Origin of the sequence: Aminobacter ciceronei, from assembly GCF_014138625.1 — a bacterium.
Taxonomy (GTDB): domain Bacteria; phylum Pseudomonadota; class Alphaproteobacteria; order Rhizobiales; family Rhizobiaceae; genus Aminobacter; species Aminobacter ciceronei.
Map to the genome: position 1 here is coordinate 109114 of NZ_JACJHY010000013.1, position 45839 is coordinate 154952.

The 45839-nt window shown below is 65.1% G+C and carries 53 protein-coding genes (1 of these 53 running past the window's edge); 15 read left to right on the top strand and 38 right to left on the bottom strand.

Annotated elements, in window-relative coordinates:
• From HNQ95_RS15015 to HNQ95_RS15045, 7 genes are all read right to left on the bottom strand, one after another.
• Window positions 1-44: the start of an SDR family NAD(P)-dependent oxidoreductase gene (locus HNQ95_RS15015; RefSeq protein ID WP_182574398.1), read on the bottom strand. 748 nt of this gene lie to the left of the window's left edge; 44 of the gene's 792 nt are visible here — the first part of the coding sequence; its start codon is at window positions 42-44; its stop codon lies beyond the left edge, outside the window.
• A gap of 1 nt (window position 45) precedes the next feature.
• Window positions 46-606 carry an SRPBCC family protein gene (locus tag HNQ95_RS15020; protein WP_182574397.1) on the bottom strand — a complete coding sequence of 187 codons (561 nt, stop codon included), beginning with the start codon at window positions 604-606 and terminating at the stop codon, window positions 46-48.
• Window positions 603-989 carry an ArsR/SmtB family transcription factor gene (locus HNQ95_RS15025; protein WP_182574396.1) on the bottom strand — a complete coding sequence of 129 codons (387 nt, stop codon included), beginning with the start codon at window positions 987-989 and terminating at the stop codon, window positions 603-605. Before HNQ95_RS15025 ends, HNQ95_RS15020 begins: the two co-directional genes overlap by 4 nt.
• 61 nt (window positions 990-1050) lie before the next feature.
• Window positions 1051-2511 (bottom strand): RimK family ATP-grasp domain-containing protein, encoded by a 1461-nt coding sequence (locus HNQ95_RS15030; protein WP_182574395.1) that lies wholly within the window; start codon window positions 2509-2511, stop codon window positions 1051-1053.
• The gene (locus HNQ95_RS15035; RefSeq protein WP_182574394.1) at window positions 2508-3614 is read right to left on the bottom strand and encodes a peptidase C39 family protein; all 1107 of its coding nucleotides are present in this window, start codon (window positions 3612-3614) and stop codon (window positions 2508-2510) included. The genes HNQ95_RS15030 and HNQ95_RS15035 overlap by 4 nt, the downstream gene beginning before the upstream one ends.
• A gap of 781 nt (window positions 3615-4395) precedes the next feature.
• A complete protein-coding gene (locus HNQ95_RS15040) occupies window positions 4396-5184 on the bottom strand; it encodes an anti-sigma factor family protein (RefSeq protein ID WP_182574393.1) in 789 nt (262 codons plus the stop codon).
• The gene (locus tag HNQ95_RS15045) at window positions 5181-5699 is read right to left on the bottom strand and encodes a sigma-70 family RNA polymerase sigma factor (RefSeq protein WP_154385050.1); all 519 of its coding nucleotides are present in this window, start codon (window positions 5697-5699) and stop codon (window positions 5181-5183) included. The genes HNQ95_RS15040 and HNQ95_RS15045 overlap by 4 nt, the downstream gene beginning before the upstream one ends.
• A gap of 247 nt (window positions 5700-5946) precedes the next feature.
• Here HNQ95_RS15045 and HNQ95_RS15050 point away from each other — a divergent pair, with 247 nt between their 5' ends.
• Window positions 5947-7188, top strand: a complete 1242-nt coding sequence (locus HNQ95_RS15050) for an MFS transporter (RefSeq protein WP_376769256.1) — start codon at window positions 5947-5949, stop codon at window positions 7186-7188.
• A 54-nt stretch (window positions 7189-7242) separates the two neighbouring features.
• On the opposite strand, the gene HNQ95_RS15055 is transcribed toward HNQ95_RS15050, so the two are convergent.
• The 14 genes from HNQ95_RS15055 to HNQ95_RS15120 all read right to left on the bottom strand — a co-directional run bounded on the left by HNQ95_RS15055 (window position 7243) and on the right by HNQ95_RS15120 (window position 20309).
• Window positions 7243-7668, bottom strand: coding sequence for a type II toxin-antitoxin system VapC family toxin (locus tag HNQ95_RS15055; RefSeq protein ID WP_182574391.1), 426 nt, complete (start codon window positions 7666-7668; stop codon window positions 7243-7245).
• Window positions 7665-7910, bottom strand: coding sequence for a type II toxin-antitoxin system VapB family antitoxin (locus HNQ95_RS15060; protein ID WP_154385048.1), 246 nt, complete (start codon window positions 7908-7910; stop codon window positions 7665-7667). Before HNQ95_RS15060 ends, HNQ95_RS15055 begins: the two co-directional genes overlap by 4 nt.
• A 74-nt stretch (window positions 7911-7984) precedes the next feature.
• The gene (locus HNQ95_RS15065) at window positions 7985-8521 is read right to left on the bottom strand and encodes a hypothetical protein (RefSeq protein WP_182574390.1); all 537 of its coding nucleotides are present in this window, start codon (window positions 8519-8521) and stop codon (window positions 7985-7987) included.
• A gap of 188 nt (window positions 8522-8709) precedes the next feature.
• Window positions 8710-9345 carry an outer membrane protein gene (locus HNQ95_RS15070; protein WP_154385046.1) on the bottom strand — a complete coding sequence of 212 codons (636 nt, stop codon included), beginning with the start codon at window positions 9343-9345 and terminating at the stop codon, window positions 8710-8712.
• 353 nt (window positions 9346-9698) lie between these two features.
• A complete protein-coding gene (locus HNQ95_RS15075) occupies window positions 9699-12440 on the bottom strand; it encodes a DUF2339 domain-containing protein (protein ID WP_154385045.1) in 2742 nt (913 codons plus the stop codon).
• Between the two features lie 26 nt (window positions 12441-12466).
• Complete coding sequence (locus tag HNQ95_RS15080) at window positions 12467-12985, bottom strand: PaaI family thioesterase (protein ID WP_154385044.1); 519 nt, start codon at window positions 12983-12985, stop codon at window positions 12467-12469.
• Window positions 12982-13758, bottom strand: coding sequence for a DNA repair protein RecO (recO, locus tag HNQ95_RS15085; RefSeq protein WP_154385043.1), 777 nt, complete (start codon window positions 13756-13758; stop codon window positions 12982-12984). The genes HNQ95_RS15080 and recO overlap by 4 nt, the downstream gene beginning before the upstream one ends.
• Before the next feature lie 81 nt (window positions 13759-13839).
• Window positions 13840-15021: an MFS transporter gene (locus HNQ95_RS15090; protein WP_067964187.1), complete on the bottom strand. Its 1182-nt coding sequence runs from the start codon at window positions 15019-15021 to the stop codon at window positions 13840-13842.
• 165 nt (window positions 15022-15186) lie between these two features.
• Complete coding sequence (locus HNQ95_RS15095) at window positions 15187-15507, bottom strand: SH3 domain-containing protein (protein ID WP_154385042.1); 321 nt, start codon at window positions 15505-15507, stop codon at window positions 15187-15189.
• A 121-nt stretch (window positions 15508-15628) separates the two neighbouring features.
• Window positions 15629-16981, bottom strand: coding sequence for a PepSY-associated TM helix domain-containing protein (locus HNQ95_RS15100; protein ID WP_182574389.1), 1353 nt, complete (start codon window positions 16979-16981; stop codon window positions 15629-15631).
• A gap of 52 nt (window positions 16982-17033) precedes the next feature.
• Window positions 17034-17426: a DUF2946 family protein gene (locus HNQ95_RS15105; protein ID WP_182574388.1), complete on the bottom strand. Its 393-nt coding sequence runs from the start codon at window positions 17424-17426 to the stop codon at window positions 17034-17036.
• Window positions 17427-17535: 109 nt separating this feature from the next.
• On the bottom strand, window positions 17536-18855 hold the full coding sequence (locus HNQ95_RS15110; RefSeq protein ID WP_067964192.1) for an MFS transporter: 1320 nt from the start codon (window positions 18853-18855) through the stop codon (window positions 17536-17538).
• Window positions 18856-18922: 67 nt separating this feature from the next.
• A complete protein-coding gene (locus HNQ95_RS15115) occupies window positions 18923-19204 on the bottom strand; it encodes a metal-sensing transcriptional repressor (RefSeq protein ID WP_067964193.1) in 282 nt (93 codons plus the stop codon).
• Window positions 19205-19400: 196 nt separating this feature from the next.
• Window positions 19401-20309 (bottom strand): SDR family oxidoreductase, encoded by a 909-nt coding sequence (locus tag HNQ95_RS15120; protein WP_154385036.1) that lies wholly within the window; start codon window positions 20307-20309, stop codon window positions 19401-19403.
• 90 nt (window positions 20310-20399) lie between these two features.
• On the opposite strand from HNQ95_RS15120, the gene HNQ95_RS15125 reads away from it, so the two are divergent.
• Together HNQ95_RS15125 and HNQ95_RS15130 are read left to right on the top strand one after the other, a co-directional pair.
• Window positions 20400-20972, top strand: coding sequence for a TetR/AcrR family transcriptional regulator (locus tag HNQ95_RS15125; protein WP_182574387.1), 573 nt, complete (start codon window positions 20400-20402; stop codon window positions 20970-20972).
• 194 nt (window positions 20973-21166) lie between these two features.
• Window positions 21167-22633: an amidohydrolase family protein gene (locus HNQ95_RS15130; protein ID WP_182585801.1), complete on the top strand. Its 1467-nt coding sequence runs from the start codon at window positions 21167-21169 to the stop codon at window positions 22631-22633.
• Window positions 22634-22712: 79 nt separating this feature from the next.
• On the opposite strand, the gene HNQ95_RS15135 is transcribed toward HNQ95_RS15130, so the two are convergent.
• Window positions 22713-22943, bottom strand: a complete 231-nt coding sequence (locus tag HNQ95_RS15135; protein WP_182574385.1) for a DUF4287 domain-containing protein — start codon at window positions 22941-22943, stop codon at window positions 22713-22715.
• 28 nt (window positions 22944-22971) lie between these two features.
• Window positions 22972-23886 carry a DMT family transporter gene (locus HNQ95_RS15140; protein ID WP_182574384.1) on the bottom strand — a complete coding sequence of 305 codons (915 nt, stop codon included), beginning with the start codon at window positions 23884-23886 and terminating at the stop codon, window positions 22972-22974.
• Between the two features lie 49 nt (window positions 23887-23935).
• Here HNQ95_RS15140 and HNQ95_RS15145 point away from each other — a divergent pair, with 49 nt between their 5' ends.
• Window positions 23936-24487 (top strand): MarR family transcriptional regulator, encoded by a 552-nt coding sequence (locus HNQ95_RS15145; RefSeq protein ID WP_182574383.1) that lies wholly within the window; start codon window positions 23936-23938, stop codon window positions 24485-24487.
• A gap of 32 nt (window positions 24488-24519) precedes the next feature.
• Here the strand turns inward: HNQ95_RS15145 and HNQ95_RS15150 are convergent, their stop codons facing one another.
• Together HNQ95_RS15150 and HNQ95_RS15155 are read right to left on the bottom strand one after the other, a co-directional pair.
• Window positions 24520-24915 (bottom strand): hypothetical protein, encoded by a 396-nt coding sequence (locus HNQ95_RS15150; protein ID WP_067964205.1) that lies wholly within the window; start codon window positions 24913-24915, stop codon window positions 24520-24522.
• Window positions 24916-24924: 9 nt separating this feature from the next.
• The gene (locus HNQ95_RS15155) at window positions 24925-25845 is read right to left on the bottom strand and encodes a hypothetical protein (protein WP_067964206.1); all 921 of its coding nucleotides are present in this window, start codon (window positions 25843-25845) and stop codon (window positions 24925-24927) included.
• Between the two features lie 209 nt (window positions 25846-26054).
• Here HNQ95_RS15155 and HNQ95_RS15160 point away from each other — a divergent pair, with 209 nt between their 5' ends.
• The gene (locus tag HNQ95_RS15160; RefSeq protein WP_169808352.1) at window positions 26055-27083 is read left to right on the top strand and encodes a serine hydrolase domain-containing protein; all 1029 of its coding nucleotides are present in this window, start codon (window positions 26055-26057) and stop codon (window positions 27081-27083) included.
• A 94-nt stretch (window positions 27084-27177) separates the two neighbouring features.
• Here the strand turns inward: HNQ95_RS15160 and HNQ95_RS15165 are convergent, their stop codons facing one another.
• Window positions 27178-27906 carry a GNAT family N-acetyltransferase gene (locus HNQ95_RS15165; RefSeq protein WP_067964208.1) on the bottom strand — a complete coding sequence of 243 codons (729 nt, stop codon included), beginning with the start codon at window positions 27904-27906 and terminating at the stop codon, window positions 27178-27180.
• 242 nt (window positions 27907-28148) lie between these two features.
• On the opposite strand from HNQ95_RS15165, the gene HNQ95_RS15170 reads away from it, so the two are divergent.
• Window positions 28149-28781, top strand: a complete 633-nt coding sequence (locus tag HNQ95_RS15170; RefSeq protein ID WP_067966872.1) for a LysE family translocator — start codon at window positions 28149-28151, stop codon at window positions 28779-28781.
• Between the two features lie 37 nt (window positions 28782-28818).
• Window positions 28819-29478, top strand: a complete 660-nt coding sequence (locus HNQ95_RS15175; RefSeq protein ID WP_067964210.1) for a pentapeptide repeat-containing protein — start codon at window positions 28819-28821, stop codon at window positions 29476-29478.
• Window positions 29479-29487: 9 nt separating this feature from the next.
• On the opposite strand, the gene HNQ95_RS15180 is transcribed toward HNQ95_RS15175, so the two are convergent.
• Window positions 29488-30096 carry an NAD(P)H-dependent oxidoreductase gene (locus HNQ95_RS15180; RefSeq protein WP_067964211.1) on the bottom strand — a complete coding sequence of 203 codons (609 nt, stop codon included), beginning with the start codon at window positions 30094-30096 and terminating at the stop codon, window positions 29488-29490.
• 87 nt (window positions 30097-30183) lie between these two features.
• On the opposite strand from HNQ95_RS15180, the gene HNQ95_RS15185 reads away from it, so the two are divergent.
• Window positions 30184-30795 carry a TetR/AcrR family transcriptional regulator gene (locus tag HNQ95_RS15185; protein ID WP_067964215.1) on the top strand — a complete coding sequence of 204 codons (612 nt, stop codon included), beginning with the start codon at window positions 30184-30186 and terminating at the stop codon, window positions 30793-30795.
• A gap of 48 nt (window positions 30796-30843) precedes the next feature.
• On the opposite strand, the gene HNQ95_RS15190 is transcribed toward HNQ95_RS15185, so the two are convergent.
• On the bottom strand, window positions 30844-32049 hold the full coding sequence (locus HNQ95_RS15190; RefSeq protein ID WP_067964218.1) for an MFS transporter: 1206 nt from the start codon (window positions 32047-32049) through the stop codon (window positions 30844-30846).
• A 68-nt stretch (window positions 32050-32117) separates the two neighbouring features.
• On the opposite strand from HNQ95_RS15190, the gene HNQ95_RS15195 reads away from it, so the two are divergent.
• Both HNQ95_RS15195 and HNQ95_RS15200 read left to right on the top strand, forming a co-directional pair.
• Entirely contained in the window at window positions 32118-32567 is a 450-nt protein-coding gene (locus tag HNQ95_RS15195; protein WP_067964220.1) for a helix-turn-helix domain-containing protein, read from the top strand.
• An 80-nt stretch (window positions 32568-32647) separates the two neighbouring features.
• A complete protein-coding gene (locus tag HNQ95_RS15200) occupies window positions 32648-33166 on the top strand; it encodes a GNAT family N-acetyltransferase (protein ID WP_182574382.1) in 519 nt (172 codons plus the stop codon).
• 45 nt (window positions 33167-33211) lie between these two features.
• On the opposite strand, the gene HNQ95_RS15205 is transcribed toward HNQ95_RS15200, so the two are convergent.
• Window positions 33212-33955 carry an SDR family oxidoreductase gene (locus HNQ95_RS15205; protein ID WP_067964226.1) on the bottom strand — a complete coding sequence of 248 codons (744 nt, stop codon included), beginning with the start codon at window positions 33953-33955 and terminating at the stop codon, window positions 33212-33214.
• 98 nt (window positions 33956-34053) lie between these two features.
• Here HNQ95_RS15205 and HNQ95_RS15210 point away from each other — a divergent pair, with 98 nt between their 5' ends.
• Entirely contained in the window at window positions 34054-34971 is a 918-nt protein-coding gene (locus HNQ95_RS15210) for an AraC family transcriptional regulator (protein ID WP_067964227.1), read from the top strand.
• A 292-nt stretch (window positions 34972-35263) separates the two neighbouring features.
• Window positions 35264-35569, top strand: coding sequence for a hypothetical protein (locus tag HNQ95_RS15215; RefSeq protein ID WP_067964229.1), 306 nt, complete (start codon window positions 35264-35266; stop codon window positions 35567-35569).
• A 27-nt stretch (window positions 35570-35596) separates the two neighbouring features.
• On the opposite strand, the gene era is transcribed toward HNQ95_RS15215, so the two are convergent.
• The 7 genes from era to rpoZ all read right to left on the bottom strand — a co-directional run bounded on the left by era (window position 35597) and on the right by rpoZ (window position 42141).
• Entirely contained in the window at window positions 35597-36526 is a 930-nt protein-coding gene (era, locus tag HNQ95_RS15220; protein ID WP_067964230.1) for a GTPase Era, read from the bottom strand.
• Window positions 36523-37245, bottom strand: coding sequence for a ribonuclease III (gene rnc, locus HNQ95_RS15225; RefSeq protein WP_067964232.1), 723 nt, complete (start codon window positions 37243-37245; stop codon window positions 36523-36525). Before rnc ends, era begins: the two co-directional genes overlap by 4 nt.
• A 2-nt stretch (window positions 37246-37247) precedes the next feature.
• Complete coding sequence (gene lepB / locus HNQ95_RS15230; RefSeq protein WP_154385019.1) at window positions 37248-37994, bottom strand: signal peptidase I; 747 nt, start codon at window positions 37992-37994, stop codon at window positions 37248-37250.
• 103 nt (window positions 37995-38097) lie between these two features.
• A complete protein-coding gene (gene acpS, locus HNQ95_RS15235) occupies window positions 38098-38514 on the bottom strand; it encodes a holo-ACP synthase (protein ID WP_154385018.1) in 417 nt (138 codons plus the stop codon).
• Window positions 38515-38614: 100 nt separating this feature from the next.
• On the bottom strand, window positions 38615-39193 hold the full coding sequence (gene pyrE / locus HNQ95_RS15240; protein WP_154385017.1) for an orotate phosphoribosyltransferase: 579 nt from the start codon (window positions 39191-39193) through the stop codon (window positions 38615-38617).
• 48 nt (window positions 39194-39241) lie between these two features.
• The gene (locus HNQ95_RS15245; protein ID WP_067964235.1) at window positions 39242-41476 is read right to left on the bottom strand and encodes a RelA/SpoT family protein; all 2235 of its coding nucleotides are present in this window, start codon (window positions 41474-41476) and stop codon (window positions 39242-39244) included.
• A gap of 269 nt (window positions 41477-41745) precedes the next feature.
• A complete protein-coding gene (rpoZ, locus tag HNQ95_RS15250) occupies window positions 41746-42141 on the bottom strand; it encodes a DNA-directed RNA polymerase subunit omega (RefSeq protein ID WP_067964237.1) in 396 nt (131 codons plus the stop codon).
• 276 nt (window positions 42142-42417) lie between these two features.
• Between rpoZ and HNQ95_RS15255 the strand changes: the two genes are divergently transcribed.
• Window positions 42418-42999, top strand: a complete 582-nt coding sequence (locus HNQ95_RS15255) for a LabA-like NYN domain-containing protein (RefSeq protein WP_182574381.1) — start codon at window positions 42418-42420, stop codon at window positions 42997-42999.
• Complete coding sequence (locus HNQ95_RS15260; protein WP_182574380.1) at window positions 42999-43679, top strand: uracil-DNA glycosylase; 681 nt, start codon at window positions 42999-43001, stop codon at window positions 43677-43679. The genes HNQ95_RS15255 and HNQ95_RS15260 overlap by 1 nt, the downstream gene beginning before the upstream one ends.
• A gap of 168 nt (window positions 43680-43847) precedes the next feature.
• Here HNQ95_RS15260 and HNQ95_RS15265 read toward each other — a convergent pair whose 3' ends face one another.
• Entirely contained in the window at window positions 43848-44069 is a 222-nt protein-coding gene (locus HNQ95_RS15265; protein ID WP_182574379.1) for a hypothetical protein, read from the bottom strand.
• Window positions 44070-44544: 475 nt separating this feature from the next.
• Window positions 44545-44832 (bottom strand): GIY-YIG nuclease family protein, encoded by a 288-nt coding sequence (locus tag HNQ95_RS15270; RefSeq protein ID WP_067966878.1) that lies wholly within the window; start codon window positions 44830-44832, stop codon window positions 44545-44547.
• 624 nt (window positions 44833-45456) lie between these two features.
• Between HNQ95_RS15270 and HNQ95_RS15275 the strand changes: the two genes are divergently transcribed.
• On the top strand, window positions 45457-45636 hold the full coding sequence (locus HNQ95_RS15275) for a hypothetical protein (protein WP_182574378.1): 180 nt from the start codon (window positions 45457-45459) through the stop codon (window positions 45634-45636).
• Window positions 45637-45839 lie beyond the last annotated feature (203 nt).

The following is a 45839-nucleotide window of genomic DNA, read 5'->3' on the forward strand; positions in this document are numbered from 1 at the left end:
CCGCCGCCGCCATAGACAACCGCAACGCGGTTCACGAGCGACATGTCACGCTCCACCCGCACTGCCGATACGCTCGGCATATTCACCGACAAGCCTTGTGTGGGTGCGCCAGAAGCCGTCGGGTTCGCGGCCCTCGAGTCTGTCGGCCAGGATGCCGAGATGGGTGTGCCAGCCGGCGGCGACATTGAGCATCGCGCCGTGGTCGGTGAGCCGGCGATGGGTGACCGTCAGCAGCACCTTGTCGTTGCGCGGCTCGAGCTCGAAGCGCACCTCGGAGCTTTCGCCGGCTTCCGCAGCCCCACCCCAGCTATAGGCCAAAAGATGCGGCGGCTCGCAGGCGATGACCTCGCCCGGCACCCGGTGTTCGGCGAAAGCGGCGAGATGCGCCGGCGGCGGATCGTCGTTGCGGGTCAGTTGCGAGTTGCGGAAGACGTTCTCGACCTTGCCGCCCGCCCGCAGTTCCATCGGGCCGCCGGCAAGCCAGGTGCTGCGCTTTTCGGAGTCGGTGAGATAGCTCCAGATGCGCTCGACCGGGCCCGGCAGCAGGCGCTCGATGCGCACGGTTCCGGGCTCGGTGACGACGCCGTAAGAAGTATGGATATTCATGACTTTTTCCCTTTCTTCTTCGCTTCAGTGGTTTCGGATGGTTTGGCCGCCGCGGCCTGGTCCTCGGCGACGAGCAGGGCTTCGAGGACGTCGAACTGCTGGTTCCAGAATTTCTCGTAGTGCCGCATCCACTCGACGCCGGCATGCATCGGCATGGCGTCGAGGCTGCAGACATGGGTGCGCCCCTGCACGCTGCGGCGCACCAGCCCGGCCTTCTCCAGCACCTTGATGTGCTTGGAGGCGGCGGCCAGCGTCATGTCGAAGGGTGCGGCAAGGTCGCCGACATTGCGCGGCCCCTTGGCCAGCCCCTGGAGCATCGCCCGGCGGGTCGGATCGGACAGCGCGTGGAAGATCGCGTCAAGATGTTCGGAATGCTCAACCATAAGGTATAATATATGGCCGCGAATCCGAATAGTCAACCATTCGGTATAATGTTTTCCGGGACTACTTGCCGTTGCGCTCCAGCCGGTCGAGGAACCATTGGGTCAGGCGCACCCAGACCTCGTCCTTCTCGCCGGAGTCCTCGACGCCGTGGTCGAGGTTGGGATTGTCGTTGACCTCGATGACGAAGACGCCCTCCTTGGTCTCCTTGAGGTCGACACCGTAGAGCCCGTCGCCGATGCAGCGCGCGGCGCGCACGGCGGTGTCGATGACATGGACCGGCGCATGCTTCAGCGTGAACGTCTTGATGCCGCCCTCGTCGGGCTTGCCGGCGCGGTCGTGGTTGACGATCTGCCAGTGCTTCTTGGCCATCAGATAGTGGATCGCAAACAGCGGCTGGCCGCCGAGCACGCCGACACGCCAGTCATAGTGCGTCGGCATGAATTTCTGCGCGATCAACAAGTCGGAATCCTCGAGCCAGGCGGTTGCCAGCGCCTTCAGCTCGTCGAAATTGGACGCCTTCTTGACGCCGCGCGAGAACGAGCTGTCCGGTATCTTCAGCACCAGCGGAAAGCCGAGCGTTTCGGCGGCAAGCTTAAGGTCCGAGACGCCGGCGATCATCACAGTCGGCGGCACCGGCACGTTGTTGTAGGTCATCAGCTCGTTGAGATAGACCTTGTTGGTGCAGCGGATCATCGACAGCGGATCGTCGATGACAGGCATGCCCTCCTGCTGCGCCCGGCGGGCGAAGCGGTAGGTGTGGTTGGAGATCGAGGTCGTCTCGCGGATCAGGAGCGCGTCGTAATTGGCGAGCTTGGCCAGGTCCTTTTTGGTGATCGGCTCGACCTCGACGCCCATCTTCTCGGCGATACGGGCCCAGTAGCGCAGCGACGATATCTCCGACGGCGGCAGTTGCTCGTTGGGGTCGATCAGCGTGGCGAAGGTGTAGCGCGAGGGCGTGCGCGCCTTGGTGTCGCGCCACTCCCGGCTGGTATAGGTCTCGAGCGCCGCAACGAAGCGCTTCTTGTCGGCATCGTCGAGCCGGCCGAGTGCGGCAAAACCTATTCTGTGGATCGAGGCCCATTCGCCGTCCTTGATCGCCACCTCCAGCGCCGGCGCACGGAACCAGTCGAACAGCAGCCTGCTGAAGCGATCCCAGGCCTTGGACGGGCCGATGCCGAAAAAGATCGTCACCTTGGCCGGAAACGAGCCGCCGAGATCCTTGCGGCACTTGTTCAGCGCCAGCTCCAGTTCGGGCAGCGCGTTTTCATAGAGCTTGCGTTCCGACAGGTCGATCATCGTCTCGACCGTCGGGATCACCTTGTGGCCGCGCGAGCCGGCCAGCAGCGAGGCGTAATAGCCCCGGCTCTGATAGGCATAACGGTTCGACAGGTTGATGATCTTCGGCCGCTGGCCGCGAAACAGCGCGGGGTGGGCGAGATAGTCGCGGTTGGTGATGATCTTGTGCGGCGTCGCCGTCTGGTCGAGATCGCTTTGGCGGCCGGTAAGAATGACCCAGGTCATCGTTTCGAAGGCTTTCCGAGAGTGATGGCGGCGCGCAGGCCGTCGCGGCCGAACTGCGCCATGCGCATGAAGATGTCGTAGGGGACGGGAATGTTGGCGGCGTCCGACGCCGTCTCGCGCTGCTCGTCCTCGATCCAGGGGTCATGGATCAGGATGTGGCCGCCATCGTCGCCGATGGCCAGCACCCAGTGCGGCACCTTCTTGCCGAACATCAGGAAGCCCGAGATCAGCACCAGCACCAGCTTGCCCTGAGCCAGCCTTGCCCTGATGTCGTCGAGCGCGAAGGGACGGTAGGTCACGGGGATGGCGTATTTCTCGGCGCGGGCGCGAAAATCGGCCTGGGCCAGCTCCATCACCCGACGCTTTTCGGCTGTTCGCACCGACTGCAGGAACAAGGCGCCTTCGGCCGAGACGAAGATCTCGGCGCCAAGCCCGGCCTCGTGCCCTGCCACCGCCAGCCCGAACGGCTCGCAGCCGCCCGGCCCCGACATCATGAAGATGGTGGTCGCCTCACGCCACAGCCTGACCTCCATCACCGGGTCGGGTACGAATGTGCGGTCGAAATTGGCCATCGCCATCATCAGGCAGCACGGGCCGCAGGTGAAATCACAGGTCTGGGCGTAGAACGGCACCCTGGTTGCCACGGGCACGTCGCCGCGCAGCGTCTTTTCGTAGCGAAGCGCCGTCATGCCGTCTTCGTAATAGTCGGGCTCGTGGCCGATCCGGCGGTAGCCGTTCTTTTCATAGAGGCCGATAGCGCGGGCATTGTCCTGGCGCACCTCGAGCCTCAGCAGCATGCGGCCATGCCCGTAGGCGACGTCTTCGGCGGCATCAAGCAGCAGGCGGCCGATGCCCTTGCCGCCGAAGTCGGGGGCGATGGCAAAGGAATAGAGCCGGGCGACGCCGCTGCCCTTGCGAAACAGCACCATGGCGTAACCGGCAAGGCGGCCGTCGATCTCGGCGACGAGCGCCTCGGCGGTTTCGTGATCGATCAGCTGGCGGAAGGAGCGGCGCGAGATCCTGTCGCCCGGAAAGACGGCGTTCTCGATGGCGACGAGCGCATCGACATCTTCAGCGCGGGCCGTACGAATGTCGGCAGCCATCTGGTCCTGAGAACCTCGTCTGGGCAGGAGGAGCCCTGAAGGAATGACCTGCGAAGCGCTGGCGCGCGCCGCATTTGCCCTGCGCAGTCACGCCTCGATTCGGGCCTTATTGTGTCATGGGCGGCGGCCGGTCGGGCATATGAATCTCATGGGGGGGGGGGGATGGTGAAATCAGTGGTGCCGCCCCCCTGTTTCCGGCCTCGCCAACTGGTGATCGCCGTGTCGTGGTGGATGGATGAAGCCGTTGCCATCACTCCCGGCTTGAACCTGATGCGTGTGGCCACTCGACTGTCACGGCATGGCAGCTGGTGATCGCCATGTTGCGCATGTGGATGATCTGCAAAGCCGTTGCCGTCTCTCCCGGCTTCTCCTGATGGCATGTGGCCGTTCGACGGTCACGGCCTGGATCCTAGGGTCTACGCAGTTCGCTGCGCTCCCTGCTTCGCCCTGGGATGACGAAGGCGTAGACGTTGTCGGCCAATCTCCGACGCTTGGCTCAAGGCTTCCGCCAACAGGAAACGTTGGCGATTGGCGGAGCGCTCCCGCACCTTCGTCATCCTAGGGCGGAGCAGGAGCGCAGCTCCGTCGCGGAGACCCTAGGATCCTGTGTGTTGCGCTTGGTGTAGACTGAATGCGGAGAGGGCAGAAGAAAGATCACCTGTTTGCTCCGCTTGAACACAGTTGCCATGCCGTGACCTCCCAACGACCGCAAGCCGTCAGGATGGAGCCACTACGATCAACAGAAACACGCACTCCGAAAGCACGACCAACCGCGCCACCCTCAAGTCCGCGCCGCGCCGGCGATCAGCTGCTTGTAGGCGTTCCTGGCGACCGTTCCCATCTGCTCGGGCGGCAGCGTGCCGACGATGGCGCAGCCATAACCTTCATCCTGCCAGTAGACGGCCTCGGGGCCGCCACTCGCCAGGGTGAAGGTGCCCTTGCTCCGCTCGGTGCCTTCGGCCACGACATAGACCGAGATGCGGTTGCCGTCGGCGTCGGCATAAAGCATCAGCGCTGCGGTGGCGCCATCCGCCGGCACCAGGCGCCCGCCAAGCAGCGTGAAGCCGTCCTTGCTGAGATCGGGTGCCACCAGGGTGAGGCCGGTGCGCTTGGAGAGCCAGCCGGTCAGATAGGCCTGGTCGCTGCCGTCGACCTCGACCGGCCGGTTCTTGTCTGAAGCAAAGGTCTGGTGGGCGGCGATTGCCAGCTGCGCCATGCGGTCGTCGGAATCGCCGCCCATGCCAAGGCCGCTCATGCCGGCAAGATAGCCGCCGAGACCGCCTGCGATGAGCAATGAAGCTGCCGCCACCATGCGCCACCACGGCGTCGCCTGCTTGCGCCTCGGCCCCTCGCCATTGACCGCCGTTACCAGCCGTGCCGGCACCGGCTCCTCGAGCACGCCGGCAAACAGGTTGCGCAAGGCGGCGTTGTCGGCGGCATAACGCAGGCTCCTCGCCTTCATGTCGGGATTGGCTTCCAGCCAGATCTGATAGGCGGCGCGCTCGTCTTCGGGCAGCTCGCCATCGAGAGCCAGATGAATGTCACGGTCGGTGAAGCTGCGCGCGCTCATTTCTCGACGATCCTTATCGCCCGCCGGCGTGCCTGGTCGTCTAGCAGCCCGCGCAGTTCCTCGCGGCCACGCGCGATGCGCGACATCAGCGTGCCGGCCGGCACGCCGAGCATGGTTGCGGCCTCGGCATAAGAAAAACCTTCGATCGCCACCATCACCAGTGCCGCGCGCCGGTCGGGGCTGATCTGCTGCAACGCGTCGACGATCTCGCGCGAGGCGACGCTCTCGGCCTGGATCGCCGGCGTTGCCAGCGCCTCGCTTGCCTCGAGCGGCAGGATCGCCGCTTCGCCGCGGCGGCTGACCTTGCGCATCTGGTCGATGAAGAGATGATGCATGATGGTAAACAGCCACCTCCTGGGGCTTTCTCCTGTTCGCCAGTTGTCCATGCGCAAAAGCGCGCGCTCGAGACTGTCCTGGACAAGATCGTCGGCGGAATCGCGGTCGCGCAGCAGCGCCCTGGCATAGCGGCGCAGGCGGGGGATTTCCTGAAGTATCGCTGCCTTCTTGTCGTCCATGAGCCGGGATCGCAAGCCGTCCTCTTCCACGCCGATTGAACGCGCCCAATTGAACGCGGCTTGTCGGCGCTGCGCAAGCACCCGGCCACGGCTTTCGCCACCCCGGCCACCCAAGCGCACAACTAACGAATGGCTGCGCTATTCTCTTCCCGACACATCAGAAATCTTGAACCATTTCCCTAGTTCAATTGATTTTGAACATCGCGGCGGATCGGGTAAAAACACTCCACTCACGGGAGATTTGACGATGACGGCAGCGGCGGTGAACACCAGGTCGGGGTCGAAAATACCCTGGCTCATCATCATTTGTGGCTGCCTGATCGCAGCGCTGACCTTTGGCCCGCGCTCGGCGATGGGCTTCTTCCAGCTGCCGATGCTTGCGGAAAAGGGCTGGGACCGCACCACCTTCGGCCTCGCCATGGCTATCCAGAACCTGTGCTGGGGCCTCGGCCAGCCGATCTTCGGCGCCATCGCCGACCGTTTCGGCAGCTGGCGCGTGCTGACGCTGGGTGCCGTGCTTTATGCGCTCGGCCTCTATCTGATGGCTCATGCCGACAGCGCCGGCATGCTGCATCTTGGCGGCGGCGTGCTCGTCGGCCTCGGTGTTGCCGCCGGCTCGTTCAGCATCGTGCTGGCCGCCTTCGCCCGCAACACCAACCCGCAGAACCGCTCGATCGTGTTCGGCATCGGCACCGCCGCCGGTTCCGCCGGCATGTTCATCTTCGCCCCGATCAGCCAGGGCCTGATCGACGCCTATGGCTGGTCCGACACGCTGGTCTACATGTCGATCGCCATGCTGGTGATCCCGGTGCTGGCGATCCCGCTTGTCGGCAATTCGCGCTCCGGCAAGGTCTCGCAGGCGGAGGTCGAGCAGACGCTCGGTCAGGCGCTGTCGGAAGCCTTCGGCCACAGAAGCTACCTTCTGCTGGTCTCCGGCTTCTTCGTCTGCGGTTTCCAGGTCGCCTTCATCACCGCCCATTTCCCGGCCTATATCAGGGACATCGGCATCGATGCGCGTTACGCCGTGATCGCGCTGGCGCTGATCGGCTTCTTCAACGTCATCGGCTCGCTCGCCTCCGGCGTCATCGGCCAGAAATACTCCAAGCCGCATTTCCTCGCCTGGATCTATCTCGCTCGCTCGGCGCTGGTGACCGCCTTCCTGCTGCTGCCGCAGACGCCGACATCAGTCGTCGTCTTCGCCATCATCATGGGCCTGTTGTGGCTGTCGACGGTGCCGCCGACAAACGGCCTTGTCGCCATCATGTTCGGCACCCGCCATCTCGGCATGCTCGGCGGCATCGTCTTCTTCTCGCACCAGATCGGCTCATTCCTCGGCGTCTGGCTCGGCGGCTATCTCTACGACCATTTCGGGTCCTACGACCCGGTCTGGTGGCTCGGTGTGATCCTTGGCCTGTTTGCCGCCGCCGTGCACTGGCCGATCAAGGAACGCCCGGTCGCGCGGCCGGCGGTGCTGGCCCCGGCGGAGTGATCTGCCCATTGGCCTGGCGACCCGCGTCAGGCCAACTTGGCTAGGCAAGATCGGTCAGGCCAGATCGGTCCTGGAAAAGTCGTTGCCCTTGTAGAGCAGTCCGGCACCGAGCGAGATGGCGCAGGCATAGGCAAAACAGTCGCCGAAATTGAGGTCGGCCGGATGGCCTACCGCCTTGCCGTAGCGCATGCCGGCATCGATGGCGAGCGAACCGACATCGCCTGAGATCGCCATGTCCAGCGCCCCGATCTCGACAATGAAGTCATCGACCAGTTCACGCGCCCGCTCGACGAGGTCGGGCGTCGGCTTCCGTCCCGTAGGCTCGGCGGCAGCGCGAGCCAAGGCCATCACCGCCTCGAAGCGAACAAGTGGCGAAACATGAAAGGCGCTGGGCAGGTCGCCCAGCCGCTTGACCAGCTCTTCCCAGCCGGCTTCCTGGTTCAGTATGGCGACGATGACCGACGCATCGACGAACATCATTCGCCGTCCCACATCTCGTCGCTGAATTTCTTCATGTCGAAATCGCTGTTGGGCAGGCCGATGCCGGCAGCCCTGGCCTGCAATTTGGCCAACCGGTCGCGCAGCGGCACCTTGGCGCGGTTGCGCGCAAGTTCATGCAGAAGTGCTGTGCGCACCGCCTCAGTCTTGCTTACGGCACCCGAGACCGCCTGCAGCTCGGCAGCCAGGGCATCGACTTCATTGTCTCTGATGTAGAGCGGCATCTGAATATTCCTTGAAGATATTCAGATATCCCATTTTGCATATTCATTCAAGGTCACCACGCGACTGCCGGCCCTTATCGACAGTAGAAGCGCCGGCCGCCCTCGCCGATGAAGGTGTTGCTGCGGCGGTCGTAGCCGTAGCGCCGGTGGCACGGGCCGCTCCACTGGTCGCGCTGGCGATCCCGGGAATTCTGCTCGGCCACCGATCCGGCGACGATCGCGCCGACGGCGAGGCCGAGGATGCCGAGGCCGATGGCGGCTTCGGTGTCCTTGTCGCGCTTGTGGCGGTCGCGGCGATCCTGCCTGTCGCGCCAGCGCTCGCATTGGCGGCGCTCGTAGCGGTCACGCGGCCAGTCGCAGTCGATGTCGTCATCGTCGTCCCAATAGCCGCCACCGACCAGCAGCACCGGCGCGTTGCCGGTGTAGCTGCCGCCGGCCTGTGCCGGCAGGCTTGTGGGCAGGCTGCCGCCGGCCTGGGCCGGCAGGCTTGTGGGCAGGCTGCCGCCGGCCTGCGCCGGCAGGCTTGTGGGCAGGCTGCCGGCGGCCTGCGCCGGCAAGCTTGTGAGCAGGCTGGCGGCAATCGCGCAAGCCAGAATCCGTGACACGGACATGAGACATCCTTTCCGGGCCTGGCCCGGTCATCGAAAACAGGCCGAATGGGAGCTGGGCCTGTCTTCGATGTGGTGGGTCAGCGTTGTCGGCGCCTTGCGTCCCCCTCTGGAGGCGTGGGACGCGGCAGCACCTTCAACCGGCGCAAGATCCATCCCGAGGACCGGTAACGGTCTTCGGGTTTCCTTCCTTAGAAGCCGTAGTTCAGGCCGAGCTTGACGCTGTGGCTGGCGAGGTCTTCGCTGCGTTTTCCGCCGCCCTTGACCACGGCGTTGACGTCGCCATAGTTGACGTAGTTGTACTCGACACGCGCCCTGAGGCCGCCGTCGAAGGCCTGTTCGATACCGCCGCCGACGAGGTAGCCGCCTTCCCATTTGTCGTCTGATATGACGTTGCCCTTGCCCTTGAACTTGGCCATCGAGTAGCCGGCCGTGCCGTAGACCAGCGTGCGGTCAAGCGCGACACCGGCGCGGACCTTGGCCGCACCGTTCCAGGTGCGCTGCAATTCGGCGCCGCCGCCGAGATTGTATTTCGAACCCTTGGAGTAGCTGCCTTCAAGCTCGGCGCCATAGACCATCGAGCCGGACTGGAAGTTGGTGCCGACCTGGCCGCCGAGCTGCCAGCCGCTCTTGTCGGCAAACGGGTTCGGGAAGCCCGAGGAGGCCGAGCCGAGATGGACGCCGGCATAGGTGCCCGACCAGTCATAGGCCTGGTTGGAAAAGTCCTGCGGCGCCTCATAGTTCTGGGCGATGTCAGCGGCCATTGCAGGCATGGCGAAAGGCGCGAGGCCCGCGAATACGACGAAAAACAGATTTCGCGTGGACATGATAGATCTTGCTCCGACATTTGCGTGGGGCTGCGAAGCAAAAGCCTCGCAGCCCGTTGACGGGGCCTCGACGCAGCGGCAACGGGGGGAGAACCCGCCGGCCAAGTCCCGTGCACCATATCATTGGTTGCGAGCGCAACCTGAGCCTTCTGCATTGCAGCAACATTGCATCGAATATAATAAAATCAATTATTTAGCGGTAACCTTTCGGTAATCTTCATTAAGCCTTTCTTGGGCTGACACGCGCGGACAGGCGGCGGCCCGGGATCAACCGAACCGCAGCTGAAGGCAACGCGTCGTGAAGATTGGCTCGCTGGAAGCGAGGCCGGCGCTGACACGCCGGCCCGACAGGTTCAGCGTGCCGCCCGCGTCAGCAGGCGCTGGTAGAACAGGCCGATGCCGATCAGCACGCCGCCCAGGCCGATGAAGGACAGCGCCCGCAGCACGCCTTCCAGTTCGGACATGTCGAACAAAAAGACCTTGGCCACCGCGATCGAGATCAGCGCCGCCGAAGCAATGCGCAGGACCTGCGACTTCAGCGTCACCCCGGCGACAAGGAGACCGACGCCCATGACCAGCCACAGCGCCGAATAGCTGTAGGTCTCGACCTGACCGAGCCCGGCCCACATGCCGATATGCTCGCCCTGGAACAGCCGCCGGACCGACAGCGTGGCATAGGCAAAGACCAGCAGGGCCGCGACCAGCGCCAGCATCGCCGAATACCAGTGCGGCCGCTTGTTGCGGGCATAGAGCGCGAGGCCGGCAGCGGCGGCCGCCGGCAGCAGATAGGCGAGGAACAACAGGTTGAAGAAGACGATGGTGCCGGTGTTTTCGTTGGTGAACAGCGGATTGAGCACCAGGAAGTGCTGGCCGACGATCGACAGCACCGACACGACGCCGATGCCGAGCGAGCCGTAGCGCAGCACCGGGCTCGGCGAGCGCATGTCGAGCGCCACCAGCATCGCGCCACCGCCAAGCGCGATCAGCGTGTAGATCGCCTGTTCGGCCAGCGTCGGCACGTCGGAGGTGATGACGCCGCCATTCATCGCGTGACGCACCAGCATCGCCAGCGTCAAAAGCGCAAACAATGCCGCCACCGCCTCCATCACCAGCCGCGGCCGGCCATTGGTGGTGCGCGCCAGTTGCCAGGCGGCAAAACCGAAGGCTGCCGCCGGGATGCCATAGCCCGGCAGGATCCAGTTGAACACAGGCGTGGTACCCAGCACGTCGGCGCCAACGATGGTCGGGTCGAAGGCGATGCGCGCCAGCACGGCAACGGCCGCAGCCACGCTCAGCCAGCCGAGCACCGGATAGGAGCGCTGCCTGGTCGCCAGCGCCGGCAGTGCGGCGGCAGCCCCCAGCAGCACCGTCGTCCAGCCCGAGCCGAAACCCATATGCAGGGCGAGCAGCAGCGACACCCCTGCCCCGCCAAGGGCGAAGGACACGGCATGCCCTCCGGCCAGCGGCGGCTGCTCGCTGCGGGCGATCCATTCGCCGCCGGCAACGAAGGCGGCAACCATGGCAACGGCGAGAAGCGCGCGCAGGAGATCGCGGTCGGGATTGCCATAAGCGAGCCAGAGCGAGAACAGCACCGCCAGCGGCACGGCAACGCCCCAGCCGGCCCAGGACGCCGCACGCCAAGGAGCTGCTACGACCTCGCGCCGTGCGTTCCACAGGCCGGCCGCTGCAAAGACCAGCCCGAGCAGCCAGCCGATCGGCGTCAGCGACGAGCCGGCGACCTCGATCGGCAGCCCCTCGACGGTCAGCGCGCCGATCGGCAGGTCGAGGTCGAAGGTGCCGCCCAGCGCGTTGCGCAGATAGACCAGCACCGAGGCGATGCCTGCGGCAAACAGCAAGGACAAGGCTTGCGGGCGATACAGCGCCACCGCCAGCATGCCGACCAGAAGGATGGTGCCGCGCAGCGGTCCGCCAAGCGAGGCATAGGTCGGGTGGATGAACAGCACGACGGCGGTCACGGCGACGAAAAAGGCCGGCACCATGGACGGCCAGTCGAGCGCCGATGGCTCCTCGTCGCGGCCGAGCCACACAAACGCAAGCGCGCCCAGCGTCACCGCGCTGATGAACAGCACGACGGCGAAGCTCGCCAGCGGGGCGTCGGCGAGATAGAGCAGCGTCCACAGGCCGGTGCCGATGAAGGCAGCGCCCATCAAAAGCGACCAGCGGCGGATACGGGCAACGGCTGATGTCGCCACCAGGACGATGGCGAGATAGCCGAACAGCGCCCAGTAGCTCGGCGCCGTAGATGCCACCAGCACCGGCGTCACCATCGAGCCGAGAAGGCCGAGCCCGGCCAGCGCCTGGCCGTGGGCAAGGGCCGCGGCAATCGTCGCGACACCGACGATGCCCAGAAGCACGAAGGCCGGGCCGGCGCCGATGAAGCCGTAAATGCCATGCGCGGCATAGATGGTGCCGAACAGGGTGAAGGCGCCCGCCGCCGTCAGGATCGCCGGAATATAGGCATTGGAGCCATTCTGGATCGGCACGCGGTAGCCGGTGCGGCGGATGAATTCGCCGCCGCCGACAAGCACCAGTCCGAGCAGTGCGGCCATGCTCAAGCGCAGGCCGGGACCGAAGATGCCGGATTCGATGGAAACCTTGATCAGGAACACGGCGCCGAAGGCCAGCGCCAGGCCGCCGACCCACACCGCCCAGCGGGTGCCGAGCGTTGTTTCAATGTCGGGCGCAGCACGCGCGGCTGCCTGTGCCGGCGCGGCGCGAGCGGCCGCCCACGGCCCGGAAGCTGCCGCATCCGCCTCGACATTCGCCGCCACGGGAAGCTCTTCGGCAGGGGCTGTCTCCGGTATCGTTTCCGGCGCCGCTGCCGCGGTGGGCTGTTCAGCCGCCGCCGGCGCCTCGGGCACCTCGCTCACCGTCTCGGCCGCGACCTCCGCCGGCCTGACCTCCGCCGGCCTGGCCTCCGCCGCTTTGGCGGCAGGCGCCGGTGCGGCGCCCGACAGCACCAGCGAGCGCAGCGCGCCCAACTCGCGCTCGAGCAGGCCGAGCCGGCTCTGCTGCTTCGAAATGATGATGAACAGCGCCACGATGGCGATGACGCCCAACAGGCTCTCAAGCATGGCCGTTCCCCCTCAGATTGGCCGGCTTACCGCGCCGCCAGATTGGCGACCGGAAAGATCGAACATGTTTCGGTGCCGAAGGCGAGCAGCTTGCCGTCCTTGTCCTTCAGCGTCGCTTCCGACACGGCAAGCGTGCGGCCCTTGTGGATCACCCTGCCCTCGCAGACCACTTCACCGGTTTTCGGCGTGATCGGCCGGGTCAGGTTCACCTTGAACTCGACAGTCGTGTAGGCCTCGCCCTTGTCCAGCGTGCTGTGCACGGCGCAGCCCAGCGCCGAATCGAGCAAGGTCGCGGCCCAGCCGCCATGCACCGTGCCGAGCGGGTTGAGATGGCGGTCGCCTGGCAGCCCACGAAACACCGCGCGGCCCGTTTCGACCTCGGTCAGGCCGAAATTCATCGCAGCCGCGATCGGCGGCGCGGGGTAGAGCCCGTCGACGACGCGCTGCAAAAGCTCGGTGCCGGAATAGAGATGCACGTCCTCATGCGGGATCGTGCCCAGGCCAAGCGGAGACACCAGGCCGGGGAACAGTTCGACTTCGCTCATGCGGCAGTGTCTCCATGGGAAATCGCGCCGGGCGAGATGGCTCGGGCGGCGTGGAATTTCCGCAGCGCCGTCAGAAGCCCGCCGCGCGCATCCGGCGGCTCGATGCCGCGCGGCTCGTAGACATGGCGGGCAAAGAAGAAGCTCGACAGCCGGAAGGCATCCTCGATGGCCTTGAGGTCGGCGCCCTGCCGCGCCCCGCGCTGCAGGAAATGTGGCAGCGGCAGCAGCTTGTCGCGCCATGGCTCGCCGGCGGCGCGCGACACCGCGCGGCCCGACTTCGGCGAGACATAGGTCAGCTCCTCGAGCGCGCCGGTGGCGGCGCATTCGGTGAGATCGAGGCCGAAGCCGAGTTCATCGAGCACCAGCAGCTCGAAGCGCACGACGAGTTCGCCGACGGCGTCGGCATCGCTCAGATGTTCGATCAGGATCGCCAGCGTCTCGTAGAGGCCGGCATGCGGGTCGCGCTCGGGCAACAGCCGGAGATGGGCGGCGAGTGTCTGCAGCGCATAGACGGCAACCGCGCTGTCGATCAGCCTGGCTGCGTTGAGCTCGATCGGCTCGGCCTGGAAGGTGCCGAGATGTTCGTCGAGGCGGGCGCGCCAGATCAGCTCGACGCGGTTGCCGGCCTGCAGCACCGGCTGCTGCTTGCGCGAGCGGCCGCCGCGCACCAGGCCGAGATGCCGGCCATGGGCGCGCGTCATCACCTCCAGCACGGCGGAGGTTTCGCCATGCCTGCGGGTGCCGAGGATGATTCCTTCGTCGCGCCACTCCATGGCCGGACCATCAGCCGGTTGAGCGACGAAATCAAGAACTATGGCTGGCCAAGACGGTTGGCCGGAACCAGGCCCGGCGGCTCAGCGCTCGGGCAGCGGCGGGATCAGTGCCAGCAGCAGCAACGCGCCCAACACCAGTGCCGCTGCGGCGAGCGCCAGCGGCAACAGGCCAAGCGTGATGAAGGGCGCGACGACTGCCGTGCCGGCCGCCGTCGTGCCGAGGATGGCGACAACCACGAGGGCTGCGCCGCGGGCATCGTCACCATGCGCGGCAACCACCGCGCGGTGGAAGCCGGGCGGACCACGGAAGCCGAGGCCGAAGTTGAACGGCACGAACAGTGCGGTCACCACCAGCGTGCTCGCCCCGCCGATCAGCGCATAGGCGAGCATCGCCACGCCGCCGAGGGCTGAAAGTGCAGTGCCGAACCAGATCATCCGTTCGGCGCCGAAACGCGCCGTCAGCCTGCCGGTGGCATTGGCGGCAACGATGAAGGTGGCGATGCCGGTCAGCTGCATGGCGATGAAATCGCTGAGCCCTGCGCCAAGGGCCGCGACGAACACCGTCGGTGCGGCAAAGACGATCACCAGAAGAGCCCCCAGGGTGAAGGCATGGCTCACCGCATAGCGCAGGAAGGTGGCGTTGCGCAGCAGATGGGCATAGCCGCCGCTGCGGCGGCCGCTGACGACAGCGGGCAGGTGCCGCCCAAGCGTGGCGACGGCCGCGGCAAGCAGCAGCGCGAGTGCGGCGATGACCTCGAACGAGGCATTCCAGCCGGCGACCGACAACAGCCAGACACCGGCTACCGGCGCCAAGGCAGGGGTCAGCGATTCGATGCTTCCGAGCAGGCCGAGCTTGCCTATGGCGCGCTCGTCGCCATAGAGCGCGCGGATCATGCCCGGTGCGAACACCGCCGCGGCCGATCCCGCCGCCCCTTGCAGGAAGCGCAGGCCGATCAGCATGTCGAGCGAGGTGCTGAAGCCGGCCAGCGCCGAGACCAGGCCATAGGCGACAAGCGAGCCGACCAGCAAGCGGCGCTGGTCATAACGCGCGCCGAGCGTGCCGAAGGCCAGCAGGCCAACTGCAGCGCCGGTGACGAAGGCCGCCAGCACGAATTGCGCCTGGGCATAGGTGCCGCCCAGCACCTCGGGCAAGCCAGGCACGGCCGGCAGCACGAGGTCGGTGCCGGCGATGCCGAGCACGGTGCTTGTCACGATGAGCGCAAAGGCGATGCCTGCATGGCCGCCATGCTTGCCGGTTGTCATTGTCTTGCCTGTTCTTGTCTTGGCCCAGCCTTGACCTTGGACCGATCCCGGTCTTGGGCCAGTCCTGGATCGAGGGCTTTTTCGGGACGGCGTCAGTGCCCCAGGACAGGCCACGGGTCAAGCAAAGCCGGTTGGTCCAGCTTGCTGGCGAAAGCCGTTCGAGCCTTACGGGCAGTCGCTGTCGCGGACAAAACGCGCCTTGACCCAGCCCTTGGTGGTGCGGTCGCCATTGTAATGGGTGACCGGGCACCAGCGGCTCGCCCAAGGGGCGCTCGCCGGCCGGCAGGCGGCGTCGAGATGGATGATGCCGTGCGTCTCAGGCGGCAGCACGTCGACGATGCGGGCATTGGCCGAGGGCCGCGCCCGCATGTTGAGCGCATCATTGCCAGCGACATTGACCACCACAAGGCAGCCCGGCCCTGAGGTCGCCATCACAGGCGTGGCGATGGTCAGCGTCAGCAGTGCTGCCAGAAATGCTCTCCGCATGTTGGTCCTCGCTTGCTCCCGGCCGATGACGCCGGCGCGTGAGCTTAGCCCGACGACTGAGCTGCGCCAAGGCGGCCGCCGCCGATCAAGCGGCGGCCGCCCCCCTGCCAGGCAAAGCATGTCAGGCGAAGCGTGGTCGCATCACCCGCGTTCCGGCCCAGTCGAGCACGAGCATCACCAAAAGCGAGATGCCGACGAGCGGAAAGGCGATGCCGCCCAAGGCAAGGATGGCGATCAGACCGCGGAACACTCTCGTGTCCTCAGGCAGCGGCGGCACGCCGAGCGAGCCGGCGGGACGGCGCTTCCACCACATCACCCCGGCAGACACCGCAAGCAGCACGATGCCGAGGCAGGCGGCCAGCAGCACGAGCTGGGTGACCAGCCCGAACTCCTGGCCCATATGCACCGAGATGCCCCACTCCATCCATTTGCCGCCGAGGCCGTAATCGGCAAAACCCATATCGATCAGCGGCTCGCCGCTATACTGGTCGAGATGGATCACCCTCTGCTGGCTGGCAGCATCCGGATAGACCGAGCCGGTGTAGACGCCGGCCGGCTTTCCTGGGATCGCCACCGTATAGCCGCGATGCAGCCCCAGCCTGTCGAAGGTCTCGACAGCCTTGTTCAGCCCGATCGGCGTGCCCGCGGCAGCAGACGATTCCGGCAGCCTGGCCTGCTCCAGCGACCACGACGTCTTGGCGACATGGTCGAGATGTTCGCCCGACATCGGCACGTCGACGCGCACACCGGAGGGGTAGCCGAAATTGCTGCCATTGGCCCATTCATTGACCTTTTCGCCCCAGACGCCCGACCAGGGCATGCCTGTTATCGCCAGGAAGACGATGAAGACGCCTGCGAACAGGCCGGTCACCGCATGCAGGTCGCGCCAGAACATGCGGTTCCTGGGCTTGCCGCGCACCGAAACGACGCCGCCCTTCTTGCCGCGCGGCCACCAGAGATAGATGCCGGTGCCAACAAGCAGGATCGACCAGCCGCCGGCAAGTTCGATCACCATGCGCGCGCCGTCGCCGAAATATTTCAGGCTGTGCAGGTAGCGGATGGTCCACATGATGGTGCCGCGATCGGGCAAGGCGCCCAGCACCGACCCGTCATAAGGGTTCACATAGACGGCGAGCTTGCCGAAATCGGCTGATGCGACAGTGATTTCGGCCGAACTCCCAGGCGTTGCCGGGTCGAGATATTTCACCGCCGTGCCGGGATAGTTGGCAAGGGCTGCGTCGACCATGACCTCGGGCGTGACCTTGGTCTGTGCGACGGTCACGCGCTTGAGGTCGGAGTAGACTGATGTGTCGATCTCGTCCTTGAACAGATAGAGCGCGCCAGTGACGGCGAGCGTGATCATGAAGGGCAGCACCATCAGCCCGGCATAGAAGTGCCAGCGCCAGACGGCGCGGTAAAGGTTGGACGCGGAGCGCGCGACGGCGTTCTCCCGTCCGAGGGTCATATCGGACATTGTTGTCTCCATAGCGTGGAAGCACGGGCCTAGCGGCCCGCAGGGTTCGACGTCAGACGGAGACAGACGGAGGCGCCCTCGCCTCGGCGATCAGGCCGCGTTGGCCCTGGGGCGCAGGCTGCCCTGGTTCGGCAAGGACGGTGCCTTGCGCTTCGGGCCGCTCGAGGATGAAGGCAAGCTGCTCGCCCGGCAGGCCGGGCGTCGTCGCAGCCGCAAGCTGGCAGAGCGTGCCGCAGGGACAGTCGGCCGGGCTGCGGGCGGGCCTGGTGTCGCCGCCGGCCGGGCCCATGCCGTCCATGGTGCAGATGACGCCGAGCGGGTCGGCGGCGGACGCGGCCATGGCGCCGGAAGCAGCGCCCGAAAGCAGCGCCTGGAACAGCAGCATGAAGGCGATCATGCCGGCGATGACGCCAGCCGACAGCCTGTCCCGCAAGATGAGCCGCATCCCCTTCATGTCAGCGCCATGCCACAATGCCGCCGCAAAGTCACTGCGGCACGAGCGCTTGACGCGACAGCCGTGTCAGATCTGCAATGTCACGTCGGCCGTGGCCTTGTCAGCCATGGCGCGGCCATTGCTGGTGCAGCTTATCGATGACGAAACCATGGGCATGGCGGTGGCCATGACGATGTCCGCCCTCGGTCCAATGCGGGTCGTCATCGGCGAGGCCGTGATGGTGATGGTCGACGATTTCGGGGTCCGACGACGGCCACAGCGCCAGGGCAGTGGCGACCGCAGCAGCCGTGATGCCGGCCATGATGACGAAGGTCATGGGCAGGCCGACCGAGACGCCGAGCCAGCCGGCCAGCGGATAGGTGATGAGCCAGCAGGCATGCGACAGCGCGAACTGCGCGGCAAACAGCGCCGGCCTGTCCTCGGCGTGCGACGAGCGCCTGAGCAGCCGGCCCGCCGGCGTCTGCGCCATCGAATAGCCGAGGCCGAGCAGGAACCACAGCGGCAAGAGCGCGGCAAAACCCTGCACCAGCGTGCCGGAAACAAGCCCAACAGCCAAAAGGGAAATGCCCGCCAGCATGATCGAGCGGTCCGGCACCTTGTCGAGGATTCTGGGCAGCATCAGCGCCGCCGTCATCGAGCCGGCGCCATAGGCGGCGAGCGCCACTGCGGTCGCCTTCTGCGTCAGGCCATACTCGCCCTGCACGATGACGACGGTGTTGACGATCACCATCGCGCCCGACGCCGCCACCGCCATGCTCACCGCCAGCAGGCCCTGCAGCCGCGGCGTCGCCAGATAGATCTTCAGGCCCCTGGTGGTGCGCTCATAGATGCCTCGCGGCACAGACGGTTTCGGGCTCGGCAGCGTCACCGAGACGACAAGTGCAGCGGAGGCGAGGAAACCGATGACCGTGCCGGCGAACAGCTCGTGGAAGCTGACCACCGTCAGCAGCGCCGCAGCCAGTATGGGGCTGACAAGGCTCTCCAGATCATAGGCAAGCCGGGTCAGGGACAGCGCTCGCGTATAGTCCTTCTCCTCGGGCAACACGTCGGGGATGGTCGCCTGGAATGCCGGGGTGAAGCCGGCGGAGGCCGACTGCAGCACGAAGATCAGCACATAGACCTGCCAGACCTCGGTGACGAAGGGCAGAAGCAGCACCACCGCCGCGCGCACAAGATCGAGGCAGACAAGCATCGAACGCCTGGGCAGCCGCTCGGCGAAGGCTGCGGCAACAGGTGCGACGAGGACGAAGGCGATCATCTTGATCGCCAGCGCAGTGCCGAGAACGACACCCGCATCGGGTCCGGCCAGCTCATAGGCCAAAAGCCCGAGCGCCACGGTGGCGAGGCCGGTGCCGATCAGCGCGATCAGCTGTGCGGCAAAGAGATGCCGGTAGGTTCGGTTGGACAGGATCTGAAGCATGGTCGGGCTCTGGCGGTATCAGGCACTCTGGGACAGCACGGCGACCGGCGCATAGCCGGCGGCCTGCTCAGAGGTACTTGGTGATTTCCTTGAAGTCGTCGATCGATTGGCGCTGCGCGCGCGGCAGGCTTCCGACCGCGTCCTCCAGGCAATGGTCGAGATGATCCTGGATCAAAGTGCGCTTGGCCTGGCCGACGGCTTTTTCCACGGCATGAAGCTGCTGGGCGATGTCGAGGCACGGCCGGCCCGCCTCGATCATGGCGATGATGCCGCGCAGATGGCCCTCGGCCCGCTTCAGCCGCTTGATGGTGTCGGGATGGGAGGTGTGGGGATGAGCATGTTCCGTCATGCCTAATTGCTATCCCCCTGGGGGGGATATGGTCAAGGCCGGCCCCGTGCGAAAATTCCTGGCCTACCCGCTCACCAGCCGCGGAAGCGTGGCCCTCCAACAGGCGAGGCGATGAAAAACGCCGCCGGCCGATCTCCGCCATGCCATCGGCATCTCGGGGACTGGCGGAGACCCGGCTGCAGACGCGTTGTCGCGTTCAGCGATAACCTGTCGTGTCGGCCGGCTTGCCGGCATCCTGCACCTCGACGACGTAAGGCCAGGCGTTGGGCCGGGAGTTGTCGAGGTCGGTGAAGCCATAGATCTGCGCCAGGCCACCGCTCGACAGCGACTGGCCGTTCCAGCGCGCCACATCGGGGTCGGTCGCAAGGGCCGCGACCGCACGGCCGACGAAGCGCGGCGTCTCGGAAATGGCGAAATGCGGGACGTTTTCAAGCGCGTCGCGCCAGTTGGCTTCGGTGACCCCGAAATGCTCCAGCATCATTTCCGAGCGCAGCCAGCCCGGCGTGATCGCCACCGAGGTCGCGCCATGCGGGGCAAGATCCTTGGCATGCGCCCAGGCCATGCGCAGCACCGCCGCTTTGCACAGGTCGTAGAAGGGTGACAGGCGATAGTTCACCGCATTGTATTCGGCGGTGCCGTCAGTGACCTCGACCAGGAGCCCGCCGGGCTTTTCGATCATCAGCGGCAGCGCGTGATGGGCGGTGATCAGATGGGTGTCGATCGACAGCCTCAGCATCCTGAGACCGTTGTCGAGATTGTGGTCCCACACCGGCTTGTTCCACTCGAACAGTTTTTCGCCGCCCCAGATGTCGTTGACCAGGATGTCAAGACGACCCTGTTCCTTGCGGATGCGCGCGACGAGATCACGCACCTCGTCGGAAACGAGGTGGTCGACGCGCACCGCAATGCCCGTGCCGCCAAGCGCCTCGATGGCCTCCGCCGTCTCCTCGATCGTCTCCGGCCGCTGGTATTCGGACTGGTGGTCGCGCGTCGTCCGCCCGGTGACGTAGACGGTGGCGCCGGCCGCGCCCAGTTCCGTGGCAATGCCCCTGCCCGCGCCGCGGCTGCCGCCGGCAACGAGCGCTACTTTTCCTTGCAGTGTCATCGATCTCTCCCGAGAGTGTTTCTTTCGCAGGCTGGTCATCGGCTTCGAAGCGATATATAAATGAATATTCGTTTATAAATAAAGGTCAAGATGCCCCGCCGTAAAACCCTGTCCGACGAAGAGGTCCTGGTCGCCGCCTCGCGGCTGCTGCATGAGCATGGCCCCGATGCGCTGACCTTCGAAAGCCTGGGGCGCGCCTGCGGCCTGTCGCCGGCGACATTGGTGCAGCGCTTCGGGACCAAAGCCAGGCTCAAGCAGGCAACGCTTCTGCATGCCTGGAACGGGCTCGACGCCAAGACGGCGGCGCTCGCCGCCTCGACGCCGAAAACGCCCGAGGGTGCAATCGCCTTGCTTGTCGGCCTGTCGGATTATGGCGGCATCGAAACCTATGCCGAAGGTCTCTTGGTGCTGCGCGAGGATCTGCGCGATCCCGTGCTCAGGGCGCGCGGCGCTGCCTGGAAGGCGGCACTGTCGGCCGCCCTCGACGAGCGCTTCACAGCTGTTGCCGCAGCGCCCATGGGCATCGGCCTGTTGATGGCCTCGCAGTGGCAAGGCTCGCTGTTGTGGTGGGGTTTCGACCCGCAGGGGCGGGTCGAGGATTTTGTCGCCGCCGGCCTGCGCGATTTCGTTGCGGCGGTGCTGGCCGAACCGACGTGGAAATGAGAGGGCTGGCATGGCACCCCGCAGCCTGCCGCGAGCCTGTTCGGCCACCTCATGAGCCTCTCCATAGCGCAGGGACACCTGCATTGACGCTAGGTTATTTTAGACTTAAAAAATTTAAGCTCAAAATAATTTGAGTGCTGATTGGGAGGAACTTTATGAGCCATTCCGGTTCCACGGATAGCGGAGCACCTGCATTGAAGATCGGCCGTCGTGGGTTTCTGAAGGCAACGCTGGCCATGGGCGCCGCCGCTGCCGCGCCCGTCGGCAGCAGTGCGCAGACCAAGGGCGCTGCAGCCGGAAATCCGGCATTGGGCAACGAGTTCGTCATTCGCGCCGGTCACATCCTGTCCATGGATGGGGACGTTGGTGATTTCGCCAGCGGCGAGGTTCACGTCAAGGATGGCCGGATCGTTGCGGTCGGCGAGAAACTGAGTATTGCGGGGATCGAGGCAGTCGATGCCACCGACATGATCGTCATGCCTGGCTTCATCGACACACATTCCCATCTCTGGAACGCCTTCCTGCGCGGTTCGATAAGAGGCGACGATCCTGTCCGGGGTTACTTCCCGACGACCAATAGGGCAGCCCCGCTGTGCACGCCGGACGACGCGTCCGCCTCGGCGAGGTTCGGGCTTCTGGAAGCGCTTCTCTCCGGCACCACCTGTATCAACAACTTCAGCCACAACACCCGCTCGGTCGAGCACGCCAACGCCGAGATACGCGCCTCGATCGATCTCGGAGTCCGCACACGATACTCCTATGGAACGCCGGGCCGCGGGGAACGCCTCGACACCACCGGCGTCGAAGCGGTGCGCAAGCAGTGGGCCACGGGACACCCCCTCATCACGGTCGGCGTCAACCTCCAGACGCCCGCCCCGGACATCCTGAAAAGCGGCGGCGACGACGACAAGTTCGTCGCAGAAGCACGGTTTGCAAAAGAGCTCGGATTGCCAGTTTCGCTCCACTACGGCAATACCGCCCACGGGCTGGTCGCCTTCATGGACAAGCACGACTTGCTCGGCCCCCATATCCTCTTCATCCATACCCAGGGACTGACCGAAGCAGAGCGCAACACGCTCGTCGCCAAGAACGTGCAGTTCTCGATGTCGCCAGCGATCGAAATCCCCTACTCGACGGTCAGGAATGGCTACATCCAGTTCGCCGAGCTCGAGCAGTTGGGCGCGAGCCTCAGCCTGTCCGTCGACGCGTCGAGTGCGATGGCCACCGCCGACTTCTTCACCGTCATGCGGGCGCTGCAATGGTCCCACAAGCAGCGTGCCGACGTCGACCGGGCGCTCGAGCCGAAACGGATCCTTGAAATCGCTACGCTCGGAGGCGCCAGGGCCCTTGGCCTCGATCGAGAGATCGGCTCGCTGACGCCGGGCAAGAAGGCCGACATCATTCTGGTCCGCAAGACCGACCTCAACATCGCGCCGGTCATCGATCCGTATTTCTCCCTGGTCTTCTCGGGAGGCGCGCGCAACGTCGACACCGTCATCGTCGACGGCGTCCTGGTCGTGAAATCTGGCCAGCATGTCCGGGTCGACGGCTCCGACGTGGTGGCGAAGGCCGAACAGGCCGGGCGTGCCATGCACGAAAAGCTCGAGCATATCATCGCCAACACGAAGGAAAGCGTCGAGCAACTGAACAAAAAGGGATAGTGCCGGCCGGGCGCAGGTTCCGCCTGCGCCCGGATGCCTGATGTCGCAGCCAAGACGCATGTCCAGCAGACGGCAACAGCTACTTGTCGCCGACCTGCTTCTTGCCGCTCAAAAGCGCATAGACCGCCATCGAATGGCCGTGGCCGAGGCCAAAGTCGGCGCCCAGCCATTCGATGATCTGCCCGGCCTTGACGCCGGGCTTCAGCTTGCCGCCTTGCGAAAAGCCCTTGCCGTCGGCGAGCGCGAGCAGGTCCTCCGGCCCCTTGCCGGTCCTGGTCTTGATGGTGTCGAGATAGGCCTGGAAGGACATGTCGTTCTCCTCGTTGAAGTTTGATTGATCAGGCGCGCTTGCGGTTGGCCAGCACGCCGCCGGCGATGATCGCCGCCAGACCTGCGACCGACAGCACAGTCAGCACGTCGTTGAACAGCATGGCCGCCAGCACCACACCGAAGCCGGTGCCCCAATAGCCGAGCTGGCTGAAGAACACCGGCCCGCCGATCTCCTGCAGGCGGAAGTTGAGCAGATAGGACGAGGCTGACGTCGCGACCATGCAACCGATCCAGAACAGGATGTCGCGGTCGAAAAAGACCCAGCTCGACGGCGCCTCGAAGAACGGCGCCACCAGCGCCACCATCAGGCTCGAGCTCAACAGGATGCCGCAGGAAAAGGCGAGCGCCGACGAGCCCTTGGGCCAGTACGCCGTGCGGATGATGTTGCCGGCGGCGGCACAGGCCGGAACGATGATGCCGAGCAGCACCCAGACAGTCTGCGAGAAGTCGATCTCGGCCAGTTGCTGCTGCACCAGGGCCGCCATGCCGGCGAGGCCGATCAGGATGCCGGCGAAACGCCGGAGATACATGCGCTCGATGCCGAGGCCGGCGGCAAAGCTCATCGTCAGCAGCGGCGACAGCGAATAGACCGTCGAGGTGTAGGCCGGCCCGACCCGGTCGACGATGTAGTAGCCGAGCACCGTCGGCACGATGAAGCTGATGATGCCGAGCACCAGATAGAGCAGGATGTGGCTGCGCTGGCGCGGAATGCCCTGCCCGGAAGCGGCGAGCAGCGGCAGCAGCACCATGCCGGCGCCGACATTGGCGACCAGCGCCAGCTGGAATGGCTGCATGCCGGCATTCAGCGCCGCCTTGGAGATCATGATGCGGGTGGCGAAGACCAGGCCGCACAAGGCCAGCAGGATCAGCGGCGAGCGCGCGGCATAGGACACCGGCAAACGAAGAACTTCCTGTTGCGTCATGGTCATCTCCGAGATATCTTAGTACTAAGATAAATATGGAATTATCTTAGTGTCAAGACATCTCGACGAGAATATTGGGGAACTGGCCGGCGACGGCCTGCAGGACGGCATCGATGCCCGCCGGGCGCAATGGGCCAGGGAACTGCCGCATCTCGACACGCGCGGCATGGCGATCCTCGGCCGCGCCCGCTGGATCACGCTTGCCGCCCGGCCCAAGATCGAGGCGATCTTCGCCTCCTACGGGCTCGACACCGGCGAGGCCGACGTGCTGTTCACGCTGCTGCGCTCGGGCCCGCCCTACCGGCTGCGTCCGACCGAGCTCTACAAGTCGATGATGATCTCGTCGGGCGGCGCCACCAACCGCATCGTCAAGCTGGTCAAGGCGGGCCTGATCAGGCAGGTCGCGTCCGATGGCGACGGCCGCAGCCTGCCGGTCGAATTGACCGAGGAAGGTCTTGCCCGTGCCCGCGAGGCCTTCGAGGCCGACATGGCGGTGGAAACGCTGATGCTCGAAAGCCTGAGCTGGGACGAGCAGGCGCAACTGGCGCGGCTGCTGCGCAAGCTGGCGCTGTCGCTCGGCAGTTCGCCGTCGCTGGAGTGAAGACCGTCGGCCCCGCCTCGCCGGGCCTTCGCTCAGGACTTCGGCCTGCTCGCCAGTTCCCGGTCGATCTGGCCGATCTCCCTACCCGCCTGCTCCAGTTTCAGCAGGCAGCCGAGGATGCGTCTTTGCAGCTCGCGCACGGGACCGCTGATCCGTGCTGCTTCCAGTCCGCCCATTCCCAGGCGCAGCAGCTCATAGGCGGCGATGGCCAGCGACAGGCCGCCGGTGACAGGCGAAGCGATGATCCCGATCACGAAGACGGTGCCGTCGGCGGCCAACCACAGGCCAGCCGACCGCAGTTCCGCCTTGCGGACCTTCAGCTCGGCCTCGAGCTGGTCGAGTTCGACCGAAATGGCTGATACTTCCGCCCGCCTGGCGGCCCGTTCCTTCAACAACTCTGCCTGGGGACGTCCGGCAAAGCGGGACATGACAGCAGGTCAGCCGCCTGGAGAGGCGTAGCCGCTTTCAGCCTCCTCCCGTTGCGCACCCGATGCTGCGTCACGATACCCGAGACCACGCGAAATCCGCGCAGCCTCCAGCCTGGCGGTGGCGAGACTTCGCTCAGTGCTCTCGATGGCCCGCCGGTCGGCAAGCAGGCCCTGCAGCCGCACCGCCAGCACGGCGGCGCCGATGATGCAGAGCCCGACGACCACCGCGCCATGAAGAATGTCTGCCTCAGCGCCAAACAAGCGGGGCAGGTTAATGCCCAGGGTGGGCGCCAGGATCATCGCGGCGAGCAGGATCACGGCGGCCGACAGCGACAGCAGCGGCCAGAGCTGTGACCGCTTGCCGTAACCTTCATCCACCAGGACGGCTGTCGGAACGGGGTCTCGAACGGGCTCCGGCTCAGCCGCACCGGCGACCTCGGCCGGGCGCTGTCCGTCATTTGCCCCGTCGCCGCCGAAATCGGGGGCGACATCGGGCGATCGATCGAGGAGATCCTGAAAACGCTTTGGCATGCTTGCGACATAACCGGCCCCGACGAGGACCTCGAGGGCTTTTGCCGCGCCTGGCTGATACTGGCGAAGTCCGTCGTCGATGTGCTGCAGCTTGCTTGCCGCGACCCACAGCAACCGCTGCAATTCGGACACATCCGCCGCCGAACCGGTCTCTTGACCAGTCACCTCGCGCAGCAGCCACTCCAGGTTTCTGGTCCGCTCGTCCAGTGACGATCGCTCGAAAGCGCCAAGGCGCACCGATGAGCTTTTGCCTGGATGACCAAAAAGAGCAACGAAGCCGATGACCTCGCGTATCGACAGCAGGATCGACGGATCCCAGTCGAGAGCAAAGTCGAATCCACGGGCTTCGCTGTAACTGCGAATCTTTGCGAGGCTTTCCAGCAATTCGGTATCGGTCATAAAGCGCCCTGCGCCCCACGAACAACTTGGCAACGACAGCATATTAGCAAACCCACATCGAAGAATACAGGCCGACTGGAGAGACGTTCGTCGCGCCGCCGACACGGCTGGCCAGGCTGTTACGCCAACTGGCGCTATGCCTCGCCGGCACCGCCGGAGAGACTGACCCGCGAATCAGGATGCGGCCGCGTCGCCGCCGGGGACATGGATTGAACCGGAAAGAGCTTGTCGACCTTGTCAGCGAGCAGCGGATTCCGCTGGCACTCTACGCCACGGGCCAGGGCCTTGAGCGGCCCTGGGCCACGGCCGCGGGGATGGCCGACGAACAAACTGGCAGGCCGATGTCGCTCGACACGCCGCTCCGGGTCGCCAGCAACACAAAGACCTTCGTTGCCGCCACCATCCTCCGCTTCTGGGAACGCGGGCTGATCGATCTCGACGGCCCGGTCGCACGGTTGGTCGACCCGCTGTTCAACGCGTTGCTGACTGCCGCCGGCTACAACACCGACAGGATCACCGTTCGCCATCTGCTCGACCACAGCGGCGGGCTCGTCGACCACACCAACGCCCCCGAATTCTTTGCCACCGTCCTGCGCGAGCCGCAGCATTTGTGGACGCGCGAAGAGCAGGTTCGCCTCGGCGCCAAATTCTCGGCGCCGCTCAGCGAGCCGGGCACGCGCTTCAGCTATTCCGACACCGGCTATATCCTGCTTGGCGACATCATCGAGCGCATCTCGGGCACGACGCTTGCGGAAACCGTCCGGCGCGAGATGGGATTCGAGCGGCTCGGCCTTGCAACGAGCTGGTGGGAGATATCGGAGCCGCAGCCGGCGCACGTCGAGCCGCGGGCGCGCCAGTTTTTCGGCGATGTCGATGCCACCGGGATCAGCGCCTCGATGGATCTTTATGGCGGCGGCGGGTTGGTGATGTCGGTGCGCGACCTCGCCACCCTCTTTGCCGCGCTGTTCGAAGGCCGTGTCTTCGACAGTCCCGACACGCTGCGCGAAATGCTCTCCCAGGGCAGCCACGACGGTGCCGCCACCTATCGCCTCGGCATATCAGTCGACACCGTCGACGGTGCCGAGGTCTACTCGCATCTCGGCTTCTGGGGCACCGCGGCCTATTACGCGCCTGCCCAAGGCATCGCTGTCGCCGGCTTCGCCATCAGGCGCGAGGCGCGCGACACGCTGGTGTCGGTCATCCGCCGGCTGCTTGCCGCCGAAGGCTGGCATGGTTGACCCCGCCACTGGCTGCGAGCCATTTTACTCGAGCCGACACAGGCCGGGCTCGTCCACTTGCTGTAGCCGGCCAGTATGAGCATCGGCGCCGGGATCAGACGGCGGAATCGGGCGAAACCACCTCCCAGGTGCCGAACAGCTCGAGGCCGGCCTTGCCGGCGAGCAGGATCGACGCCGCATTGTCGAGCTGGCATCGGTACTGCGGCTCATATCCCAGGTCCCAGGCGTGCCGGCTGATCGAACGCACCACCTTGCGGGCGTGGCCCTTGCCCCGGTAGGGCTCGAGCGTCAGCACGCCGAGATCGGCGACGCGACCGTTCATCCAGGGATACATGCTGCCGGCACAGACAAGACGGTCCTGCTCGAAGGAACCGAACACCAGCCAGTGGTCGAGTTCGACCGAGGCACCATCGAGGTCCTGCTCCGACGCCTGCGCCTGGAAACCTGAAAACAGCGCCGCGTCCTCGGCGCTCAGACGCCTCGGCCCGGCGACCGGCTCGTCCAGTGCCAGCCGCTTCTTCTCCGCCTCGGTGAAATGATAGATGCGGTCGGCGCCATGCAGCATCACACCCGCTCCATCAAGGGCGTGGCGAAAGCCGGCGATGGACAGGCCCTGCCTTTTGCGCAGGCCGACCCTGGCCGCCAGCTCGGGCGTCACCACCGCCATGGCCCGACCATCGATCGTCTCCAGCACCATGACCCGGCAGTCCTCGTCGAGATCAGGGTCGGCGGCGACAGTAAAATTGTCGTCGCTGTGGAGAATGTCGCCGTTGAGAAACTGCGCCCGCCAAAAATCGACGATCGTCTGCGAAAAATATGACATTGTGAATACTCGGTCTCGTCTGGACGAGCGTGAGCGCGGAAAGTGTAGGCCCGCGATTCTCACGACTTCGTGAAGAAAGCCGTAGCCAGCAAAAACCGGCAAATGTGCGGCATAACAGCGCTTCGCGATCGCTGGACCAAATATAGGCCGGGCTGGCAGACGGGTTTCGCCTACCGAACGATCGCGCCCTGTGCGAATTTGCCGGCATGGGTCGCGCCATTTCGGTGCGACGGGAGCCTGCCATGCCGTCAGCCGAACTGTTGATCGCCTTTGTCGCCACCACCGCGATCTTCGCCTTCATGCCGGGCCCGGCCATGCTCTATGCCGCAGCCCAGACGCTGGCGCGCGGGCGCTGGTCGGGGCTGATGGCGGCACTCGGCATCCATCTCGGCGGCTACGTTCACGTCATAGCCGCCGCCGGCGGCCTGTCGGTGCTGTTCCACGCCGTGCCGCTGGCCTATTTGGTCGTCAAGCTTGCCGGTGCCGCCTATCTCGTCTGGCTCGGCATCGCCATGTTCCGCGCCAGGAATGAGGGTGACGGCGTCCTGCCCGCCATCGCGCCGAAATCCGCCCGCCGCGCCTTCGTCGAGAGCATCGCCGTCGAGGTGCTCAACCCCAAGACGGCGATCTTCTTCATGGCTTTCCTGCCACAGTTCATCGACGCTTCAGCGGCCTTTCCGCTCTGGCTGCAGTTCTTCATCCTGGGCACCGTGGTCAATGCGATGTTCACCCTGGCCGACGTCGTCGGCGTCATGCTGGCCGGGGCGATGACCGACCGGCTCAAGCGGTCGCGCCGCGCCCAAAGGCTGATGCAGCGCGCCGGCGGTGCGGTGCTCGTCGGCCTTGGCGTCCACGTCGCGCTGCAGAAAAGCTGAACCGCCGACACCGCGACGCGACAGTTTCGAAAAAACCATGCCAGCCGACCCGCCCGCCACCGCCCTCGTCGACCTCATCGCCCAGGGGCAGCGCTCCTTCAGTGGCCTGCAACTGGCAGGCCACGATCTGTCGCGGCTCGACTTCAGCGGCTGCACATTCGCCGACTGCACGCTTTCAGACGCCGACCTCAGGGGTTCGACGCTGACCGACACACGCTGGACCAGCTGCCGCATGGCGGGCGCCAAACTCATGGCCATCGACGGCGTCGACGCACAGTTCCACAATTGCGACCTCTCCAACACCGACTGGACAAGGTCGCGGCTCAACGGCTCGACCTTCAGCCAGAGCAAGCTGACGGGGGCGAATTTCGCCGCCAGCACGTTCATCGGCGCCGACTTCCGGCAATGCCGGCTGGTCAGCGCCCTGCTGCCGGCGATCTCGTTCCGGCGCAAGACGCTTGACCATCTCGATTTCAGCGACGCCGAGCTCACCGGCTGCGATTTCCGCGAGGCGATTTTCGACGGCTGCAGCCTGCGCGGCGCCAGCATGCGCTCCTGCCGCTTCGAAGGTGCCGATTTGCGCGGCTGCGACCTCGGCCCGCTGAAGCTCAACGAAGCGGCGATCCTCAAGGGTGCGGCGATCTCGAAAAGCCAGGCAACCGAGCTGTTGCGCGGCCTCGGCCTGCTGGTGCTGTAGCGCACCGCCTCATGCCGCCACGCCTCGGCTGTGCCCGGCTGCGAACAGGTTGTGGCCAATGGCGTGCGCCGCTTCGAGATGCTCGGCCGCCCCCAGCGTTTCGGTGTCGAGCAGAAGCTCCGATGTGACGACAGGCGCGCCGACATAGTCGAAGATGCCGTGGTCGATCTGCGTCTTCATCGCGCCGAAATAGCCGTGCCGGGCATAGGTCCGCATGGTTGCGCCGCCAATGGCGACAAGATGCACCTTGAGATGACGCAGCCGCTTGACCGGCCTGATGCCGGCACCTTCGTCATAAGCCCAGCCATTGGCGAACACCCTGTCGATCCAGCCCTTGAGCAAAGCCGGCATCGACCACCAATAGACCGGATAGACCAGCACCAGCGTGTCGGCGCGGTCGATCCGCGCCTGCTCGGCGGCGACGTCGGCAGCAGGCGCCACTTCCCGGCGGTGAACGGCGAGATCGGTGGCGGTGTAGCGCGGGTCGAAGCCTTCCCCGGCAATGTCGGCGATCTCAAAGGTGTGGCCGGCCATCTCAACCCCTGCGGCGAGCTGTGCCGCGATGCCGTGGCTGAGTGACTTGGGATCGGGATGGGCGACGACGATGAGCGCGTGCATATGGACATTCCTGTTGGCAGTTGCGGGCGACGGTCACAGCTTATATACTTTCTGTAACCTACTTATAGTATATACTTTTGGTACATTATGACGTCAAGCACTGAAACACCGGAACCGCAACCGCGCCGCCGCCTGTCGCGACAGGACCGGCGGCGGCAGCTCGTCGACGTCGCCTGGAGCATCATCCGCGCTGAAGGCACCGAGGCGCTCACCCTGCCCCGGCTGGCCGAGCAGGCGGGCGTGGCAAAACCCGTCGTCTACGATCATTTCGCCACGCGGCCTGCCTTGCTCGCAGCGCTGTACCAGGAGTTCGACACGCACCAGACCGCGCTGATGGACGCGGCATTCCAGGCCAGCGAGCCGACCCTGCCGAGCCGGGCGATGGTCATCGCCTCGTCTTATGTCGACTGCGTGCTGGAACAGGGCCGCGAGATTCCCGGGGTGATCTCGGCCCTTGCGGGCTCGCCGGAGCTGGCCAAGGTCAAGCGCGACTATGAGGCTGTTTTCATGGAGAAGTGCCGGGCCCTGCTTGCCCCGTTCGCGCCGGCCGGCACCGTAGCTGCGTCAGGACTTCTGGCGATGCTGGGTGCCGCCGAAGCGCTGTCCTTCGCCGCCGCAAGCGGCGACATCACCCCTGACGAGGCCAAGGACGAGCTGTTCCAGACCATTCTCGCCATGGTCGCCCGAAACGCGCGGTGATTGCGCGACAGCGGCAGATCGGCCCGCCGCCGGTTTCGAAGACATGCCTCAGCGCCTGCGGACCTTCGCAGCGGCGCCGGCCAGTCCAGCCGCCATCGCCATCGCGGCCAGCAGCAGCGCCGTGCCGCCGAACAGCGTTCCGTAGCCATGCCAGGCGATCAAAGGCGTGACGAACAGCGGCGAGACGAACTGGCCGATGAAGATCGACGCCGTCAGCACGCCGCCGCTGACGCCCCGGTGCCGCAACGGCGCAAGGTTCAAGGTCAGCGCAACGAAGCTCGGCGAAACCAGCGCGTAACCGGCGCCGATCGCAGCGGCCGCCGCAAACAGCACAGGCGTCGTTGCGGCCAGGACCAAAAGCAGGAAGCCAAGCGCCATCGCGGCATAACCGATGAGGAAGATGCCGGCATAACCGGTGGCGCGCTGCAGGCGGGGATAGAGCAGCGCGAAGCTGCCGCCGGACAGCATCACCGTGCCGAGGATCGCGCCGGTCATCATCGCGGCGTCATAGCCTTTGGCTTCAAGAAAGAACGACATCTGCGTCGGCATGACGAAGAAGATCATGTTGGTGAGCGCCTGCAGCAGCACCAGCAGCGACAGCAACAGCACAAAGGACGGATGCCCGGCAGCGTCACTTGTTGCCTTGGCGCCCGGTGCCTGCGACCGCCTGGGGTCGACGATGACCATCCACATCAGGGGCAGGAAGACAATGGCGAGGCCATAGATGGCGAAGGGCCAGCGCGGCGAGATTGCCGCCACCCATCCGGCAAGCGAGATGAAGACGAGGCCGCCGAAATTGCGTGCCGAAATCTGCAGCCCGGTCATGGCACTGCGCTTGTCGTCGTTGAAATAGTCGCCGACAAGGGCGGTCTGCGCCGTCATGATGAGTGCCACCGCCACCCCCAGAACGAGGCGGCTCACGAAGATGCTGGGCAGGTCGGGCAGGACCAATCCGGCGCATCCGGCAACGGCAAACAGAATCACGCCCCAAAGCAGCAGCAGGCGGCGGCCGAACCGATCCACCGCCAAGCCGGCAAAGGGCGCGAACAAGGCGACGCTGAGCGACGGCGCCGGCACCAGCAGCCGGGTCAGCATCGCGGCGTTCGGATCGCCTGCAAACAGCCGCTCGAGCCCGGGCAGCGCCGGGCTGATCGTCGCGTTGGCCATGGTGGTCAGCGATGCGGCCAACAGCAGGGCGAGCGCGCGCCCGTCCATCCAGACCGGCCTTTCCAGTGTTTGTTGAATGACTTGCATGATTTTTCCTCTTGCTGAATTCGACTGTTCGGCACAGCGTACGAATTCAAGCCAACTTGAGGTCAAGCATGCATTTTCTGGATATTGGCGAGGTCGTTGCACGCTCCGGCGTGCCGCCGTCGACGCTGCGCTATTACGAGGAGATCGGCCTGATCCGCTCGGTTGCGCGGCACGGCCTGCGGCGGCAGTTCGACCACGACGTGCTGATGAAGCTGTCGCTCATCGCCATGGGCAAGGCTGCCGGCTTCTCGCTGCCCGAGATATCGGGCATGTTCGGCAGCGATGACCGCCCCGACATTCCGCGCGACCAGCTCCATGCCAGGGCCAGGGAGCTGGAGCGGCAGATCATAGAGCTCAGGATGCTGCGCGACGTCATACGCCACGTCGCCGACTGTCCCGCGCCCTCGCACATGGAATGCCCGAGCTTCCGCAAATTGCTGAAGTCGGCGACGACGACAACTGCCAGCCGTTCGCCGAAACCGCCGACGACACGGGCAAGGTCCGCACGTCGGCGCTAGTCGTTTGACAACGACAACGGACTTGTTCCAGGCGTCATCGCCATGCCATTGAGCCGGTGAAAGCAATGGACGAGATGCCGATGATCAGAACGGCCAGGTTTGAAGATGCCTCCAGCCTGGCTGCAATCGGCATGGAGGTCTGGCTCAACACCTACATCCGCGACGGCGTGAATGCGTTTTTTGCCGACTATGCGCTGGAGCACTTCACAACGAGCCGCTTCGAGGAAGCCTTGTCGAAGAAGGACAACTTCATCCTGGTGTCGGAAAACAAGGTCGGCCTGGACGGCTTCGTTCACATCGCGCTTGATGCCCCCGCCCCTGTGTCCGGTTGTTCCGACCTGGAAATCGCCAAGCTCTACGTCCAGCCCCGCCACCAGGGCTCGGGCGCCGGCGGCAGGCTGCTTCAGGCGGCACTGCGCGTCTGCGCCGGCACCGGCCGGCCCGACGTCTGGCTTGCGGTCAATGCCGAAAACCAGCGCGCCACTGAGTTCTACCTGAGGAAGGGGTTTGCCAAGGCTGGCGAAACCCGGTTCCAGATCGACCGGCAGTCCTACCCCAACCACGTGTTGCGCTACGATCTGGCTCTTGTCGCAGCATGATCTTTTCCGAAAACCGGCACCCACTTTTCGGGAACATGCTCTGACTCAGCTCGCCTGCGCCAGGGCCACCGCGTCGGGTCCCGCCGGAAAGCGCAGCTGCCCCGACACATCGTTCGCGGCCAACCACACGGCTTCGGCGACGTCGGTTTCCTTCGTCACCATTTCAGGTGTCGCAAACCCGGCGAAGATCGGCCCGGCAAAGCCGGCATAGGCTTCGGGAATGAGATCCCCGACCCGCAGCTCGGTGTTGTGGGCAAAACGCGTGCTTGGCGCATAGCCCGGCTCGACCAGCTTGACCCTGACATCGAAGGCGCCGAGCTCATGCGCCAGCGAGCCGGTGAACCCCTCGATCGCCATCTTGCTTGCGGTGTAGGCGGCGGCCAGCGGCATCGGCGCCAGCGTCACACTCGACGTCACGTTGACGACGACGCCCGACCGGCGCGCGCGAAACTGCGGGATGACCGCCTGGGTCATCGCCATCACGCCAAAGGTGTTGGTCTCGAACAGCTTGCGCACATGCACCATCGGCATCGCCTCGAAGGCGCCGACGAGGCCGATGCCGGCATTGTTGACCAGCACGTCGATCGGGCCGCAGGCGGCGAGCGCCGCAGCGATGCTGTCCTCATTGGTAACGTCGAGCGCAACCACCCGCATCCGCTCCGAGCGCGGCAGGATGTCCTGGCGTGGGCTGCGCATGGTGGCAACGACGTTCCAGCCCCCGGCATGGAAGTGACGGGCGGTCTCCAGGCCATAACCCGAGGAGCATCCGGTGATCAGTACGGTTTTCATGACATTTTCCCTTGATGATGTTGACGCCACGAAAATACCGTCCAATATCAGGACTATCATCAATCTATGGTCCGTATTTTATTGGCAACAGTCCTGAAATGGCAGACACCCTCACCACCGACCCGCTCGCCCAGGTCATCGAGCTGCTGCAGCCGCGCACCGTGTTCTCGAAGGGGATCAGCGGCGCCGGCGCGTGGGGCGTGCGTTATTCGGAATTCGGCCAGCCCGGCTTCTGCGCCGTGCTCGAAGGCCGATGCCGCCTCGCCGTCGACGGGGAAGCACAGGTTGTGCTCGAACAGGGCGATTTCGTGCTGTTGCCGGCCACCCCTGCCTTCACCATGTGCGGTTTCGAGCCGGTGACGCCACGGCGCATCGATCCAAAGACTGCACCGGCGCCGACGGAGGAGGTTCGCCACGGCCGGCAGGACGGCCCCGCCGATGTCCGCCTGCTCGGCGGCTATTTCGTCTTCGGCTCGCCCGATGCGGCACTTTTGGTGTCGCTGCTGCCAGCCATGATCCATATCAGCGGTGTCGAGCGGCTTTCGACGCTGGTGCGGCTCGTCGGCGAGGAGGCGAGCCGGGACAATGCCGGCCGCGAGCTGGTGCTCGGCCGCCTCGTCGAGATCCTGCTGATCGAAGCGCTCAGGGCAAGCCGGGCCAAGGGCTCGGCCCCCGGCTTCCTCAGCGGACTTGCGGATGCCAGGATTTCAGCGGCGATCAGGCGGATGCATGGCGATCCGCAGCGGCCGTGGACGGTGGCCGACCTGGCCGGCGCGGCCGGCCTGTCGCGCTCGGCCTTCTTCGACCGCTTCACCCGCACGGTCGGTATCAGGCCGATGGAATATCTGCAGGCCTGGCGCATGGCGCTGGCCAAGAACCTGCTCGCCGGCAAGGACATCGCGCTCGACGAAGTCGCCCGCCAGGTCGGCTACGGCTCGGCCAGCACCTTCAGCACCGCCTTCAGCCGCCATGTCGGGCAATCGCCGGGCCGCTACGCGCGCGGCGATCGGGAGTGATGAAAGGGCGGTCATGTGCATGTCGCACCACCTCGCCCCGATTCAGAAAAAGCATTGCGAGAGCGATAGTTCCAGATCGGTAACCAGCCCAAGCTGAACTTGTTGCTCCAACACGAACTTGTTCCTTAGACTGTCTTGCGTGGAAAAGCCTGCGAGGTTTGGCCAAAATGAGCCTGTCCATGCGAACAACAGAGCAGGCTCCGCGGTGAGGCGAGCCCTGGTATCCTGCGCAACATATACTCTGCTGACGATAGGGTTTTACTTGGCCCTACGGGCGGGCGACAGGCTTGGCATGTGGGGCATCATGGCTTGGCCGCTGCTGCTCGCGCCGATCATTTTTTGCGCCTATTCACTTGTGAAATGGCGGACAATCCAGCGCCTTGGAACCCGTGGCTCGATCATTGCAGCGGTTTCGGCGGCGATGTGGACGGGCGCAGCGCTCGTGGTCGCCGCCCTCATGGCGTTGGGCCTGCTGATCGCAGGCGAACATCCTCTGTTCGCCATCGCCATGCTGCTCATGGCCGCCCCATCTGCGGCGGCCATTCCGATCAGCGCCCTGGCGGGCTTTGCAGCCCACAGGATCGCAGGGCTGAACTGATCGTGCCTTGCTGCGCAAGAAAATGCGCTAGCGCGGGAAATCCAGCCCCATCTCGCGATAACGCTCGGGGTCGTCGCCCCAGTTTTCGCGCACCTTGACGAACAGGAACAGGTGCACCTTCTGCTCGAGGATGCCGCCGATTTCCATGCGCGAGGCCTGGCCGATGGCGCGGATGGTCTCGCCCTTGTGGCCGAGCACGATCTTCTTCTGGCTGTCGCGCTCGACATAGATGACCTGCTCGATGCGCACCGAGCCGTCGGGCTTTTCTTCCCACTTCTCGGTCTCGACATGCGAGGAGTAAGGCAATTCCTGGTGCAGCCTGAGATAGAGCTTTTCGCGGGTGATCTCGGCCGCCAGCTGGCGCATCGGCAGGTCGGAGATCTGGTCTTCCGGGTAATACCACGGCCCCTCGGGCAGCCGCCTGGCGAGATAGTCGAGCAGATCCTTGCAGCCTGAGCCGGTCAGCGCCGACACCATGAAGGTGCGCTCGAAGTCGACGCGCTCATTGGCGGTTGCGGTCAGCTTCAACAGCTTTTCGGGATCGACCCGATCGACCTTGTTGAGGATCAGCACCTTGGGTTGACGCACATCCTTGAGCCGTTCGAGGATGGCGTCGGCATCGCCCTTGATGCCACGCTCGGCATCGATCAGCACCAGGATCAGGTCGGCATCCTTGGCGCCGCCCCAGGCAGTCGTCACCATCGCGGTGTCGAGGCGGCGCTTCGGCTTGAAGATGCCCGGCGTGTCGATGAACACGATCTGGGCGGTGTCGTGAGTGGCGATGCCGCGCACGATGGCGCGGGTGGTCTGCACCTTGTGGGTGACGATCGACACCTTGGCGCCGACGAGCTGGTTGACCAGCGTCGACTTGCCGGCATTCGGCGCACCCAGCAGGGCGACGAAACCCGAGCGGGTGCCGCCCGTTGCGGGCAGTGTGGTTTCAGGGGCATCGGTCACGATGCGGTCTCCTCATTCTTCCATACGCCCTCGCGCACCAGCAAGGCTGCGGCAGCGCTCTGCTCGGCCTCGCGCTTGGAGCGTCCGGTGCCGGTGGCGGGCAAAAATTGTCCGACCCGCACGATCACCGAAAAGACGGGGTCGTGATCAGGGCCGGTGCGGCTTTCGATCTCGTAGGCAGGCACTGAAGTCGACGCCTGGTGCGCCCATTCCTGCAGTTCGGTCTTGGGGTCGCGGCGTGCCGCCCCCACGGCCTTGGCGCGCGGCTTCCAGAATTTGTGGATGAAGCGCTTGGCCGCGTCCAGCCCGCCGTCGAGATAGATGACGGCGATCAGCGATTCCAGCGCGTCGGCACGCAGGTTGACGCGTTTGCGCTCGGCCAGATTGCGCACTTCCGAGCCGGCGCGGATCAGTTCGGCAAGGCCGATCTCGTCGGCGATCTGGGCCAGCGCCTCGGCGTTGACCAGCGCGTTGAGACGGACCGACAGCTCGCCTTCGGGCGCATCGGGAAAATCCGACACAAGCATGTCGGCAACGGCGAGGCCGAGCACCCGGTCGCCCAGGAACTCGAAACGCTCGTAGTCGACGCCGGCATTGGCGCTGCGCGCGCTGCCATGCGTCAGCGCCCGTTGCAGGCGCTGATGGTCGCGGAAATTATGGCCGGTGCGGAGTTGCAGCGCGTCGGCGAGTTCCGTGGCGGTGAGCCGTTTGCCTGCCATGCCTATCGGACGAAGTTGAACAGGCGCGAGGCGCGCATCTCGGTCGGCCACTTCCAGATCTCGAGCGGGCTTGCGCCGCTGGCGATCGAGAAGAAGATGATGTTGGCGCGGCCGACGAGGTGATCGGCAGGCACGAAGCCGACATTGAAGCGGCTGTCGGTCGAGTTGTCGCGGTTGTCGCCCATCATGAAGAAGTGGCCTTCGGGCACGACGAATTCACGCGTGTTGTCGCCGATCGCATCCGGCGTCAGGTCGAGCGTGTCGTAGGAGACGCCGTTCGGCAGCGTCTCGCGATAGACGTCGACCGGACGGTTGACCTCGGTGATATCGGGGTTGTCGATCTGGCCGACCTTCTCGCGCGGCACGGCGGTGCCGTTGATGTAGAGCTGGCCGTCCTTCATCTGGATGCGGTCGCCGGGCAGGCCGACGACGCGCTTGATGTAGTCGAGCGACGGATTGGGCGGGAACTTGAAGACGACGACGTCGCCGCGCTCGGGATCCGAGCCGAAGAGGCGGCCCGAGAACAGGTCCGGTGAGAACGGCAGCGAATAGCGCGAATAGCCATAGGCCCACTTGGTGACGAACAGATAGTCGCCCTCGAGCAGCGTCGGCCGCATCGAGCCCGACGGAATCGAGAACGGCTGGAACAGCAGCGACCGGATCACCAAAGCGAGCAGCAGCGCCTGGACGATGACGCTCACGGTCTCGCCGAGCCCGCCGGACTTCTTCTGTTTTTCAGCCACGCTCATGTCGTCCTCGTTTTCAACCACGCCCTTGTCGTCACCGATTGGGGGCGCGATGGGTATAAGGGCTCACCGCCCCAGGAGCAATGTCCAAGCCGGTGCCAAAAGCCTAAGATAGTGGCGGTTGTTCGACCGGCAGCGCCTCGATGATCACAAAGGCTTGCGCAAGCGGAAAATCATCCGTGATGGTCAGGTGCACCACCGCGCGATGGCCTTCGGGCAACATCGTCGCCAGCCGGTGCGCGGCGCCGCCGGTCAGCTCCATCGTCGGCCGCCCGCCCGGCAGGTTGACCACGCCCATGTCGCGCCAGAACACACCTTCTGATATGCCGCAGCCGAGCGCCTTGGAACAGGCCTCCTTGGCGGCGAAACGCTTGGCATAAGACGCGATCCGCCCCCGCCGCCCCTCGGCGCGCGCCTGCTCGGCATCGGTGAAGATACGCTGGATGAAGCGCTCGCCATGACGGACGATCGATTTCTCGATCCGCCTGATGTCGACAAGATCGCTGCCGATGCCGAGGATCATATTTTCCCTCTCGGGGCAATTGGCCCAAGCTGCTGATCTCCCCCCTTGCGGGGGAGATGGCCGGCAGGCCAGAGGGGGGTGACCGGGCTCAACTGAAGCCTCAGATATTCCGGCTGCCCGGCTTGATCGCCGGGATCGCCGCCAGTTCCGGCGGCAGCTGGTCGGCCGGATAGGCCGGCACTTCATATTCGGCAAGGGCTACCAGCGGCACGCCGACATCGGTCTTGCCGCCCGAGCGGTCGATGATGCAGGCGGCGGCCACCACCTCGGCGCCGAGTTCGTTCAGGCAAGCGATGGTCTCGCGGATCGACAGGCCCGTCGTGACGATGTCCTCGACGATGACGACACGCGCGCCTTTCTCGATCTCGAAGCGGCGCAGGCGGAAGGTGCCCTGCTCGCGCTCGACCCAGATCGCCGGCACCTTGAGGTGCCTGGAGGTCTCATAGGCCGGGATCAGCCCGCCGATCGCCGGGCCCACGACATAGTCGATGTCGCCCTTGACCTCGGCGCGGATCTTGTCGGCCAGCGCCCTGCACAAAGCTTCGGTCTTGTCGGCATGCATGAAGACGCGTGCCTTCTGCAGGAACACCGGGCTTCGCAGGCCCGAGGTCAGGATGAAATGGCCTTCGAGCACCGCGCCCGCCGAGCGGAAAATGTCGAGAACGTCTTGTGTCTGCATCGTCGTCTTTCCTGTCTTCAGTCCAGCGCGCCTGCCTCAGCCCCTGCCTCAGCCGTTGACGCGGCGGGCATCGCTGACGCTCGAGTTGTCCTTGAGCTGGGAGATCAGCCGGTTCAGGTGCTTCAGATCCCAGACTTCGAGATCGAGCAGCATTTCGGTGAAGTCGGGTGCGGTGCGGATCATCGACAGCGTATGGATGTTGGCGTCGTTGGCCGCCACCACCTGGGCGATGTCGGCGAGCGAGCCCGGCGCATTGATCGCGGTCACCGAAAGCCGGGCAGGGAAACGCTCCTTCGAGCCCTCGTCGAGGTCCCAGCGCACGTCGATCCAGCGCTCCGGCTGGTCGTCAAAGGCCATCAGCGACGGCGACTGGATCGGGTAGATGGTGATGCCGGAGCCCGGCTGCATGATGCCGACGATGCGGTCGCCCGGCACCGCACCCTCGGGGGCGAAACGCACCGGCAGGTCGCCGCTGACGCCACGGATCGGCACGGCACTGCCTTGCGCCTTCTGTTCCTTGCGCGACGGCGCGGTCGAGCGGCCGGGAATCTGGAACAGCATGCCGGCGGCGTTGCGGATCTTCGACCAGCCCTCCTCGCGCGGCTTGGCCGGATGGGTGGCGCGCTCTTCCTTGTAGTCGGGGAAGACGGCGCGGACGACGTCGTTGGACGACAGCTCGCCACGACCGACGGACGCCAGCACGTCCTCGATGTCCTTGCGCGCCAGGCGGTGCAGCACCGACTTCAGGCTGTCCTTGGAGAACTTCTTGCCGGCGCGCTCGAAGGCGCGTTCGAGGATGCGGGCGCCGAGGCCGGAATATTGCTTGCGGATGGCGTTCTTGGTCGCCCGCCGGATCGCCGAGCGCGCCTTGCCGGTGACCACGATCGATTCCCACGCCGCCGGCGGCACCTGCGCCTTGGAGCGGATGATCTCGACCTCGTCGCCATTCTTGAGCTCGGTCATCAAAGGCATCACCCGGCCGTTGACCTTGGCGCCGACGCAGGTGTCGCCAACGTCGGTGTGCACCGCATAGGCGAAGTCGATCGGGGTCGCCCCCCTGGGCAGCGCGATCAGCATGCCCTTGGGCGTGAAGCAGAAGACCTGGTCCTGGAACAGCTCGAGCTTGGTGTTTTCGAGGAAATCCTCGGGATTGTCGCCGTCGGCGAGCTGCTCGATGGTGCGCCTGAGCCAGCCATAGGCATTGGTTTCCTTGGAGATGGTGTGGCCGGCGCCATTGGTGGCCTTGCCGGCATTGTCCTTGTAGATCGAGTGCGCGGCGACGCCATATTCGGCGATCTTGTTCATCTCGCGGGTGCGGATCTGCAACTCGATGCGCTGGCGCGACGGACCGACGATGGTGGTGTGGATCGAGCGGTAGTCGTTCTGCTTCGGCGTCGAGATGTAGTCCTTGAACCGCCCCGGCACCATCGACCATGTCGTGTGGATCGAACCCAGCGCACGATAACAATCCTCGACGGAATCGACGACGACGCGGAAGCCGAAGATGTCGGACAGTTGCTCGAACGACAGCGCCTTGGTCTCCATCTTGCGGAACACCGACCACGGCTTCTTCTGCCGGCTCTTCACCTCGGCCTTGATGGCGTATTTCTCGAACTGCGCCGACAGCGCCTTCTCGATGTCGCCGAGCACGCCCTTCGAGCGCTCCGACATCTCGGCCAGCCGTTCGGTGACGGTGCGGTAGGCCTCGGGATTGATGTAGCGGAAGGCGAGCTCCTCGAGCTCCTCGCGCATGCCCTGCATGCCCATGCGCCCGGCGAGCGGCGCATAGATGTCCATCGTCTCCTCGGCGATGCGCAGGCGCTTGCTCTCGGGCACGTGGTGCAGCGTGCGCATGTTGTGCAGCCGGTCGGCGAGCTTGACCAGAAGCACGCGCACGTCCTCGGAGATGGCCAGCAGAAGCTTGCGCAGGTTTTCCGCCTGCTCGGCCTTCTTGGAGACGAGGTCGAGCTTCTTGAGCTTGGTCAGGCCCTCGACAAGCTTGCCGATGTCGGGACCGAACAGCTCGTCGATCTCGGCGCGGGTCGCCGAGGTGTCCTCGATGGTGTCATGCAGCAGGGCGACCGCGATGGTCGCCTCGTCGAGATGCATGTCGGTGAGGATCGCCGCCACTTCGAGCGGATGCGAGAAATAAGGATCGCCAGAGGCGCGGCGCTGATGGCCATGCTTCTGCATGGCGTAGACATAGGCCTTGTTGAGCAGCGCTTCGTTGACGTCAGGCTTGTAGCGCTGCACGCGCTCGACAAGCTCATACTGACGCATCATGGGCGGCTTCCCGGAACTCGAAATGAATCATGCGCCGCAAGGGCTTGCGACGCATGTCATAGATAAACACAGATATGGCGGCGCGGAAGTGCCGATAAGCCGGTTTGGCAGCGTTTTGGCACGCCGCGAGACCTTTTTGAGAATTCGCCCTGCCGAGTCAGATGGCGTGGCTTTCGAGAACCGGAGCGGAGCGGACTTTCGGGTCCGTGAGCACCGGAAGCGGAGAAAGCCGCGTCAGGTGGCCGGCAGGGTAGAATTCTCGATAGGTCTCAGTAGTCGTCGCTCTTTTCGGGAGCCACGAGGCTCTCGATGCCGGCGAGCAGATCTTCTTCCGACATGCGGTCGAAGTTGATGTTCTCTTCCGGCTCGTCCGCGTCGATCGCCGAGGCGGTCGTCTGGTCGGCTGGCTCGGGTGCCTCGGGCTCCGGCTCGTCGACTTCGACATGCTTCTGCAGCGAGTGGATCAGGTCTTCCTTGAGATCGTCGGGCGACAGCATCTCGTCGGCGATTTCGCGCAGTGCCACGACGGGGTTCTTGTCGTTGTCGCGCGGCAGGGTAATCTGCGCGCCCTGCGAGATCTGGCGGGCGCGGTGGCCGGCGAGCAGCACCAGCTCAAAGCGGTTGTCGACCTTGTCAATGCAGTCTTCAACGGTTACGCGGGCCATGAAGTGCCCCTTTCATGCATGGATTTGACGGAAAGCTGACGCGTGCCATAACCTGAACGGCCGCGCAATTCAAGCATCAAGCCGGCTTTGCCACCGACGCGTCGGATTTCGGACAGCCATCCACCCACAATTAATTTACCGCTCCGCGACGGTGCCCCCTTGGAATGAACCATCGCGAGCGATATTTGCCGCAGTGGGGTAAGTCATTGATTTGGGGGAACGGGCGCTCGGTTCAGCGTATGTGGCGTCAGCCTATTTCAACAAGGAAATTTTCCTATGTTTGATCCTCGCGAGAAAATCGCACTTTTTATCGACGGAGCTAATCTCTACGCAACCTCCCGCTCCCTCGGCTTCGACATCGACTATCGCAAACTGCTTTCCAGCTTCCAGAAGCGCGGCTATCTGTTGCGCGCCTATTATTACACTGCACTCGTCGAGGACCAGGAATACTCCTCGATCCGCCCGCTGATCGACTGGCTCGACTATAACGGCTTCAAGGTCGTCACCAAGCCGGCCAAGGAATTCACCGACGCCTCGGGCCGGCGCAAGATCAAGGGCAACATGGACATCGAACTGACAGTCGATGCCCTGGAACTCGCCGATGTCGTCGACCACTACGTCATCTTCTCCGGTGACGGCGATTTCCGCACGCTAGTCGAAGCGCTGCAGCGCCGCGGCCGCAAGGTCTCGGTCATTTCGACGATGGCCTCCCAGCCGCCGATGATCTCGGACGATCTGCGCCGCCAGGCCGACCATTTCATCGACCTGATGACGCTGAAATCCGAGATCGGCCGTGAGCCGTCGGAGCGTCCGGTGCGCAAACCCGACCCCGTCGATCCGACCACCGACGACGCTTGATGTCCGGCACCACGCTTCAAGCCGGCCGCCCGGCCTTGCCGGTCGATCCCGACCGGGACTGCCCGCTCTGCCCGCGCCTGCACGACTTCATCGCCAGTTGGCGCGCCCGCGAGCCGGGCTGGTACAACGGACCCGTCCGCTCCTTCCTTCCTCCCGAAGGCGAAGCGGCGGTGCGTTTCCTGATCGTCGGGCTGGCGCCGGGCGTACGCGGGGCCAACCGCACCGGTCGCCCCTTCACCGGCGACTATGCCGGCGAACTGCTTTATTCGACGCTCAAGCGCTTCGGCATGGCGCGCGGCGTGTTCGAGGCGCGGCCCGACGACAGCCTGGAACTGATCGGCACGGCGATCACCAATGCCGTGCGCTGCGTGCCGCCCGACAACAAGCCGGTGGGCGCCGAGATCAACACCTGCCGTTCCTTCCTGGTGCCGACGATCGCGCGCTTTCCCAACCTGAAGGCGATCCTGACGCTGGGCTCGATCGGCCACCAGTCGACGGTCAGGGCGCTGGGCGCGCGCGTCGCGGCGGTGCCGTTCAAGCACGGTGCCCGTTGCGACGTCGGCAACATCGCGGTGTTTTCGAGCTATCATTGCTCGCGCTACAACACCAATACAGGCGTGCTGACGGAAGAGATGTTCGTCAACGTCTTCCGTGACGTGGCCGAATTCCTGCAGCAATAGACGGCCCATATAGACCGCCTTTCCACCGCGCATGAAAAAAGCCCGGTTGCGCTGAGAGCACAACCGGGCAAGGGGCACTCGCAAATGGAACGGCTGGCTACTGCGCCAGCCGGTAGATGGTGCGGTCGCGTGCGGCGGAACCAGCCAGGGCCGACGCCCGCGACAGGATCAGCCGAGACCGAAACCCCGGCCCGGCACGAGGCCGTTGCTGCGAGGTAATCCGATGCTCCCGGACCTGTTGCGGCCGGCGGCCAGCCGGACAGCGTCGTCCTTGGTCGCCTGCACACTGATTGCGGCCTTGGCACTGTCCTCATTCGCCACCGGCGCTGCGGCATAAGCCGTCGGCGCCAGCAGCAGCGACACCGCCGCTGCCATCATGATCGTCTTCATTTCTGCTCCTTTCACCTGTTACCCGGCCCTCAAGGCGCTCAGGCACCGCCCCCGGTGCCAAACCACGCCGCGCCGCTCGTGGTCTGCGTAGAGAAGTGGCAGCAATGCGCTGACTTGTGCATACGGCAAATGACGTATTTCGACGGGACGGCGGCAGGGGAATCAGCGCGTTGGTTAGGCGGTTGCGCCGGCCGCGCGCGCCAGGATTATGCGAGCTGGTGAACAAGCTTGGCGCGCCAACATCGACGCGTCATCCCGGAAACCGAAGCGCAGCGGAGATTATCAGCGCCAGCGCCGTCATCCCGGCCGAGCGAAGCGAGAACCGGGACCTATTGACCGACGCGGCCGGGATCGGGGTTCGCGGTTGCATTCATGAAGGCCAGGACGAGGACCCGGCCGTTCGCCAAGATGATCCAGTCAATGGGTCCCGGGTCTCGCTGCGCTTGCCCGGGATGACGAGCGCATCATGCGACAGCTAGCCGTTCAGCGTCTCATACAGGTCCGCCCAGCCGGGGTTCATCGCCTCGATCAACTCGAGCTTCCATTTCCGGCGCCACCGCTTGATGCGCTTTTCGTCGACGATCGCGTCGCCGATGTCTTGGTAATCCCGGTACCAGACCAACCGTTTGACGCCGTATTTCTTGGTGAAGCCGCCGGTGATTTCCTCCCGGTGCTCCCAGACGCGCTGTTCCAGGTTGCTGGTCACGCCAGTGTAGAGCGTACCGTTCTTGCGAGACGCGAGAATGTAGACATAGCCAGACATCAGCAGATGCAATCAGAAGAGCAGCAAATTGCAAGATCAGTTTCGTCTCGAATGAGATTTGCGGCCGGTTGGACTCTGACGGACAAACATTTTCGTTAAGAACGCACCACCTCAGTCATCCCAGATTCCGGGGCGCAGCGCTGGTTATCAGCGCCAGCGCCGTCATCCCGGCCGAGCGAAGCGAGACCCGGGACCTATTGACCGGCGCGGCCGGGATCTGAGTTCGCGGTTGCATTCATGACGGCCAGGACGAGGACCCGGCCGCGCGCCACGATGATCCAGTCAATGGGTCCCGGGTCTCGCTGCGCTCGCCCGGGATGACGGGCGTATCATGATGGCCGGCAGGCCAGAGGGGGTGCGAAGAATTGCGGGGTGGCAAACAAGTTCGCGCGCCAAACATCTACGCCGTCATCCCGGAAACTGGAGCGCAGCACAGGTTGTCAGCGCCAGCGCCGTCATCCCGGCCGAGCGAAGCGAGAGCCGGGACCTATTGACCGGCGCGGCCGGTATCTGAGCTCGCGGTTGCATTTATGACGGCCAGGACGAGGACCCGGCCGTGCGCCACGATGATCCAGTCAATGGGTCCCGGGTCTCGCTGCGCTCGCCCGGGATGACGGGTGCATCATGATGGCCGGCAAGCAAGAGGGGTGCGAAGAATTGCGAGGTGGCAAACAAGTTTCGCGCGCCAGCATCGACGTCGTCATCCCGGAATGGAGCGCAGCACAGGTTGTCAGCGCCAGCGCCGTCATCCCGGCCGAGCGAAGCGAGAGCCGGGACCTATTGAACGGCGCGGCCGGGATCTGAGCTCGCGGTTGCATTTATGACGGCCAGGACGAGGACCCGGCCGTGCGCCACGATGATCCAGTCAATGGGTCCCGGGTCTCGCTGCGCTCGCCCGGGATGACGGGTGCATCATGATGGCCGGCAGGCCAGAGGGGGTGCGAAGAATTGCGGGGTGGCAAACAAGTTCGCGCGCCAAACATCTACGCCGTCATCCCGGAAACTGG

Bases quoted from the DNA above. Each gene is read 5' to 3' on its own strand.
- HNQ95_RS15150 (WP_067964205.1), bottom strand. From the start codon at position 24,915: ATGTCCCGCTTTGCCGGACGTCCCCAGGCAGAGTTGTTGAAGGAACGG.
- HNQ95_RS15185 (WP_067964215.1), top strand. From the start codon at position 30,184: ATGACGTCAAGCACTGAAACACCGGAACCGCAACCGCGCCGCCGCCTG.
- HNQ95_RS15040 (WP_182574393.1), bottom strand. From the start codon at position 5,184: ATGAGCGCGCGCAGCTTCACCGACCGTGACATTCATCTGGCTCTCGAT.
- HNQ95_RS15165 (WP_067964208.1), bottom strand. From the start codon at position 27,906: ATGTCATATTTTTCGCAGACGATCGTCGATTTTTGGCGGGCGCAGTTT.
- HNQ95_RS15205 (WP_067964226.1), bottom strand. From the start codon at position 33,955: ATGAAAACCGTACTGATCACCGGATGCTCCTCGGGTTATGGCCTGGAG.
- HNQ95_RS15030 (WP_182574395.1), bottom strand. From the start codon at position 2,511: ATGACCTGGGTCATTCTTACCGGCCGCCAAAGCGATCTCGACCAGACG.
- HNQ95_RS15095 (WP_154385042.1), bottom strand. From the start codon at position 15,507: ATGCGGAGAGCATTTCTGGCAGCACTGCTGACGCTGACCATCGCCACG.
- HNQ95_RS15090 (WP_067964187.1), bottom strand. From the start codon at position 15,021: ATGACAACCGGCAAGCATGGCGGCCATGCAGGCATCGCCTTTGCGCTC.
- HNQ95_RS15135 (WP_182574385.1), bottom strand. From the start codon at position 22,943: ATGTCCTTCCAGGCCTATCTCGACACCATCAAGACCAGGACCGGCAAG.
- HNQ95_RS15120 (WP_154385036.1), bottom strand. From the start codon at position 20,309: ATGACACTGCAAGGAAAAGTAGCGCTCGTTGCCGGCGGCAGCCGCGGC.
- HNQ95_RS15175 (WP_067964210.1), top strand. From the start codon at position 28,819: ATGCCAGCCGACCCGCCCGCCACCGCCCTCGTCGACCTCATCGCCCAG.
- acpS (WP_154385018.1), bottom strand. From the start codon at position 38,514: ATGATCCTCGGCATCGGCAGCGATCTTGTCGACATCAGGCGGATCGAG.
- HNQ95_RS15260 (WP_182574380.1), top strand. From the start codon at position 42,999: ATGTCCGGCACCACGCTTCAAGCCGGCCGCCCGGCCTTGCCGGTCGAT.
- HNQ95_RS15115 (WP_067964193.1), bottom strand. From the start codon at position 19,204: ATGACGGAACATGCTCATCCCCACACCTCCCATCCCGACACCATCAAG.
- lepB (WP_154385019.1), bottom strand. From the start codon at position 37,994: ATGAGCGTGGCTGAAAAACAGAAGAAGTCCGGCGGGCTCGGCGAGACC.
- HNQ95_RS15190 (WP_067964218.1), bottom strand. From the start codon at position 32,049: ATGCAAGTCATTCAACAAACACTGGAAAGGCCGGTCTGGATGGACGGG.
- HNQ95_RS15035 (WP_182574394.1), bottom strand. From the start codon at position 3,614: ATGGCTGCCGACATTCGTACGGCCCGCGCTGAAGATGTCGATGCGCTC.
- HNQ95_RS15245 (WP_067964235.1), bottom strand. From the start codon at position 41,476: ATGATGCGTCAGTATGAGCTTGTCGAGCGCGTGCAGCGCTACAAGCCT.
- HNQ95_RS15105 (WP_182574388.1), bottom strand. From the start codon at position 17,426: ATGCGGCTCATCTTGCGGGACAGGCTGTCGGCTGGCGTCATCGCCGGC.
- HNQ95_RS15270 (WP_067966878.1), bottom strand. From the start codon at position 44,832: ATGTCTGGCTATGTCTACATTCTCGCGTCTCGCAAGAACGGTACGCTC.
- HNQ95_RS15125 (WP_182574387.1), top strand. From the start codon at position 20,400: ATGCCCCGCCGTAAAACCCTGTCCGACGAAGAGGTCCTGGTCGCCGCC.
- HNQ95_RS15055 (WP_182574391.1), bottom strand. From the start codon at position 7,668: ATGATGTTCGTCGATGCGTCGGTCATCGTCGCCATACTGAACCAGGAA.
- HNQ95_RS15045 (WP_154385050.1), bottom strand. From the start codon at position 5,699: ATGGACGACAAGAAGGCAGCGATACTTCAGGAAATCCCCCGCCTGCGC.
- rpoZ (WP_067964237.1), bottom strand. From the start codon at position 42,141: ATGGCCCGCGTAACCGTTGAAGACTGCATTGACAAGGTCGACAACCGC.
- HNQ95_RS15155 (WP_067964206.1), bottom strand. From the start codon at position 25,845: ATGACCGATACCGAATTGCTGGAAAGCCTCGCAAAGATTCGCAGTTAC.
- HNQ95_RS15075 (WP_154385045.1), bottom strand. From the start codon at position 12,440: ATGCTTGAGAGCCTGTTGGGCGTCATCGCCATCGTGGCGCTGTTCATC.
- HNQ95_RS15275 (WP_182574378.1), top strand. From the start codon at position 45,457: ATGATGGCCGGCAAGCAAGAGGGGTGCGAAGAATTGCGAGGTGGCAAA.
- HNQ95_RS15070 (WP_154385046.1), bottom strand. From the start codon at position 9,345: ATGTCCACGCGAAATCTGTTTTTCGTCGTATTCGCGGGCCTCGCGCCT.
- recO (WP_154385043.1), bottom strand. From the start codon at position 13,758: ATGGAGTGGCGCGACGAAGGAATCATCCTCGGCACCCGCAGGCATGGC.
- HNQ95_RS15110 (WP_067964192.1), bottom strand. From the start codon at position 18,855: ATGCTTCAGATCCTGTCCAACCGAACCTACCGGCATCTCTTTGCCGCA.
- HNQ95_RS15170 (WP_067966872.1), top strand. From the start codon at position 28,149: ATGCCGTCAGCCGAACTGTTGATCGCCTTTGTCGCCACCACCGCGATC.
- HNQ95_RS15200 (WP_182574382.1), top strand. From the start codon at position 32,648: ATGATCAGAACGGCCAGGTTTGAAGATGCCTCCAGCCTGGCTGCAATC.
- HNQ95_RS15060 (WP_154385048.1), bottom strand. From the start codon at position 7,910: ATGCCGCTCTACATCAGAGACAATGAAGTCGATGCCCTGGCTGCCGAG.
- HNQ95_RS15080 (WP_154385044.1), bottom strand. From the start codon at position 12,985: ATGAGCGAAGTCGAACTGTTCCCCGGCCTGGTGTCTCCGCTTGGCCTG.
- HNQ95_RS15265 (WP_182574379.1), bottom strand. From the start codon at position 44,069: ATGAAGACGATCATGATGGCAGCGGCGGTGTCGCTGCTGCTGGCGCCG.
- HNQ95_RS15100 (WP_182574389.1), bottom strand. From the start codon at position 16,981: ATGTCCGATATGACCCTCGGACGGGAGAACGCCGTCGCGCGCTCCGCG.
- rnc (WP_067964232.1), bottom strand. From the start codon at position 37,245: ATGGCAGGCAAACGGCTCACCGCCACGGAACTCGCCGACGCGCTGCAA.
- HNQ95_RS15210 (WP_067964227.1), top strand. From the start codon at position 34,054: ATGGCAGACACCCTCACCACCGACCCGCTCGCCCAGGTCATCGAGCTG.
- HNQ95_RS15180 (WP_067964211.1), bottom strand. From the start codon at position 30,096: ATGCACGCGCTCATCGTCGTCGCCCATCCCGATCCCAAGTCACTCAGC.
- HNQ95_RS15215 (WP_067964229.1), top strand. From the start codon at position 35,264: ATGTGGGGCATCATGGCTTGGCCGCTGCTGCTCGCGCCGATCATTTTT.
- HNQ95_RS15050 (WP_376769256.1), top strand. From the start codon at position 5,947: ATGACGGCAGCGGCGGTGAACACCAGGTCGGGGTCGAAAATACCCTGG.
- HNQ95_RS15140 (WP_182574384.1), bottom strand. From the start codon at position 23,886: ATGACGCAACAGGAAGTTCTTCGTTTGCCGGTGTCCTATGCCGCGCGC.
- HNQ95_RS15255 (WP_182574381.1), top strand. From the start codon at position 42,418: ATGTTTGATCCTCGCGAGAAAATCGCACTTTTTATCGACGGAGCTAAT.
- HNQ95_RS15195 (WP_067964220.1), top strand. From the start codon at position 32,118: ATGCATTTTCTGGATATTGGCGAGGTCGTTGCACGCTCCGGCGTGCCG.
- HNQ95_RS15065 (WP_182574390.1), bottom strand. From the start codon at position 8,521: ATGTCCGTGTCACGGATTCTGGCTTGCGCGATTGCCGCCAGCCTGCTC.
- pyrE (WP_154385017.1), bottom strand. From the start codon at position 39,193: ATGCAGACACAAGACGTTCTCGACATTTTCCGCTCGGCGGGCGCGGTG.
- HNQ95_RS15025 (WP_182574396.1), bottom strand. From the start codon at position 989: ATGGTTGAGCATTCCGAACATCTTGACGCGATCTTCCACGCGCTGTCC.
- HNQ95_RS15020 (WP_182574397.1), bottom strand. From the start codon at position 606: ATGAATATCCATACTTCTTACGGCGTCGTCACCGAGCCCGGAACCGTG.